This is a genomic window from Mycobacterium kyogaense (assembly GCF_003254575.1).
GTDB lineage: Bacteria > Actinomycetota > Actinomycetes > Mycobacteriales > Mycobacteriaceae > Mycobacterium > Mycobacterium kyogaense.
Genome location: NZ_QJUA01000011.1, coordinates 56329 through 113473, shown reverse-complemented (window position 1 = coordinate 113473; position 57145 = coordinate 56329). Strand labels below are relative to the sequence as shown.

General features: G+C 67.3%; 54 protein-coding genes, 1 tRNA gene and 1 pseudogene (2 of these 56 running past the window's edge). 19 read left to right on the top strand and 37 right to left on the bottom strand.

The annotated features are described in order from the left end of the window. A protein-coding gene (locus DMB80_RS10840; protein WP_111509857.1) for a L,D-transpeptidase crosses the window boundary here: on the bottom strand, nt 1-904 show its 5' portion. The gene continues 116 nt to the left of window position 1, outside the view; 904 of the gene's 1020 nt are visible here — the first part of the coding sequence; the start codon lies at nt 902-904; the stop codon falls past the left edge of the window. A 185-nt stretch (nt 905-1089) separates the two neighbouring features. On the opposite strand from DMB80_RS10840, the gene DMB80_RS10835 reads away from it, so the two are divergent. The 4 genes from DMB80_RS10835 (at nt 1090) to DMB80_RS10820 (ending at nt 4371) form a co-directional block, all read left to right on the top strand. Further along, nucleotides 1090-1389 (top strand): thiamine-binding protein, encoded by a 300-nt coding sequence (locus DMB80_RS10835; protein ID WP_111509856.1) that lies wholly within the window; start codon nt 1090-1092, stop codon nt 1387-1389. A 69-nt stretch (nt 1390-1458) separates the two neighbouring features. Continuing rightward, a complete protein-coding gene (locus DMB80_RS10830) occupies nt 1459-2682 on the top strand; it encodes a lipase family alpha/beta hydrolase (RefSeq protein ID WP_111509855.1) in 1224 nt (407 codons plus the stop codon). A gap of 56 nt (nt 2683-2738) precedes the next feature. Next, nucleotides 2739-3044 carry a LapA family protein gene (locus tag DMB80_RS10825; protein WP_111509854.1) on the top strand — a complete coding sequence of 102 codons (306 nt, stop codon included), beginning with the start codon at nt 2739-2741 and terminating at the stop codon, nt 3042-3044. A 79-nt stretch (nt 3045-3123) separates the two neighbouring features. Beyond that, nucleotides 3124-4371 carry an HNH endonuclease signature motif containing protein gene (locus DMB80_RS10820; RefSeq protein ID WP_111509853.1) on the top strand — a complete coding sequence of 416 codons (1248 nt, stop codon included), beginning with the start codon at nt 3124-3126 and terminating at the stop codon, nt 4369-4371. Nucleotides 4372-4385: 14 nt separating this feature from the next. Here DMB80_RS10820 and ricR read toward each other — a convergent pair whose 3' ends face one another. Both ricR and DMB80_RS10810 read right to left on the bottom strand, forming a co-directional pair. Continuing rightward, nucleotides 4386-4700, bottom strand: a complete 315-nt coding sequence (gene ricR / locus DMB80_RS10815) for a copper-sensing transcriptional repressor RicR (protein ID WP_046362444.1) — start codon at nt 4698-4700, stop codon at nt 4386-4388. Beyond that, complete coding sequence (locus tag DMB80_RS10810; protein WP_111509852.1) at nt 4697-5275, bottom strand: DUF305 domain-containing protein; 579 nt, start codon at nt 5273-5275, stop codon at nt 4697-4699. The genes ricR and DMB80_RS10810 overlap by 4 nt, the downstream gene beginning before the upstream one ends. Here DMB80_RS10810 and DMB80_RS28970 point away from each other — a divergent pair. After that, a pseudogene (locus DMB80_RS28970) lies at nt 5163-6395 on the top strand (dihydroxy-acid dehydratase domain-containing protein); the annotation flags it as partial. The gene DMB80_RS10810 and the pseudogene DMB80_RS28970 sit on opposite strands and share 113 nt — an antisense overlap. On the opposite strand, the gene DMB80_RS28095 reads toward DMB80_RS28970, so the two are convergent. The 3 genes from DMB80_RS28095 to DMB80_RS10800 form a co-directional block, all read right to left on the bottom strand. Further along, nucleotides 6390-6680, bottom strand: coding sequence for a hypothetical protein (locus tag DMB80_RS28095; protein ID WP_162938491.1), 291 nt, complete (start codon nt 6678-6680; stop codon nt 6390-6392). The pseudogene DMB80_RS28970 and the gene DMB80_RS28095 sit on opposite strands and share 6 nt — an antisense overlap. 259 nt (nt 6681-6939) lie before the next feature. Then, nucleotides 6940-7038, bottom strand: a tRNA-Thr gene (locus tag DMB80_RS28090). Nucleotides 7039-7200: 162 nt separating this feature from the next. Next, the gene (locus tag DMB80_RS10800) at nt 7201-10953 is read right to left on the bottom strand and encodes a YobI family P-loop NTPase (protein WP_162938490.1); all 3753 of its coding nucleotides are present in this window, start codon (nt 10951-10953) and stop codon (nt 7201-7203) included. Between the two features lie 1276 nt (nt 10954-12229). Between DMB80_RS10800 and DMB80_RS10795 the strand changes: the two genes are divergently transcribed. Further along, the gene (locus tag DMB80_RS10795) at nt 12230-13099 is read left to right on the top strand and encodes a DUF732 domain-containing protein (RefSeq protein ID WP_111509849.1); all 870 of its coding nucleotides are present in this window, start codon (nt 12230-12232) and stop codon (nt 13097-13099) included. Between the two features lie 266 nt (nt 13100-13365). Here the strand turns inward: DMB80_RS10795 and DMB80_RS28085 are convergent, their stop codons facing one another. The 14 genes from DMB80_RS28085 to DMB80_RS10730 form a co-directional block, all read right to left on the bottom strand. Beyond that, the gene (locus DMB80_RS28085; protein WP_162938489.1) at nt 13366-13506 is read right to left on the bottom strand and encodes a hypothetical protein; all 141 of its coding nucleotides are present in this window, start codon (nt 13504-13506) and stop codon (nt 13366-13368) included. 68 nt (nt 13507-13574) lie between these two features. Then, complete coding sequence (locus DMB80_RS10790; protein ID WP_111509848.1) at nt 13575-14582, bottom strand: LacI family DNA-binding transcriptional regulator; 1008 nt, start codon at nt 14580-14582, stop codon at nt 13575-13577. Beyond that, nucleotides 14579-15229, bottom strand: a complete 651-nt coding sequence (locus tag DMB80_RS10785; RefSeq protein WP_111509847.1) for a nucleoside/nucleotide kinase family protein — start codon at nt 15227-15229, stop codon at nt 14579-14581. The genes DMB80_RS10790 and DMB80_RS10785 overlap by 4 nt, the downstream gene beginning before the upstream one ends. Further along, the gene (locus DMB80_RS10780; protein ID WP_111509846.1) at nt 15226-16134 is read right to left on the bottom strand and encodes a PfkB family carbohydrate kinase; all 909 of its coding nucleotides are present in this window, start codon (nt 16132-16134) and stop codon (nt 15226-15228) included. The genes DMB80_RS10785 and DMB80_RS10780 overlap by 4 nt, the downstream gene beginning before the upstream one ends. Then, on the bottom strand, nt 16112-16900 hold the full coding sequence (locus DMB80_RS10775; protein ID WP_048424940.1) for an ATP-binding cassette domain-containing protein: 789 nt from the start codon (nt 16898-16900) through the stop codon (nt 16112-16114). The genes DMB80_RS10780 and DMB80_RS10775 overlap by 23 nt, the downstream gene beginning before the upstream one ends. Continuing rightward, nucleotides 16897-17892, bottom strand: a complete 996-nt coding sequence (locus tag DMB80_RS10770) for an ABC transporter permease (protein ID WP_111509845.1) — start codon at nt 17890-17892, stop codon at nt 16897-16899. The genes DMB80_RS10775 and DMB80_RS10770 overlap by 4 nt, the downstream gene beginning before the upstream one ends. Further along, on the bottom strand, nt 17889-18896 hold the full coding sequence (locus DMB80_RS10765) for a substrate-binding domain-containing protein (RefSeq protein WP_111509844.1): 1008 nt from the start codon (nt 18894-18896) through the stop codon (nt 17889-17891). The genes DMB80_RS10770 and DMB80_RS10765 overlap by 4 nt, the downstream gene beginning before the upstream one ends. A gap of 108 nt (nt 18897-19004) precedes the next feature. Next, nucleotides 19005-20462 carry a sodium:solute symporter family protein gene (locus tag DMB80_RS10760; protein ID WP_111509843.1) on the bottom strand — a complete coding sequence of 486 codons (1458 nt, stop codon included), beginning with the start codon at nt 20460-20462 and terminating at the stop codon, nt 19005-19007. 10 nt (nt 20463-20472) lie between these two features. Further along, nucleotides 20473-22077, bottom strand: a complete 1605-nt coding sequence (locus DMB80_RS10755; protein ID WP_111509842.1) for a thiamine pyrophosphate-binding protein — start codon at nt 22075-22077, stop codon at nt 20473-20475. 187 nt (nt 22078-22264) lie between these two features. Then, nucleotides 22265-22705: an SRPBCC family protein gene (locus tag DMB80_RS10750; RefSeq protein ID WP_073684046.1), complete on the bottom strand. Its 441-nt coding sequence runs from the start codon at nt 22703-22705 to the stop codon at nt 22265-22267. Beyond that, nucleotides 22706-22990 (bottom strand): GlsB/YeaQ/YmgE family stress response membrane protein, encoded by a 285-nt coding sequence (locus DMB80_RS10745; protein WP_046362452.1) that lies wholly within the window; start codon nt 22988-22990, stop codon nt 22706-22708. It lies immediately after the preceding gene. A 40-nt stretch (nt 22991-23030) separates the two neighbouring features. Beyond that, nucleotides 23031-23414, bottom strand: coding sequence for an SRPBCC family protein (locus tag DMB80_RS10740; protein WP_111509841.1), 384 nt, complete (start codon nt 23412-23414; stop codon nt 23031-23033). A gap of 23 nt (nt 23415-23437) precedes the next feature. After that, on the bottom strand, nt 23438-24211 hold the full coding sequence (locus tag DMB80_RS10735; RefSeq protein WP_111509840.1) for a DAPG hydrolase family protein: 774 nt from the start codon (nt 24209-24211) through the stop codon (nt 23438-23440). After that, nucleotides 24208-24780: a TetR family transcriptional regulator gene (locus DMB80_RS10730; protein ID WP_111509839.1), complete on the bottom strand. Its 573-nt coding sequence runs from the start codon at nt 24778-24780 to the stop codon at nt 24208-24210. The genes DMB80_RS10735 and DMB80_RS10730 overlap by 4 nt, the downstream gene beginning before the upstream one ends. A gap of 200 nt (nt 24781-24980) precedes the next feature. On the opposite strand from DMB80_RS10730, the gene DMB80_RS10725 reads away from it, so the two are divergent. From DMB80_RS10725 to DMB80_RS10700, 6 genes are read left to right on the top strand one after another with little or no spacing between them, the layout of a single operon-like run. Further along, on the top strand, nt 24981-25646 hold the full coding sequence (locus DMB80_RS10725; RefSeq protein ID WP_111509838.1) for an HAD family hydrolase: 666 nt from the start codon (nt 24981-24983) through the stop codon (nt 25644-25646). A 19-nt stretch (nt 25647-25665) separates the two neighbouring features. After that, nucleotides 25666-26883 (top strand): sedoheptulose 7-phosphate cyclase, encoded by a 1218-nt coding sequence (locus DMB80_RS10720; RefSeq protein WP_111509837.1) that lies wholly within the window; start codon nt 25666-25668, stop codon nt 26881-26883. After that, nucleotides 26876-27688: an O-methyltransferase gene (locus tag DMB80_RS10715; protein ID WP_111509836.1), complete on the top strand. Its 813-nt coding sequence runs from the start codon at nt 26876-26878 to the stop codon at nt 27686-27688. The genes DMB80_RS10720 and DMB80_RS10715 overlap by 8 nt, the downstream gene beginning before the upstream one ends. 10 nt (nt 27689-27698) lie before the next feature. Continuing rightward, complete coding sequence (locus DMB80_RS10710; RefSeq protein ID WP_240431113.1) at nt 27699-29060, top strand: ATP-grasp domain-containing protein; 1362 nt, start codon at nt 27699-27701, stop codon at nt 29058-29060. Beyond that, nucleotides 29047-30072, top strand: coding sequence for a D-alanine--D-alanine ligase family protein (locus DMB80_RS10705; RefSeq protein WP_205538615.1), 1026 nt, complete (start codon nt 29047-29049; stop codon nt 30070-30072). Before DMB80_RS10710 ends, DMB80_RS10705 begins: the two co-directional genes overlap by 14 nt. Further along, the gene (locus DMB80_RS10700) at nt 30069-30854 is read left to right on the top strand and encodes a TauD/TfdA dioxygenase family protein (RefSeq protein ID WP_111509835.1); all 786 of its coding nucleotides are present in this window, start codon (nt 30069-30071) and stop codon (nt 30852-30854) included. The genes DMB80_RS10705 and DMB80_RS10700 overlap by 4 nt, the downstream gene beginning before the upstream one ends. Here DMB80_RS10700 and DMB80_RS10695 read toward each other — a convergent pair. From DMB80_RS10695 to DMB80_RS10675, 5 genes are all read right to left on the bottom strand, one after another. After that, nucleotides 30851-31510 (bottom strand): O-methyltransferase, encoded by a 660-nt coding sequence (locus tag DMB80_RS10695; RefSeq protein ID WP_111509834.1) that lies wholly within the window; start codon nt 31508-31510, stop codon nt 30851-30853. The genes DMB80_RS10700 and DMB80_RS10695 overlap by 4 nt on opposite strands. A 25-nt stretch (nt 31511-31535) precedes the next feature. After that, nucleotides 31536-32030, bottom strand: coding sequence for a TIGR04338 family metallohydrolase (locus DMB80_RS10690; protein ID WP_111509833.1), 495 nt, complete (start codon nt 32028-32030; stop codon nt 31536-31538). Further along, complete coding sequence (locus DMB80_RS10685; protein ID WP_111509832.1) at nt 32027-32779, bottom strand: DUF2786 domain-containing protein; 753 nt, start codon at nt 32777-32779, stop codon at nt 32027-32029. The genes DMB80_RS10690 and DMB80_RS10685 overlap by 4 nt, the downstream gene beginning before the upstream one ends. A 79-nt stretch (nt 32780-32858) precedes the next feature. Then, nucleotides 32859-33824, bottom strand: coding sequence for an alpha/beta hydrolase family protein (locus DMB80_RS10680; protein ID WP_240431121.1), 966 nt, complete (start codon nt 33822-33824; stop codon nt 32859-32861). A 44-nt stretch (nt 33825-33868) separates the two neighbouring features. Beyond that, complete coding sequence (locus DMB80_RS10675) at nt 33869-34708, bottom strand: alpha/beta hydrolase (protein ID WP_111509831.1); 840 nt, start codon at nt 34706-34708, stop codon at nt 33869-33871. Between the two features lie 83 nt (nt 34709-34791). Between DMB80_RS10675 and DMB80_RS10670 the strand changes: the two genes are divergently transcribed. The 3 genes from DMB80_RS10670 to DMB80_RS10660 all read left to right on the top strand — a co-directional run bounded on the left by DMB80_RS10670 (nt 34792) and on the right by DMB80_RS10660 (nt 36680). Next, nucleotides 34792-35784: a sigma-70 family RNA polymerase sigma factor gene (locus DMB80_RS10670; protein WP_276131534.1), complete on the top strand. Its 993-nt coding sequence runs from the start codon at nt 34792-34794 to the stop codon at nt 35782-35784. A 72-nt stretch (nt 35785-35856) separates the two neighbouring features. Next, the gene (locus DMB80_RS10665; RefSeq protein WP_111509829.1) at nt 35857-36336 is read left to right on the top strand and encodes an SRPBCC family protein; all 480 of its coding nucleotides are present in this window, start codon (nt 35857-35859) and stop codon (nt 36334-36336) included. Then, entirely contained in the window at nt 36327-36680 is a 354-nt protein-coding gene (locus DMB80_RS10660; protein ID WP_111509828.1) for an ArsR/SmtB family transcription factor, read from the top strand. Before DMB80_RS10665 ends, DMB80_RS10660 begins: the two co-directional genes overlap by 10 nt. A 97-nt stretch (nt 36681-36777) precedes the next feature. On the opposite strand, the gene DMB80_RS10655 is transcribed toward DMB80_RS10660, so the two are convergent. Then, nucleotides 36778-37218, bottom strand: a complete 441-nt coding sequence (locus DMB80_RS10655; RefSeq protein WP_111509827.1) for a MarR family winged helix-turn-helix transcriptional regulator — start codon at nt 37216-37218, stop codon at nt 36778-36780. 93 nt (nt 37219-37311) lie between these two features. On the opposite strand from DMB80_RS10655, the gene DMB80_RS10650 reads away from it, so the two are divergent. Together DMB80_RS10650 and DMB80_RS10645 are read left to right on the top strand one after the other, a co-directional pair. Beyond that, nucleotides 37312-38079: a pirin family protein gene (locus tag DMB80_RS10650; RefSeq protein WP_048424926.1), complete on the top strand. Its 768-nt coding sequence runs from the start codon at nt 37312-37314 to the stop codon at nt 38077-38079. Further along, entirely contained in the window at nt 38057-39367 is a 1311-nt protein-coding gene (locus tag DMB80_RS10645; RefSeq protein WP_111509826.1) for a PQQ-dependent sugar dehydrogenase, read from the top strand. The genes DMB80_RS10650 and DMB80_RS10645 overlap by 23 nt, the downstream gene beginning before the upstream one ends. On the opposite strand, the gene DMB80_RS10640 is transcribed toward DMB80_RS10645, so the two are convergent. Beyond that, on the bottom strand, nt 39343-39798 hold the full coding sequence (locus tag DMB80_RS10640; protein ID WP_111509825.1) for an SRPBCC family protein: 456 nt from the start codon (nt 39796-39798) through the stop codon (nt 39343-39345). The two genes, DMB80_RS10645 and DMB80_RS10640, sit on opposite strands and share 25 nt — an antisense overlap. A gap of 431 nt (nt 39799-40229) precedes the next feature. On the opposite strand from DMB80_RS10640, the gene DMB80_RS10635 reads away from it, so the two are divergent. Both DMB80_RS10635 and DMB80_RS10630 read left to right on the top strand, forming a co-directional pair. Further along, the gene (locus DMB80_RS10635) at nt 40230-46040 is read left to right on the top strand and encodes an Ig-like domain-containing protein (protein WP_162938488.1); all 5811 of its coding nucleotides are present in this window, start codon (nt 40230-40232) and stop codon (nt 46038-46040) included. A gap of 151 nt (nt 46041-46191) precedes the next feature. Then, nucleotides 46192-47274: a phosphodiester glycosidase family protein gene (locus tag DMB80_RS10630; protein ID WP_111509823.1), complete on the top strand. Its 1083-nt coding sequence runs from the start codon at nt 46192-46194 to the stop codon at nt 47272-47274. Here the strand turns inward: DMB80_RS10630 and DMB80_RS10625 are convergent. The 10 genes in view from DMB80_RS10625 to DMB80_RS10580 are tightly spaced (at most 16 nt apart) and all read right to left on the bottom strand, a layout consistent with a single transcriptional unit that may run on beyond the window. Continuing rightward, complete coding sequence (locus DMB80_RS10625) at nt 47271-48035, bottom strand: fructosamine kinase family protein (RefSeq protein ID WP_111509822.1); 765 nt, start codon at nt 48033-48035, stop codon at nt 47271-47273. The genes DMB80_RS10630 and DMB80_RS10625 overlap by 4 nt on opposite strands. Before the next feature lie 5 nt (nt 48036-48040). Then, the gene (locus DMB80_RS10620; protein WP_111509821.1) at nt 48041-48949 is read right to left on the bottom strand and encodes a mammalian cell entry protein; all 909 of its coding nucleotides are present in this window, start codon (nt 48947-48949) and stop codon (nt 48041-48043) included. Continuing rightward, on the bottom strand, nt 48916-49467 hold the full coding sequence (locus DMB80_RS10615) for a mammalian cell entry protein (protein ID WP_111509820.1): 552 nt from the start codon (nt 49465-49467) through the stop codon (nt 48916-48918). Before DMB80_RS10615 ends, DMB80_RS10620 begins: the two co-directional genes overlap by 34 nt. Continuing rightward, complete coding sequence (locus tag DMB80_RS10610) at nt 49464-50444, bottom strand: RDD family protein (protein ID WP_111509819.1); 981 nt, start codon at nt 50442-50444, stop codon at nt 49464-49466. The genes DMB80_RS10615 and DMB80_RS10610 overlap by 4 nt, the downstream gene beginning before the upstream one ends. Further along, nucleotides 50441-51121, bottom strand: a complete 681-nt coding sequence (locus DMB80_RS10605; protein ID WP_111509818.1) for a hypothetical protein — start codon at nt 51119-51121, stop codon at nt 50441-50443. The genes DMB80_RS10610 and DMB80_RS10605 overlap by 4 nt, the downstream gene beginning before the upstream one ends. Continuing rightward, nucleotides 51091-52653 (bottom strand): MCE family protein, encoded by a 1563-nt coding sequence (locus tag DMB80_RS10600; RefSeq protein WP_111509817.1) that lies wholly within the window; start codon nt 52651-52653, stop codon nt 51091-51093. The genes DMB80_RS10605 and DMB80_RS10600 overlap by 31 nt, the downstream gene beginning before the upstream one ends. A 3-nt stretch (nt 52654-52656) precedes the next feature. Continuing rightward, nucleotides 52657-53793, bottom strand: a complete 1137-nt coding sequence (locus tag DMB80_RS10595; protein WP_111509816.1) for a virulence factor Mce family protein — start codon at nt 53791-53793, stop codon at nt 52657-52659. 11 nt (nt 53794-53804) lie between these two features. After that, nucleotides 53805-55439, bottom strand: a complete 1635-nt coding sequence (locus DMB80_RS10590) for a virulence factor Mce family protein (RefSeq protein ID WP_111509815.1) — start codon at nt 55437-55439, stop codon at nt 53805-53807. A 16-nt stretch (nt 55440-55455) separates the two neighbouring features. Beyond that, on the bottom strand, nt 55456-57042 hold the full coding sequence (locus DMB80_RS10585) for a virulence factor Mce family protein (protein WP_048424914.1): 1587 nt from the start codon (nt 57040-57042) through the stop codon (nt 55456-55458). Next, a protein-coding gene (locus DMB80_RS10580) for a virulence factor Mce family protein (RefSeq protein ID WP_048424913.1) crosses the window boundary here: on the bottom strand, nt 57039-57145 show its 3' portion. It continues 925 nt past the right edge of the window; the window shows 107 of its 1032 coding nt (coding positions 926-1032); its start codon lies beyond the right edge, outside the window; its stop codon occupies nt 57039-57041. Before DMB80_RS10580 ends, DMB80_RS10585 begins: the two co-directional genes overlap by 4 nt.

Sequence of the window (57145 nt, the reverse complement as noted above, 5' to 3'; positions counted from 1 at the left end):
GGCTGAGGTTGATGCAGCCGTGGCTGACGTTGCGTTTGCCTTGATCACCGACCGACCACGGCGCGCTGTGGACGAAGATGCCGCTGTTGTCGATGCGCACCGCGTCCTGCACCTTGAGTTTGTAGCCCTCGGCAGAATCGACCGGCACGCCGTAGGTGGACGAGTCCATCACGATGTCGGCGAACTTCTCCAGCACGTAGTAGGTGCCGTTCTTGGTCTCGTGCTTGCCGTCGGGCTTGCCCATCGACACCGGGAACGTCTTCTCCACCTTGCCGTTGCGCACGATCGTCATCGTGTGCGTCGAGTCGTCGACGGTCGCGACCAGCTGCTCGGGCACCGTGAAGCTGGACTTGGTGCCCGCGGCGTCGATGTTGACGACGGTGCCGGCCGGCCAGAAGTCCTGCGGGCGCCAGCGCAGCTGGGTGTCGCTGGTCCAGTAGAAGCGGCCGGGTACCGGCGGCACCGACGAGATGTGCACCGCGTCCTGCGCCATCTGCCGGTTGGCGATGGGCCGCGCGAAGTTGATGTAGATCGGCTTGGCCGCGCCGGCGATCGAGCCGTTGGTGGGGTTGAACGACGGCGGCACGAAGGGCGGCTGACCGACGAACGGCGTCGGGTTCTGCCCGGCGGGCGTGCCCTCCGGGATGGCCATCGGCTCGCCCGGGATGACGGCGAACGGATCGGCAGCCGTGGGCGCCACAGCGGGCGCCGGGGCGGGCGGTGCGAACGGGTTCGGGAAGGCCAGCGGGTTCGGCGCGGGCGGCGGTGCGAACGGGTCCGCGGGGGCGGGCGGCGAGGCCACGTCGGGCTGGGCGAGTGCCGACGGCGCGCTGAGCACCATGCCGACGACCACGGTCATCACCGACAGCACGGCGATGAACCGACTCCTGTTTGCCTGCCGCATGCAAGTACCTCCATGTCCCGCGACTGCGTCCAGTGTGGCACAGCGCGGAGAGCGAATCTCCTGGCCAGCGGGCTGAAAGACCCCGGGCAGCCGCCATTGTGGTAGCCCTGACCTGCACTGATGATCGCTCCTGTGGCGTCGGGCGTTACGGGTCAGGGCCCCCGCCGGCGCCGTAGGCTCGCACGATGATCGTCGCGTTCAGCATCAGTCCGTTGGCAGGAGATGACGCGGGTGGGGTCGGCGACGCCGTCGCCGAGGCGGTACGGGTGGTGCGCGCCTCGGGCCTGCCCAACGAGACCAACGCCATGTTCACCAACGTCGAGGGCGAGTGGGACGAGGTGATGGCCGTGGTCAAACGTGCCGTCGATGCCGTCGCCGCCGTGTCGCCGCGCGTCAGCCTCGTCCTCAAGGCCGATATCCGGCCGGGCCACACCGGCCAGCTCACCGCCAAGGTGGCGCGCATCGAGGACGCCCTTCGCGACTAGAGATTGCCTCGCCGGCGGACGAACCTTACCCTTGAGTAAGTACAACTGTTCACCGAAAGGGGTACCGGCGTGCGCACGAAGGACATGCAGTCCCTCGGCGAGGTGGCCGCAGAGGGCTTGACCGTGCTGAACGGCCTGGTCCGCGGCATGCACACAGCCATCGCCGGCCGCGTGTTCTCCTCGATCGGCCCAGCGGCGCGGCCGGTGGAGATCGTGCACGACGCGATCGCAGGCGCGGTCTACGACGCGCTCGACGTGACCGGTGCGCGGGTGCCGCCGAAGGTCGCCGAATTCGCGGCGGCGGGGCTGGCGTTCGACGACGATCCGCCGCTCGACGAGCGGCGCGGTGTCGCCGAAGCCATTGCCGCGCTGAACGGCATCTACGGCGACGAGCTCGCCGAGCGCGGCAACGAGCTCGCTGCGCCGATGGCGATCCGGGCAGACGGCCGCGCGGTGGCGCTCACCCCCGGCGCGATCACCGCAGCATTCGGAGAACCCACCGACAAACTCGCCGTGTTCGTCCACGGGCTCTGCCAGACGGAATCGTCGTGGCACCGTCCACCTCGACCCTCGACCGGCGCCCCGCCGACGTGGTACGGCGAGCGTCTGCACGACGATCTGGGCTACACGCCGATCGAGATCCGCTACAACACCGGTCAGCACATCTCCACCAACGGTCGCGCGCTCGATGACCTGCTGACCCGCCTGCTGGAGGTCTGGCCGGTTCCGGTCAGCCGCATCGCGCTGATCGGCCATTCGATGGGCGGACTGGTGGCCCGCTCCGCATGCCACTACGCCAACGAGCGCAACCGCCGGTGGTGCCGGGCCACCCGCCAGGTGGTGTGCCTGGGCTCCCCGCACATGGGCGCCGATCTGGAGAAAACCGTCAACGCGGCCAGCTGGCTGATGATCAAGTTGCGCGAAACCCGGGCCATCGCCGAATTGCTGAATCTGCGCAGCGACGGCATCAAAGATCTGCGTTTCGGCGCCGTCCTCGACGACGACTGGGCCGAGGCGGATCCCGACGAGTTCTTGCGGGACCGCTGCCGAGAAGTACCGTTCCTCCCCCACGCCCACTACCACTTCGTCGCGACGTCGGCGGCGCCGACAGCGCTCGGCATGGTGGTGGGCGATCACCTGGTGCGACCGGCCAGTGCATCAGGCCGTGGTCGCAAGCGCCGGTTGCCGTTCGCCGACGACGCCGGACTGGTCCTGACCGGTCTGCACCACTTCGATCTGCTCAACCATCCGGAGATCTACGACCGTCTTCACCAGTGGCTTTCTCGTAAGTGATGGGAACCACAGCGGCACGACGTTCGGATTGGGCTGTCGGACAGCGACTCACGACTATGGACACATACGACAAGCACGCATCGCCCGACCGGGCCGCGCCGTTGGGTCCGATGGCCGGCGAAACCCTCAAGGATGCGGCCAATTGGCCGGGTCACACGATGATCGCGGTGGGTTTGATCGCCTTCGCCCTCTCTCTGTGCGGTTTCGCCGTCGGACAGAGCGGTCCGGCTGTGATCGGGGTGGTGGTCGCAGTGGTCGGGTTGATCGCCGGCGTCGGCTGGCTGTACGCCGAACACCGCAGACTGCGTCGGCGCGCCGCTGACCTGCCTGCCGAACGGCCGGAGGACGTGCCGCCGGCCTAGTTGTCCCCAGAGCCGTTTTCATCCACAGGTTGATCGTTTGTCGGGCTGAATTGTCGGTTGTGAGTGGGAGATTGGGGTCATGCCCCCGGTCAGTTCTCTCGCCATCGACGAGCGGCTCTCGGTGCTGCATGAGGAGTTGGCGGAGCTGACCGGGCAGCGGAATGCGATCGATGCACGGATCGTGGAGATCGCTGCGGAGATCGACCGCGACGAGTTGTGGGCGGCTGCCGGAGCCCGGTCGACGGCGGGGTGGTTGGCGTGGAAGGCCGGAGTGTCTCCATCGCGGGCGCAGACGATCGCCGCGATCGCCCACCGCTTCGACGAATTCCCGCACTGCATCGAGGGTTTGGCGGAGGGCCGGTTCTCGGTCGATCAGGTCGGGGCGATCGCCGAGCGCGGTCTGCCGGGATCCGACGAGCACTTCGCCACCATGGCCCAGTGCGCGACGGTGTCCCAGCTGCGGACCGCGCTGAAAATGCAACCCAAACCCACCCCGGAACCGAAGCCCGAACCCGATGCAGAGGATGAGGACGGCGAGGTTGTCGTCGATCCGGGGCCGCAGGTGTCGATCACCTCGCACAGCGATGAGCAGTACACGTATTGGCACATCGCACTGCCGCATGTCGAGAACGCCGCCTTCGAAGCCGCCCTCGCGTCGCACCGCGACGCCCTCGTCACCGAATGGAAGGCCGCCGACCCTGACGGACGAGGGCCGATCCCCAGCACCGCAGCGGCATTTCTTCGGCTGGTGTCTGCCGGGTGGGACGCCGAAGCCGCGGCCCGCCCGCACGGACAACGCACCACCGTAGTCATCCACGTCGACATTGAAACCCGCCTGGCGGCTGTACATTTGGGGCCCGTCCTGCCCGACAGCGATCGCCGCTATCTGACCTGTGATGCCACCTGCGAGGTGTGGTTTCACCGCGACGGGCAGGTGCTCGGCGCCAGCCGATCGACCCGCACGGTGAACCGGCGGCTGCGCCGCGCGCTCGAGCATCGCGACTACTCCTGTGTGGTCCCCGGCTGCGGGGCCACACGGGCGCTGCACGCCCACCACCTGGTGCACTGGGAAGACGGCGGCCCCACCGAACTGTGGAACCTGGCCCTGGTCTGTCCGTATCACCATCGGGCCCACCACCGGGGCCTGATCACGATCACCGGCCCCGCCGATCAGCTCGTGGTCACCGACGCCGCCGGCCGCGCCCTGACCTCAGCCTCGTTGGCCCGACCACCCACCCAGCCACCGCCCGATGTCGCACCCTGCCCCGGCCCGACCGGGGAACGCGCGAACTGGTGGTGGTACCAGCCCTACGAACCGCCCGCCTAGGTGTTCGGGTACAGCTAGGAGCGGACCAACCGCGCGATCGCGGCGGACGCCTCGGCGAGTTTCGCGTCCGCCTCGTCGCCCCCGGCGGCCACGGCATGCGACACGCAGTGGCCCAGATGCTCGTCGAGCAGACCCAGCGCCACCGACTGCAGGGCGCTGTTGACCGCGCTGATCTGCGTCAGCACGTCGATGCAGTACTTGTCCTCGTCGATCATCTTGGCGATCCCTCGGACCTGACCCTCGATGCGGCGCAACCGCTTGGCGTAGTTCTCTTTCTGCGCCGAGTATCCGTGCGTCTCGGTGTCCCCACCGTTGTCGACATCGCTCACGGTGTGCCCTCCAGCATCGTGGTCATCTGGTTGAGTTCGGCCGTCTGCGTCGACACGATCATCGTGGCCATCGACTTCGCGTCCACGTTCGCTCCACTCGCGAGCTCAGTATCGGCCACGGCGATCGACTTCCGGTGCTCGTCGATCATCGACTGCAACCACAGGCGATCGAACGCGGCACCCTGCAGCGGTTCCAGCTGCGCCACGACCGCAGGAGGCTGTCCGCCGGGGCCCATCGCGGCGCCCATCTTCGGGGGTTGGTCCCACTGCACCAGAAAGACGTTGAGGACGTTGATCTGATCCTGCTGTTGAGCACCGATGCGCTGTGCGAGGGCAGTCAGGTCTGCGTTGGTGGAGCGCTGCGGCACCACATCGGTGAGGGCGATCGCTTGCCGGTGCCGATCCACCATCTGCTGGGCGAATGTCACGTCGGCGGCGTTGTGACCGGCGGGGTCGCCGGTGATGACGGGGGTGTCGGTGGTCGACGACGTCGACGGTGCCGCGGCAGGCCCTCCGCAGCCGGTCAGCGCCGCAGCGGCTGCCAGCGCCGCCAGCGCGCCTGAGACCTTCGACATCCCGCCCACCTTACCCGTACCCCACGGGGGTATGCATATTGGTTTGGCCGGGGGAAACGCCAGGCGCATAATCGTCGGCATGCCTTCAGAGTCGCCGGACACCCGCACGCCTGACATCAAGCCCCGTTCGCGCGACGTCACCGACGGCCTCGAGAAGACCGCCGCCCGCGGCATGCTGCGCGCCGTCGGCATGGGCGACGACGACTGGGTGAAGCCGCAGATCGGCGTCGGTTCGTCGTGGAACGAGATCACGCCGTGCAACCTGTCGCTGCAGCGGCTGGCGCAGGCGGTCAAGGCCGGGGTGCACGAGGCGGGCGGCTACCCGTTGGAGTTCGGCACCATCTCGGTGTCCGACGGCATCTCGATGGGCCACGAGGGCATGCATTTCTCGCTGGTCTCTCGCGAGGTCATCGCCGACAGCGTCGAGACCGTCGTGCAGGCCGAGCGCCTCGACGGCACCGTGCTGCTGGCCGGCTGTGACAAGTCCATCCCCGGCATGCTGATGGCGGCCGCGCGGCTGGACCTCGCCAACGTGTTCCTCTACAACGGCTCGATCATGCCCGGTGTCGCCAAGCTGACCGATGGCACCGAGAAAGAAGTCACGATCATCGACGCGTTCGAAGCCGTGGGCGCGTGCGCGCGCGGGCTGATGTCGCGCGCCGACGTCGACATCATCGAGCGCGCGATCTGTCCCGGCGAGGGCGCCTGCGGCGGCATGTACACCGCCAACACCATGGCGTCTGCGGCCGAAGCCCTCGGAATGTCGTTGCCGGGCAGTGCTTCTCCGGTCGCGATCGACTCCCGCCGCGACGAGTACGCCCGGCGCTCCGGCGCCGCCATCGTCGACATGCTGCGCCGCGGTATCACCGCGCGCGACATCCTCACCAAGGAGGCGTTCGAGAACGCCATCGCCGTGGTCATGGCGTTCGGCGGTTCCACCAACGCGGTTCTGCACCTGCTGGCCATCGCGTGGGAAGCGCAGGTCGACTTGACGCTGGCCGACTTCACACGCATCGGGAACAAGGTGCCGCACCTGGCCGACGTGAAACCGTTCGGCCGCCACGTGATGAAGCACGTCGACGAGATCGGTGGCGTGCCGGTGGTGATGAAGGCGCTACTCGATGCCGGCCTGCTGCACGGGGATTGCCTCACCGTCACCGGGCAGACGATGGCGGAGAACCTGGCCCACATCGAGCCGCCGGATCCGGACGGCAAGGTGCTGCGGGCGATGGACAACCCGATCCACCCCACCGGCGGTATCACGATCCTGCACGGCTCGCTGGCCCCGGAGGGCGCGGTCGTGAAGTCGGCGGGCTTCGACTCCGATGTGTTCGAAGGCACCGCAAGGGTTTTCGAGCGGGAGCGCGCTGCGCTCGACGCGCTCGAGGACGGCACGATCACCCACGGTGACGTCGTGGTGATCCGTTACGAGGGCCCCAAGGGCGGCCCCGGCATGCGAGAGATGCTGGCGATCACGGGCGCCATCAAGGGTGCCGGCCTCGGCAAGGACGTGCTGTTGATGACGGACGGCCGGTTCTCCGGCGGTACGACGGGGCTGTGCGTGGGACACATCGCGCCGGAGGCCGTCGACGGCGGACCCATCGCGTTCGTCCGCGACGGCGACCGCATCCGCCTGGACGTGGCCAACGGCACGTTGGACATCCTGGTCGACGAAGCCGAATTCGAGTCGCGCAAGGCCGGATTCACGCCTCTGCCCCCGGTCTACAAGACCGGCGTGCTGGCCAAGTACACCAAGCTCGTCGGCTCGGCAGCCGTCGGCGCGGTCTGCAGCTAGCTCACCGCTCGGGGGTTACTCGAACGCGCGCTCTGTCGGGATCTGGACGCCTCATTTCGGCTCGTAGCGAGCGCGCAAGCTTCCGGTCACGCTGCGCTGTCGTCAGCAGCCTTCAACACCGAAGGGTTCTTTAACTCCTGACGGTCACTTCGATTCGGGCGGGCTTTCGAGCCGACCGCTGGTACGACCTGGTCGAGATTCGGCCGTCCACCTGTATCCGCCGGAGGAGCCGAGCAATTCGCTCTTCCATCGGAAAAGTCAGTTTCGAACTGGCGACTGACAGCTGGCTGTATGGCGCAGGGAGAGTCAAAAGGGCAGCCAGTACCTCGTCGACGCTATGCTCATCGCCACTCTGGTCTAGCAGCGCTACGGTGAGGCTGGAGTCGCCTGTGCCAGACGCGATGGCAAGAATCTGCCGCGCACCGAGGTTCGTCGATGTGGCTAGTGCTATGCGGCCGGCAGCCGCGAGGGCAGTGCGGTGGCCGGCGGGAATGAACTCGTCAAATCGCTTGAGAAGTCTGATCTTAACGTCACCGTCGATGTCTGGGCTGTCCAGAAGTCGCACGACCATCTCGGTGTCGAGCAGTTGGGGAGTCATGAAGTCCTTGAACTTCTCCGACCTGCGAACGGCGTGGCGCAAAGTTGGCCAGTCGCTCGTGTCGAACAATTCGAAGGTCGCAGCGGAATCCGCGCACACTCGCTCAGCGATCAGGAGCCCGAGCAGTTCGCCCGGCTCGGGCTGGATGCGGTCTAGCGGGAACCACGCCTTGAGGTCCATTGACGCCACCAGCCGGACTCGCAGGGCAGGATCAGGCATGGTGCGAATCGACTTTAAAATTGTCTCGGCAACTTCAGCCTTGGCCTCCTCAAGCGATTGCTCCGGCGGGTTGCTGTTGTTTTGAGGGACGAGGATGGCATCCTCGGCTGAAAGGAACGCAGCGAGGTCGTCGTCTAACTCACCTACACGGTCAATGTAGTTCTTGACGTTGGCTAATGTCGGGGCAAATCGTTGACACTGTGCGAGTGCCCCCCACGTCGCGTCTGGCACTGTCTGGAGGTCGCGAATGAGGCAGTCCGGGTGAGCGCGTGAGATCAAGGCCACGAACTGCTCTTGGGGGTGATTGGCGAGATCAATTATGACATCGCGGAATGCGGCTGGATCCTCGACAGTCCATTCAGTACACGCTTGATTCTCTATGCGGGTAACGGCAGCCCCGTGACCGCGCTCAGTGTCTATAGGCTTCTTGACGTCCCACTCGGTGGCAGAGGTACGGTCGTTCGCCACTGCATCGAGATAGCGATCCGGCTGTTGCAGTACATCTTCGTAAATATCTGCATCGGCACTTCGGATGCGATCAAGACTTAAGGTCATTGTATTATGGAGCGCACTTCGCAAGTTCGCGGCGGTAATTGTGTAGCAGTCTTTTTCGACTATCAGCCGAGTGGCAACCAGGTTCAGGGGCCGAAGGTCTTCGCATATGAACGCCGCTCTGGACATCGTGGTGACCGCGTTGCTTACTTGATGTTGCCGGCGCACGGCCTCCTCGCTGTCGGCCTTCACGCCAGCCTCATCCTGAGCGATGGGCTCGACGAGGACGGGTAGCAATGCGTAGTTCGCTTGAAAGTAGACGCGAACGACGTCGTCGAGGATGTAGTCCACTTCCCGATCCGAGTTGGACAAGGCGACGTTCACCAGGTCCTTACGTCGATCGCCGGCAAGGTCGATGAGGTTGATGATCTGGTGGAAGATGGCTGGCCAGCGCGCCGCGAGATATGCAGTTGCGCCGACCGCTTGGCCCCCCTCTGCGAGGTAGGTCTGCAAGAAGGACTGTTTCACTCCATCCATGTTTTCGGCGATCGTGTTCAAGACGGTGGAGGCGCCGGGGTCATCGTGGGCCACGAGGTAGTCGAGAACGCCAATATTGTATGCGCTGGCGTCCGATAGGAAAGACCGCTTAGTCTCCCGCAGGACAGCTGCGATCTCCTCTTCGTCATTAAAGGAATAGTTAACGTCGGGCCGATTTGTATCGACAGCGTGCACAATGAAGTTCATGGCATTGGGTGGGACTCGGTCGCCGTAGTACTGGGCTACATAGAGTGCGTAGTAGCGGTCGATAAATCCGTCAGCAATGAGAGCCCTACCGACTTCTGACTTAATGTTTTCAGTAAGAAGATCGGCGAATGACCTCGCCTTATCGCCGAGCGTGAGTGCGAAGTCCGTCCGCTTCGCCAAGACGCCGAAGTCCGCTGTCCGGAGGTTCTCAAGGTCTGCCCGCAGCCGCTCCTGCTCACGACCGAGTTCGGCACGCTCTGCGCTGTCCCAAGCGTCGAGACGCAGCCCTTGCCGCCGATCATCCCCGAGAACACGGCGGACATCATCCATCGAGGCAGTAATGTCGAACTGGTTGTAACTAGTATTACCATAATGAGCGGTCACGCCATTTCCATCGGCGAACAACTCGCGCCAAAACTCTTCGGTTTTGACGTGACTGGCGTCGAATGTGCGGACTCCTATGCGATAGCTACGCAACGGCGAACTAGAGTCCCTGCCGGAGCCGATCTTGCTGAAGAACCATTCGAGCTGGTCGCCCCATAGCGCGGACCGCTCGCCTAGGGCGTCGCGCAGCGCAATAGCATCGGCGATCTCGCGAAGGCGCGCACGCCTCAATTCCATAGACTCGTCGACGAGCTGGCGGCTTAGCCGGTAGATTTTATCCAAATCACTGCGTCCCAACAACACACGCTCGAAGTCGGCTAGGTGGATATTCTTATAGACCACCATTGCAAATAACTTGTCGGCTTCAAGAGTTCCAATGCCTCTTTTATCCCTTATCAATGACGTCGCGTATACCGAGTACTCGTTGCGAATGTTCGTCAGCAAACGCATGTCGGGCAGATGGCGAGCAGTGAGGTCGATTAGCTCGCCGCCAACCGGAACGACCGGTGATAGTCGGTCATTGTTGAGAATCTGCATGAGAAGGTCGCGCGACGTGCGGTGCGTGATAAAAGGGACGATGGGAATGACCAAGTCGAAAAACTTCGTGCGATTGGCACGCACTGCCTCAGCCTTCGCGGCGTCAGCTTCTTGACTTAATGTGTCGTGGCCAAGTTTCTCGAAGATGCTGTCCCGCAACGCATAGATAAACTTGATGGACCTACCGTCTGTCTGCTTGCTGTTGTTGAGTAGCGTGTTCAGCTCGCGTAGTGCCTCGAATATCCCCGGATCGTCGAAACGATCGAGGTCCTCGAATATTACGATCTCTATTTTCCGTAAGGACTCAAAGAAGTAGACGATTTCGTCAAGGTACTGATCAAAGTAGCTCTCCGACTTCGTCAAAGAGATCGACGCTCCTCCAGCCGAAACCTGAGAAATCAGCCGGTTATGCACAGCTAGCCGAAGCAATGCAATTGCATAAACCGCGGCAGCCAGCACGGCTACCGTAGCGACGATCCTTACCCACCAGGGCAGATCGGCGGCAAGGCCGGGAAATTTCGGAAGCGCACCGAAAACCCATAGCGTCAATCCAACTGCGGCCAACCCAAGGGCGGAGGTGCCGGCTGCTCGCCACATCGGCAGACGGTCGATTCGCTCATACCGAGACTGCGGTAAGCGGGCGGGCCTCTCGCGGTGAAGCAGCTGCTTCACCAGTTCTTTTTCAATTTGGTTAGTGCGAGATTCCTTTACATCATCCGGGCCGAGCGTCGACAATGAGAGGAACAGGACTTGTTCAGCCTGCTGGCGCGCAAACTCTTTTAGAATACTCGACTTTCCTGCCCCATACCTGCCAGTGAGCGCAATATTGCAAAGGTCGTCATTCTCCAGCGCAGAATTCAGATGTTCGACGTAGGTTTGGTGCTGTTCACGATCGAATTCCGGCGTCAACGGGGCGAGTGACCGCCTGTTGGAAGTGTCTCCCCCTCCTGCTTGAACGCCCACTTCACGAGCCAGACAGCGCACTTCCCGATGGCTCGTCTTGGGCCCCCGACGTCGTACTTGACTTCAATACCGCTCATTCGAGATCGCTCCATCGCCAGGCTGAAACTGTTTACCGACCCGCCCCGTCCCCCCGCGTAATGTCGATGACCTTCGCTGCGCTGAAAGCCGTACCGGCGACGTCGGCAAAGTGATTCTCACACTTGGACGGACACTGCCTTCATGCACGCCCGAGGGTGTGTCCTCCATCGCGTATTGGCTGTTACTGAGCTGCGAGTTTCGACGCAGTGAGTGTCACCGGAACCAAACGTCTTCGCGTTCGGGTCAGTGGGCTTCTGCTCGCCTCTTATACGAGGGATGAGCCGTCTCGGTCGAGGTTACCGGGCGACGATGACTGAGGGCACTGTCCCGGCCGAAACGCCGTTAAATTGTCGGGCTGGCCCTGGCCCGCCTCATCGGCGGCATTGCATCCATCCTGGGGGGAGGGCTTAACAGATCCGGTCGAATCCTGAGCGGCCTGCTCCGGAACTACTTGCTTACTTTTCGACCGGAGCTGACATGGGCTATCGACCGCTGTTCGATCAGCCGGCCTTGCAGACCGACGCAGGAGTACGGCCAGCTCGAATCGGTCGGCCAACGCCGCAGCCGTTCAGCGCGCTCTGCTGGTGTCATCACAGTGCCCGTTTCATTCGGCGCCAATACGCTGCGCCCTCCGGACGATTCGGGTTTGGTTGCACGCTTCGGCGATGGCGCCGCCGTCCTGCTTCGAAAGGCCCCAGCTCGGCATTGCGACACCGCGTGGCAAGCTTCCCTATGGAGCCGTCGGACGGAGGGCCATCGCTGCGGCGCCGCAATGTCACCACGGACTCGGTTCTGAGACAACAATTTCGCTGCGCGATCACCCGATGCCGATAACTGAAGATTTCGTCAACGCATGCGCGCCGTTAATCCGCACGAATCGTTGGGCTGCTGAGGTGCTTTCGCGTATGGTCGCGGCCACAACTGGTGGCTTTCGCATTGACCTGGCGGAGTTCGAAGTGTCATGTGTTTGTCAGTGGACTGGACGTTCGAGGTCTACCGCGGGTAGTGCGGTGCCGGAGATACAGCGCTTCTGTTCGGCCCGCGCAACTGGCCATTAAGCGACTCTGCGGATCATTCGGGAAGCCGCACCGCAGTGAAGTCCGAAACAATCACAGGAGCTTGTGCCGGCTCTTACGATTCGCACATGGGGGAAGCTGGCGAAGACGACGCACCCACCGGTCTGGCGCCCACTGAACTCGGTGCGGCCGTCGACGAGACCGAGGCGCATGCCGCGTGGTCACTTGATGACGGCGAGGACTGGGAACCGCCGCGACGCCTCACGCCGGGCCGGATCACCGCTATTGCGGTCGGCGTGAGCGCCGTGGTCATCGCGTCGGCCGCCGCGGTGAGCGCGGTGAAATTGATTGGAGCCGTGGAGCCAAATGTATCCGGCCAGCCGCTGCCCTCGCACCCTGCAGCTTCGGCGCCTCCGTCGACCACGCCCGCGGCGCTCCCGCCTGCACTGACGTCTTCGACTCCTCCTCCAGGCCCGCAGCTCGACGCAACCGATGCCGCGTACGTGGCCGAACTTCGCAGCTACGGCGTGCCGGTCAGCGATCAGGACCCGCAGTACGTCATCGACATGGCGCACGGGTTGTGTGCACTCGTGCACGAGGAGCCGAACAAGTACCCAGCGGGGACTTACACAATGATCAACTCCGTCGACGCAGTCCTTCGCAACAATCCCGAGTGGTCACGACCGCAGGCGACCCGATTCACTCGGGTTGCGGCAAAGCACTACTGCCCGGACATACAGGGTCCAGGCCAAGACGCGATCTCAGCGATGCCGCCGGAACAGAGATTCATCGCAACTTTGAAGGATCGATACGGCATTGTTCCAGGAGGCGGGAGTGGGCAATCGGCTATCGCAGCAGCGCCAACGCTGTGCAGTTGGAAGGCTCAGGGCTGGAATGATGATCAAATTTTGGCCGCGATCGACAGCACCAACACCCCGGAAGTTGAGCAGGCGATTCTGGAGACCTCCATCGCGGTGTATTGCCCACAGTTCAGCTAGCGGCCCCACCTACGGCTAGTGCTACCGCCGCGTCATACGGCTACACGAGCGGGACGACCTCTTCCCAAGTCGTCCGGCAACGCCCACGAGCGGCGTGAAGTCGGCGATTCACCTCCCGCTAGGCGTGCTCGAACCCTACTTCGCCAACGAGCGCTCACCACGCGTAGCCTTGCTCGGCCTCCGCCGATCGCCTACCCTCACCCACCCCAGAAGGCCGACGAGGACTGGGGCCGTCGCACACGCGGGCGGGCTCTACGGGCGCGCGGCTACGCGATCGACGAGGAGGAGAACGAGGCGAACATCCGTTGCACCGGCGCACAGATCTGACGCGGCGACGACCGGGTGACCGCAGCCGAGCCCATCCCCACGGTCACATTCCTGGTCGAACGCGACAAGTTGCTCGCCATGAGTGACGACCTCGTCTCCGCCCAAAAGCGGCTGGCGGGAGCTCTGGCCCGACACCGCGAGCCGGACATCACACCACGGTCCGGCACCCGCACGAGTTGCGGTGGTGGAACGTCGTCGGCACCTGGATGCGTTGCGCTGCACCGTCTTCCGCGCGCACGCGACGCAACAGCAGTTGCGCCGCGGTGGCGCCGATGGTCTCGACGTCCTGCGCCGCCGCGGTGAGCTTGGGCTCGAACAGATCCGACCACTCGAAGTCGTCGTAGCAGGCGAACGCCACGTCCGACGGGATCGACAGGTCCAGGCTGCGCAGCGCCTTGAGGGCCCCGATCGTCATCGCGTTGTTCATCGACACCAGTGCGGTGGGCCGGTTCTCCCCGGCCATCGCGGCGCGCACCGAGCGTTCGGCGACATCGGTGCTCGACTCACCCTCGATGACGAGGTCGGGATCGAGCGGGATGCCGTGCGCGGCCAGCGCCGCCACGTACCCGTCGAATCGTTCCACGGTCGACGAGATCCCGGCGATACCGCGGACCACCGCGATCCGCCGGTGCCCCCGGTCGAGGAGGTGCTCGGTGAGGGCACGCGCCGACTCGACGTTCTCGGGACCGACCTGATCGCAGTCGATGTCGACAGCGCGGTCGATGAGCACCAGCGGGGTTCCGGTACGCACGATCGCCGGCAGCGTCGTCCGCTCCGAGCCGGCCGCCGGAGCCACGATCAGCCCGTCGACCTGCCGGTCCAGCAGCGAGTCGGTGACCCGCTTCTCGGATTCGGCATCGTCGTGGGAGTCGCCGACGATCAACACGTAACCTGCCTCCGACAGCGCCCTTTCCACCGCGTGGACCAGGCTGCCGAAGTACGGGTTGGTCAGCGCCGAGATCGACAGGCCGACCGTGTGCGTGCGCCCGGCCGCCAGCGAGCGGGCCACGCCGTTGCGGCGGTACCCGGTCTCGGCGATCGCCGCCTCGACGCGCAGGCGGGTTCCGGTGTCCACCCGCCGGGTTCCGTTGATCACGTGCGACACCGTCGACGCCGACACCCCGGCCAGGCGCGCGACGTCGCCCATCGTGGTCATGGCAGCTGCAGGATGCGGTCGGCCCGGGCCGCCGTCGACTCGATCAGCTGGGCGTTGCGTTCGTCGGAACCCAACGCCCAGAACTGCGCTTCCTCGGGTGTCTTGCCGAACGCCTCGTGCCGGCGCACCAGGCGTTCGTGCCGAATCCCGGTGTCGGGGGCCAGGAACCAGACCTCGTCGAGGCAGGCCCGGGCGGCGGGCCAGGCACCGGAGTCCAGCAGTAGGTAGTTGCCCTCGGTGACCACCAGCGGGGTCGACGGGTGCACCGGGATCGACGATCCGATCGGCTCCTCGATCTCCCGCCGGAACCGGGGGGCGTAGATCACGGCGTCACCGTCGCGCTGGGCCTTCAAGGCCGCGAGCAGCCGGGCGTAGCCGTCGTCATCGAACGTGTCGTGTGCGCCCTTGCGGTCCCGCCGCCCCAGGTCGAGCAGCACCTCGTTGGCCAGGTGGAAACCGTCCATCGGCACGAGCACGGCATCCTGGGGTCCCAGCGCCGCGACGAGTTGTTCTGCGACCGTGGACTTTCCGGCCCCCGGTGCACCGGTGAGTCCGAGGATGCGCCGGGTGCCGGGCGTGACGAGCGCCCGCGCCCAGTCGATCAGCTCCTCGACGGTGGCGCTGTCGACGTCCTGCTCGATGGTCACCGGTGCCGCCTTCGGTCGTGGGAGAGTTGGGCCAGCCAGGCCCGTGGTCCGATCACCGAGCACCGCAGCGCGGCCACTCGCGCCGCCGCCTCCACGCGCTCAGCCAGGCGGACAACGCCGGCCGCGCCGAAGTAGCAGTATGCGCCGTGGAACGCATCCCCGGCGCCCAGGGTGTCGCGAACGTCCACGGTGGGCACCTCGACGCTGCCGGCCTCGCCGCCCGACCACCACCGGACCGGTGCCCCGCCGTCGGTGATGACGACGGTGGATACCCCGTCGGCGAGCAGCGCGGCGGCGGTCGCCTCGGCACTGTCGGTGCCGGGAGTGCGAAAGTCGCCGGAGCACACCATGTCCGGCGCGTTCGGGATCAGGTCGGCCATCACCGGTTTCCAGCGCCCGGCGTCGACGACGCACGGCACGTGCTGCCGGGTCGCGGAACGCGCCGCGGCGAGACCGATCACGGGGTGGTGCCCGTCGACGAGGACGACGTCGGCACCGGCGATCAGGCTGTCGAGTGCCGGCGGTGCCGGCACCTCGGAGGCCACCGCGTCGAGCGAGACCACGGACCGGTCCCCGGTCGCATCCACCACCGACACGCTTGACACCGGGACCGGTCGCGGCACCCCCGCTGCGGCGTCGATCACCTCGACTCCGTGGGCCGTCAGATCGCTGCGCACGAGGTCAGCGACCGGGTCCGTGCCGAGGGCGGTGACGAGCACCGCCTGCCCGCCGAGCGCCGCGAACGTGACCGCCGCGTTGGCAGCCGGACCGCCGGCGGCCACGAATTGGGCTGCGGCGGTGATCTTCTGGTTCGCCCGCGGCGGTTCGTCGATGCGGTGGATCACGTCCAGGGTCGCCAACCCGACGAAGATCCCCCGCGGCTCAGAGGCCGGCGCGTTCCTCATCGGTCGGCTCCTCCGCGCCGGTCATCAGGGCCACCACTTCGGACATCGACCTGCTCTTCGGGTCGACGACCCCGGCGCGCTGCCCCAGCCGGTGGATGTGGATGCGGTCGGCCACTTCGAAGACGTGCGGCATGTCGTGGCTGATGAGCACCACCGGAATGCCGCGGTCGCGAATGGATTTGATCAGGTCGATCACCTGGCCGGACTCGCGGACGCCGAGTGCGGCGGTCGGTTCGTCCATGATGATCACCCCGCGACCGAACGCTGCGGCCCGTGCCACCGCGACACCTTGGCGCTGACCGCCCGACAGTGTCTCGACGGCCTGGCTGACCGCCTTGATCCCGATCTTCAAATCGGCCAGGTGCTTCGAGGCGTCCTGGCGCATCCGCGGCATGTCGAGACGACGGAACACGCTGCCCGCGATTCCCTTTCGCCGGACCTCGCGACCGAGATACAGGTTGGAGGCGATGTCGAGGGCGGGTACCACGGCGAGATCCTGGTACACCGTCTCGATCCCGGCGGCGCGGGCGTCGCGGGTGTTCTTGAACGACACCGGCTGGCCGTTCATCAGGATCTGGCCCGAGTCCGGAATCACCGCCCCGGCAAGGGCTTTGATCAAGCTGCTCTTGCCTGCGCCGTTGTCGCCGATGACCGCGAGCACCTCGCCGGCGCGCAGCTCGAAGTCGGCGCCGTTGATCGCGGTGACGTTGCCGTACTTCTTGACCAGGCCGCGCGCTTCCAGAACAGGGCTTTTCCCGGTCGTCATCGTGACCTCCTGCGGGTGAACTGATCCACGGCCACCGCGACTATCACCAGGACCCCGGTGGCGATGTTCTGGTAGAGGTTGTCGACCCCGGCCTGGGTGAGACCGTTGCGCAGCACGCCGACGATCAGCGTGCCGACGAGCGTGCCGACCACACCACCACGGCCACCGAACAGGCTGGTGCCGCCGATGACCACCGCGGTGATGGTCTCGAGGTTGGCGTTCTGGTAGGCGTTCGGATCGGCATTCGGGATGCGGCCCAGCGCCGCCCACGCCGCGATCGCGGCGATCACCCCGGTGGTGATGTACACCGACAGCAGCACCCGGCCGGATTTGATGCCCGACAGATCGGACGCCTGCGGGTTACCGCCGACGGCGTAGACGTGCTTGCCCCAGGCGGTTTGGGACAACGCGTACCACGTCACCAGATAGACCAGCAGCATCGCGACGACGCCGTACGTCGTCGAAAAGCTGCCGATGCGGAACGACGTACCCAGGAACGTCAGCGGGCCCGGCGTCACCCGGTAGGTCTCCGAACCGGCGAGCAGCCGCGTCGCGGCCTGGATCGCGGTGAACGTGCCGAGGGTGACGATGAACGGCGGCAACCGCAGCGCGGTCACCAGCCCACCGTTGAGCGCGCCGAACACCACGCACACCAGCAGCGTGGAGCCCAGCGCGACGACCGGTCCGTTCGCGCCGGCACTCTGGGCCATCACGATGGTGCCGAACACCGCCACCGCGCCGATCGACAGGTCGATTCCGGAGGTGAGGATGATCAGCGTCTGCCCGACCGCCAGGATGCCGACGACCACCGACTGCTGCAGGATCAGCGAGACGTTCTGCGGCTCGAGGAACGAGTCCGAGATGACGCTGAAGACGACGATCGCCAACACCAGCGCGACCAGGGGACCCAGCAGCGGCTCGCGCAACAGGTTCGATGCCGTCAACCGGCTCGACAGCGGCGGTTTCGTCTGTGGTGCAACGCCGCCCGTCATGATCCGGCAGTGCCCCAGCAGTTCTGCTCACCCCAGGCGGTGTCCTTGGACTCGATGCCGGGCATGGGCTTGTCGGTGATGAGCTGCGAGCCGGTGTCGTTGAAACCGGTGGGCTTGGTGCCGTCCTTGGCGTACTTGACGACGGCCTGTACGCCTAGTTCGGCCATCTTCGCCGGGAACTGCATGACGGTGGCGCCGATCTTGCCGGCCTTCACGTCCGCGACGCCGGTGCAGCTGCCGTCGATCGAGCCGATCGTGATCTGGTTGGCGCGACCCGCGGACTGGATGGCCTGATAGGCGCCGGCGGCCGCGGGTTCGTTGATCGTGTAGAGCGCGTTGATGCGCGGCGCGCGCTGCAGGATGTTCTCCATCGCGGTCTGCGCCTTGGTCTGATCGCCGTTGGTGCTCTCCTGGCCGACGATCTCCGGCGAGCCGTTGGTGATGCCGAAGCCCTCGAGGAAGCCGTCGTGGCGGAACGTGTCGACGGTGCCGCCGGGGGTGCCGTCGAGCATCACCACCTGCGGGGCGGCGTTGCCGATGGCCGCCTTGACCCACTTGCCCTGGCTGACGCCGGCGGCCTTGTTGTCGGTGGCGTAGGTGGCGTCGACGGCGTCTTCAGGATCGGTCGCGGTGTCGAGCGCGATGACGATGACGCCCGCGTCGCGTGCCCTCTTGATCGCGTCGAGCACGCCGGTCGACGAGTTGGGTGTGATGAGAATGCCCTTCACGCCCTGGCCGACCATGTTCTCGATCGCGGTGACCTGGCCCTCGTTGTCCCCGTCGAAGGCACCGGCGAGCGCGATCAACTGGGCGCCGTCCTTGTCGGCCTGCGCCTGGGCGGCCTCGCGGACCTTGACGAAGTAGGGGTTGGAGTCGGTCTTGGTGATCAGCCCTACCTTGACGCTGTCCGAGCCGGAGCCGCCGCTACAGCCGGTCATGCCCAGGACGAGCGCTCCCGCCAGCACAACCGAACCGATGACGGACCGACTGGGTTTCCCGACCATGTGGACTCCTTTGTCCCCGGGCGACGCCCGACGCGCCGCGGTTGGGCAGGAGCCTAAGCAGGAGGCAAGCGCTTGCGCATGCGCTTTCGCAAACTTGCACAGAAATGGTTACCGAACGTCGCTGCGCTCGCGGCCCGCCAGCCGGTCGTCCCACTCGGCCAGCACCGCGGTGTCGGTGCGCGACGTCGCCAGGCTCACGACCACGTAGACGACCAGGCTCGATGCCAGGCCGTAGTAGATCGGCTCGTTGGCCAGTACATCGCCGACGATGGCCATGGTGGCGAGAGTGACCACGGTGCCCACCGCCATCGACCACAACGCTCCCGCGCCGGTGGCGCGCTTCCACAGGAAGCCGCCGAGGATCGCGACCAGCAGCCCGCCGACGAGGATGTCGTAGGCGATCGTCAGCGCGGCGACCACATCGTTGAGTAGCGCGGCGATGACGATGACCACGATGCCGAGCACCACCACGTAGCGCCGGTCGGAATGCACGTCGTCGACCTCCCGCTCGGAGTCGGGCGTACGGCCGAACATCCTCTGCAGCAACGGCTTCACGTCGGTACGGGTGACCGTCGCGGTGGCGATCAACGCACCCGATGCGGTCGACATCATGGCCGCGACCGCCGCGGCCAGCACCAGGCCGCTGATGCCCACGGGCAGAATGGTTTCCGCGATCTGCGCGTACACGTCGTCGCGGACCTCGACCTCGGGCAGGAACGTCGCCGCCGCCATGCCGATGATCGCGCCGGCGATGCCGTAGCAGACGCAGTACAGCGCCGCGGCCGTGCCACCCCACTTGGCGACCTGCGGTGAGCGCGCGGTGAACACCCGTTGCCAGATGTCCTGACCGATCAGCATGCCGAAGCTGTAGACGACGAAAAACGTGATGATCGTGGGCAATCCGATGGCGCCGAGGTCGAACACCGCGTCACCGGCACGTTCGCGGATACCGGCGAAGCCGCCCGCCTTGTTTAGGGTGAAAGGCAGCATCAGCGCGAAGATGCCGATGGTCTTGAGGATGAACTGCACCATGTCGGTGAGCGTGATCGACCACATGCCTCCGATGGCCGAATACAGCATCACCACCGCACCGCCGATGATCACCGACACGGTGCGGTCGGTGCCGAACAGCACGTTGAACACGGTGGCGTACGCGATCGTCGAGGTCACCGACAGCATCAGCGTGTAGGCCGCCATGACGATGCCCGATGCCGATGTGGCGTCCATGCCGTAACGCAGCGACAGCATCTGGGCCACGGTGTAGACCCGCAGCCGCTGGATACGGCCGGCAAAGAACAGGCTCAGCGCGAGCAGTCCGATCGCGATCGCCACCACCAGCCACATGCCCGACAGGCCCCACTTGTAGCCCAGCCCGACGCCGCCGACCGTCGACGCACCGCCGAGCACCACGGCGGCCATCGTGCCGGTGTAGAGGACCGGGCCCAGCCGCCGGCCGGCGACCAGGAAGTCTGCTGAATCCTTGGTTCTGGTTCTCCCCCAGAACCCGAAGGCCAGCATGGCCAACAGGTAGACCACGATGATCGCGATGTCGAGCGGCTTGCCCATGGTGACCTTCCTAGGTGGCGGAGAACATCGTGAGGTGCGCAGGCAGCACGACGACGGCGGGCCCGCGGGTGCCGAACGTCTCCTCGACGACGGCACCGACCGTCGCTACGGATGCGATGTGCGCGGGGACGCCGAAACTGGCTGCGAGAGCGGCGAAGTCGGGGCGGGCGAGCTCGGTGGCGGTCGCCTGACCGAAGGCGTCGGTCATGTACTCGCGCAGGATTCCGTAGCCGCCGTCATCGACGATCAGCCAGGTGACGTCCGCGTCGTGCTGGCGGGCAGTGGCCAGTTCGGCGATCGAGTACATGGCCCCGCCGTCGCCGGTGACCGCCAGCGTGCGCTGCCCCGTGCCGAGCGCTGCGGCCAGCGCCGCGGGGAAGGCGAAGCCGAGCCCGCCGGCACCCTGGGCGCTGTGGAACTCGCCGTCGAGCGGATCCCAGACCGACCACGCCCAGTAGCCGGCGATCGTCATGTCCCAGAACGTCTGTGCCGCAGCGGGAACCGCTCGCCGCAGATCGCTCATGAGGGTGCGCTCGATGTCCAGGTTCTGGGCGGCCAGCCGCTCTTCGACCGCTGTTCGCAGGTCAGCGGCGATCCGCGCGCCGTCATCGCTGTCGCGGCGGGTGACCCGCTGCGCGAGTGCGCTCAACGCCTGCGCGGCATCGGCATGGACGCTCAGCGCAGGGTGGTTGGCGCCGAGTACGCGCGCTTCGGCATCGACGTGGATGACAGTGCCGGCGGGTTCGAGGGTGCGGTAGTTACTCGTGACCTCGCCCAGCGCGGTCCCCACAGCGAGCAGGACGTCGGCGCCGGCCAGCAGATCGGTGGTGTACCGGTCCTCGATCCAGGAGGCCGCCGAGAGGGGGTGGTCGAAGCGGATGGCGCCTTTGCCGCCGACGGTCGAGACCACCGGCGCATCGAGCGCCTCGGCGAGCGCGACCAAAGCCTCGGAACCGCCCGGCGAGCGACGCACACCGCCTCCCGCCAGTATCACCGGCCGTCGTGCGGCTTCAAGGCGGGCGACCGCCGCGGCGACGACGTCGTCGCCGGGTGCCCGCGCCGTCACCGCGGTGTGCACTGACGTCACCGGCGGACCATCAGCCGGTTCCAGGAGGACGTCCTGGGGGATCTCCACCCATGTCGGACCGGCGGGTGCGGACTGCGCCAACGACCACGCATCGGCGAGCAACGTCGGCAACTGGCCCGAGTTCATCGCCACCGCAGTGCTTTTCGTGACGTTGACCGCGCTGCGCGCCTGGTCGTCGAGCTGGTGCAGGGCGCCGCGCCGCAGCCCCAGGTAGGCGCGTGGCACCTGGCTTGCGATCACGAGTACCGGCACGCCCGACGCGTGAGCCTCCTGCAGGGCACCGAGCGCGGTCAGTGCGCCGGGCCCGGTCGACAGGAACAGCACACCGACCTCTCCGGTGGCGCGGGCATACCCGTCGGCGGCGAACGCCGCGTTGTTCTCCACGCGGGAGCTGACGAACGTGAGGTCGCTGCGCCAGATAGCGTCGAACAGCCCCAGCGCGTTCTGCCCAGGTATGCCGAAGACGTGGCTGGCGCCGAGCGCGGTCAGCGTCTCGACGACGACGTCGCCACCGTTGCGGTCCATCACGGATCTTTCTGGCCGGGGGTTCGCGGTGGCCCCACGCTAGGGCCGCAGCTCACCAGCCGCAACAGTTCGTTCACCGAGCCCACGACTGGTGTCACCGAATGCCGACGCACGGCAGTCGATCACGTCTGAACACCACGTCGGGGGCCGGCCAGATGCACGATGTGCCGGCGATGCGGGCCAGAAAAATCTATTGGCCTTTTCGGGACTCCACCCTCTTGCGCAGACCGTCGGTGGCCGTTTCCATCAAACCCTTGGCGCCTCTTTTGACCAGGAAGCCAGGTAGCGGCACCGTCGGATCGACGGTCAGGTCGAATCTCACGTGGGTGCGATCGCCATCCGGAGTCAGCGTGTAGCGGCCCTCCTGGGCACGCTGCTGCTGCGAGCTCACGAGCGTCCAGCTGACCCCGTCGTCGTGCACCGAGTAGTCGAGCACCTGTTCGTCATTGATCCCGACGATCTTGACCACTTGGCGGGACCGCTTGGGTCTGCCGTCGTCGTCGCGTTCGAGGATCTCGACCTTCTGGTGCGCCGACGACCACTCGGTGAGCGACTCCAGGTCGTACAGGACGTCCAAGATCTCCGCGGGAGACGCCTCGATGACGGTCTCGCGGGTTTCGCTGACCGCCATCTAGACGCGGGGTCCGGTGCTGCGCTTGCCGGTGATGCCGAGGTAGGCCGCGATCAGCACGATCGCCACGATGATGCCGACGAGGAACGGGATGATCGCGAAGCCGCCGTTGCTGTTCGAGTAGCCGGCCAGGTTGTAGGTCACCCACGAGCCGAGGAACGAACCGAGGGCGCCGAGCACGATCGTCATGATGACGCCGATGTTCTGCTTGCCGGGCATGACCAGGCGGGCCAGTGCGCCGACGATCAGCCCGACGACGATGGCCCCGATGATTGTTCCGATCATGATGTTCTCCTCGCTGAGCGGTGATCCGACCGCCGCAGAGTTACCCGTCTGCGCCAGAATCAATCGCCATGTCGCCGATCCGGCGCAAACCCACAGCGAGAACCGGTAAATAGGCGGGCGCCCAGACGGGCGCACTCATCCAGGCGCGGCAGCCGCCCGCTGCGGGTTCCACACCGTGGCGGGTCGCAGGCACGCCGGCCACCCGCCACGCCCAGGTCCTGCCCGGGTCGAGTTCGGTGATGGTGAACGGCAGCGGGATGCCGACAGGGGTCCACACCCGACCGGTCGCCCCGAGTTCGAAGGCACCGCGGTCGAGTTCGGCGCCGGCGACGGTGGGCCCCCAGGAGGGCCACGCATCGAGATCGGTCAGAAGTTGCCACACCGTGTCGGCGGGCGCGGGAATCCGTCTGCTCACTGTCCACACGGCTGCGGGGTACCCGTGCAGCGTCAGGTGAATCGCGCGTGGAGCTCGGGCAGGAATCCCGCGAGATGGCTCATCTCCTGCGCGCAGTGCACCATCAGGTCGCGCGGATCGGGTAGTTGCAGTCCGGCGATCGGACGAATGAGTCTGCCGGGCAATGGGATCGGCCGCCGGAACTGGACATGCGGGCCGCCCATCCAGAACCGCGAGCGCATCTCCGCACCTCCGGCGACGGGGCGGATCTGGTGCACCAGCCAGCCGATGTCCACGGGCAGGTCGGCCGAGCCGAGCCGTGCGCACACCGCCACGGAGTCACCCAGCCGGCTCGGAGGCAGCCCCAGCTCGGCGGGCGGGACGAAACGGATGGCAGCCTTGGTCAACGCCGAGCCGAGGTATTCCTCGACGAGGGAGGTGCGCCCGACGTAGCTGCCGTCACCGCCACCATCGGCCCACCGCGCCGAGACGTGGGCTCGCGGGTGCCACAGTTTGTAGCGCCGGGCATCGCTGCCGTGCCAGCCGAACCACCACTCCCACATCGCCGGCGTCACTCCCGGCATGTCGGTGCGCACTGCGACCGCGACGCTGCCGTCGGCCGCGCGTGCGTAGCCGTCCTCAGTCGGGTGGTATCCGCTGTCGAGAAGATCTGCTGCGCAGGCGAAGTCGAGCAGCAACTCACCGGCTTGCGGTCCGTGGTGCAGCGCGGCGACGACGTGCTGGGACAGCGGCGCCATGTGCGGATCGAAGAAGGCGCCCCACGCGGTGTCGTCGTCACCGGCCCGGTACCCCAGGTAGCCCGTCACATCGCAGAGTCTTCACCCGATCCGAGCAGCATGTCCACCGCCGCCGCCAGAGCCGCGTCGTCGGGCAGTGCGCCGACCATCAACGACGGGCAGGCCACCACCCCGGTGAGCATCGACAGCGCCGCGTCCAACCGCGTCCCGGCGAACCACGGAGCGAGGAGCTCTCGCAGCCCGTACTGCGCCTCGGCGGTGATCCGGTCACGCAACGGCGCCGCGTCGGCTCCCGCGGATCCGTCGGCCAGCCCGCACAGCACCCGGTCCAGCCGCAGGTCGGCCAGGGAACCGCGAAACGCCGTCAGCTCGGCGACCAGGTCCGTCCGCAGGTCCCCGGTGGGCCGGGGGTGTGGCAGCGTGCCCAGCGCATCGAGCGCGAGGCGTAGCAGGTCGAGCCGCGAGGGCCAGTGGGCGTACAGCGTCGTCTTGGAATAGCCGGCCTGCTCGGCGACCCGGGCATGGGTGAGGTCGTCGAAGCCGGCGGCCCGCAACACCGCCAGCGCCGCGCGTGCGACATCGGCTCGGGTCCGAGCCACCCGCGCGTCCTGTCCTGGCATGTCGGCACTGCTGGGCACGGTGGCGCCTTCCGATCGGGGTGTGTCACCAACGCGTCAGAATCTGAATCGATGAACGGGGTTTTCATTAGTGACTGGCCTGTGTACTAATGAACTGTAGATCCAGAAACGGTCGATAGACAGCTTTTCCTCCGATCCGCTCCAGCACCGGGCGCCCGGGGAAACGTGCTCGAAACTCTCTCTCTGAGAAGGGAATTCTCATGCCCGCCATTCTTTTCGGATCGATCAGCACACTCGCCGACACCTCGGAACTGCAGCGTCAGGCTTTCAACGACGCGTTCGCGCAGCACGGCCTGGACTGGAACTGGTCACAGGACGAGTACCGCAGCATGCTCGGCGGCAACGGCGGCGCCCAGCGCATCGCCGACTTCGCGGCAGACCGTGGCGAGGACGTCGACGCTGCTGCCGTCCACGCCACCAAATCGCAGCTCTTCCAGCAGCTCCTGGGCCACGTCACGCTGATCCTGCGGCCCGGCGTACGGGAGACCATCGAGCACGCCAAGGCGGCCGGACACAAGCTCGGCTTCGTCACCACGACCTCCAAGGCCAACGTCGACGCGCTGCTCGCCGCGCTGGACCCGCAGGTCGACGCCTCCACCTTCGACGTGATCGTGTACGACGACCACGTCGAGGAGAAGAAGCCGGCACCGGCGGCGTACGTGCTGGCGCTGGACTGGCTGGGCCTCACCCCCGCCGACGCCGTGGCCATCGAAGACAACGAGGGTGGCGTGCGCGCTGCACGGGCTGCCGGACTGCGCTGCATCGCCTTCCCCAACGCCAACACCGCCGGCGCCGAGTTCGCCGACGCCACCGACATCGCCGACCAGCTCGACGCCGACCGCGTCGTGTCCCTGGCCGCCGCCTGATCTCCCGAACGGACCTTCCATGAGCGACCTCACCGCGCGAGTCACCGCCTCCGAGAGCAACTTTCACGTCGAAGGCTACGAGCGCATCTCCTATGACCTCACCTACGTCAACGGCGTCTTCGATGTCGCCAACCGCGAACTGGCCGAGGCCTATCTGCCGTACGGCCGCACCCTGATGGTGATCGACGAGGTGGTCTACGACCTCTACCGCGACAGCATCGACGCCTACTTCGCCCACTACGGGATCGAGCTGACGGTCATCGGCGTGCACATCCACGAAACCGCGAAGTCGCTGGAGACGTTCGAGCGGATCGTCACCGCATTCGACGAATACGGCTTGGTACGAACCGAACCCGTGCTGGTCGTCGGTGGCGGATTGACCACCGATGTCGCGGGATTCGCCTGCGCGAGCTACCGCCGCAACACCCCGTACCTGCGCATCCCCACCACCCTGATCGGTCTCATCGACGCGAGCGTGTCGATCAAGGTCGCGGTCAACCACGGACACCACAAGAACCGGCTCGGCGCCTACCACGCGTCGCGCCAGGTGTTGCTGGACTTCTCGTTCCTCAAGACCCTGCCCGAAGACCAGATCCGCAACGGCATGGCCGAGTTGATCAAGATCTCGGTGGTCGGCAACGCCGAGATCTTCGACATGCTCGAGCGTTTCGGCCCCGAGCTGCTCACCACGCGCTTCGGCCACCTCGGCGGCGACGAGCGGTTGCGCTCGGTTGCGCATCGGCTCACCTACGAGGCGATCGCCACGATGCTCGAGCTCGAAGCGCCCAATCTGCACGAGATCGACCTGGACCGGGTGATCGCATTCGGGCACACGTGGAGTCCGACGTTGGAGCTGACCCCGACGACGCCGTTCTTCCACGGCCACGCGATCAACATCGACATGGCGTTCTCGGTCACGCTGGCCGAACGGCGTGGCCTGCTCACCGCCGGTGAACGCGACCGCGTGCTCACGACGATGAGCGCCTTGGGTCTCGCGCTGGACTCCGAGTACTTGACGCCGGAGCTGCTGGAGACGGCCACCTCGGCGATCCTGCGCGCCCGCGACGGCATCCTGCGGGCCGCAGTTCCCGATCCGATCGGCAGCTGCCGCTTCCTCAACGATGTGACCGTCGACGAGCTCGTCGACACGCTCACTCTGCACAAGAAGCTGTGCGCCGAGTTCGACCGCGGAGGTGACGGCGTCGACGCCTTCACCTATGACACCGTCGATGCCTGACACGGTCGCCACACCAGGGCCTGTCATACCGAGGCCGGTCACGCCGACCTCGATCCTCGCCGCGCAGCTCACCGAGTTGTGCGACCAGCTGAGCGGCACGGTCAGCGGTGAGGTTCTCGAGAAGCTTTCGCGGGCAAGCGATCTGGCGACCGGACTGGACTCCTACGTGACCGCGGGCACGACGGAGGAGTCACCGGAACTGGCCGAACTGGCCCGCGCCACCAGCGCTCACGCGTGGCACGACGGCCTCGAGCAGGAGATGCTGTCCGGGCACGTCGAAGGTCAGCTGCTGAAGTTCCTGGTCCGGATGTCCTCGGCGGTGCGGGTCCTCGAGATCGGCATGTTCACCGGCTATTCCGCACTTGCCATGGCCGAGGCGCTACCCGATTTCGGCACGGTGGTGGCCTGCGAGATCGACCCAGGTGCAGCGCAGGTGGCCCGTGCGGCGTTCGACAGGTCCGACGCCGGCCATCGGATCCGCATCGAACTCGGTCCGGCTCTCCAGACCCTGCGGCGGATGGCCGCCGCAGGAGAAGAATCGTTCGACTTCGTGTTCATCGACGCCGACAAGGGTGGGTACCAGGGCTACCTGGATCTGCTCCTCGACTCGACGCTGCTGGCCCCCGACGCGGTGATCGCCGTCGACAACACGCTGATGCAAGGCCAGCCGTGGACGGGCGCCACCACCGAGAACGGCTTGGCCATCACCGAATTCAACCGGGCGCTGGTCGCCGACCCGAGGACGGAGCAGGTGCTGATCCCCGTGCGCGACGGGCTCACGCTGATCCGACCCCTACCGCGATGACACGGTTCTCATGACCCTTGCCACCCACCCCACAGATCGGGCCGCCCCGGTGGGTGCGGTGCGGCGTCCCACCCCGACCCGGGACGCCGCCCGCACCCTCACCGTCCTCGCCGGCCTCACGGCCACCCTTCCCGTCGACCTCGCGATCGTCGTCGGGGCACTGCTGCGCCGCGCACCCCGCCCGGCCGTGCGCGCCGCCGACACCCCGCGGACGGTGCTCGTCAGCGGCGGCAAGATGACCAAGGCCCTCCACCTCGCGCGGGCGTTCCACCTGGCCGGGCACCGGGTGGTGCTCGCCGAATCCGCCAAGTACCGCCTCACCGGACACCGCTTCTCCCGCGCGGTCGACGCCTTCCACTGCCTCCCCGACGCGGCCGACCCGCGCTACCCGCAGGCACTGGCGGACATCATCATTCGCGAAGGTGTGGACGTCTTCGTCCCGGTGTCGAGCCCTGCGGCCAGCGTCCCCGAGGCGGCCGTGGCCGATCTCGTCGGCGATCGTTGCGAGGTGCTGCACGGCTCTGCTGCACTGATCGCGACTCTCGACGACAAGCGTGACTTCAGCACGCTGTGCACGTCGCTGAACCTGCCGGTGCCGGAATGCGCGCTGATCACCGACCCTGTCGACGTCGAGCGTTTCGACTTCGTACCCGGCCGCTCGTATGTGCTCAAGCGGCTGGCCTACAACCCCGTCGGCCGGACGGACCTGACCCGGCTGCGCCGCGAAACACCCTCGAAGAACGTAGCTTTCGCCCGATCACTCGACATCTCCCCCAGTGACCCGTGGTTGCTGCAGGAATACGTCGAGGGCCAGGAGTACTGCACGCACTCCACCCTGCGCGACGGCGTCGTCACCGTGTACGGCTGCTGCGAGTCCTCGGCGGTGCAGCTGAACTACAGCTTCGTGGACAAGCCCGAGATCCGCTCATGGGTGGAACGTTTCGCTGCCGCGACCCGTGTCAGCGGGCAGATCTCGTTCGACTTCATCGAAGGCGCTGACGGTCGGCCTTACGCCATCGAGTGCAACCCGCGCACCCACAGCGCGATCACGATGTTCCACGACCATCCGGATGTGGCGCACGCCTACCTCACCGACGGGCATCCGACGATCACCCCGCAGCCGGGTTCGACGCCGACCTATTGGATCTATCACGAACTGTGGCGCCTTCTGCGCGGACCCGACCGTTTGCGTCGCCTGCGCGTGATCGCTCGGGGTCGCGACGCGATCTTCGCGGCATGGGACCCGCTGCCCTACCTCGGCGTGTACCACCTGCAGATCCCCGCGCTGTTGGTGAGCAACCTGAGGCGACGACGAGGCTGGCGCCGCATCGATTTCAACATCGGCAAGCTCGTGGAGAATGGCGGGGATTGACGTGCGCCGCAGCATCGTTCAATTGGTGGGTTCTCCCGTCGACGAGTTCCACGCCGAACTGTCACGGCTCTACGCGCGCGCCAGCGCCGAGGCGCTCGCAGCGCGGCACCATGTGCGCTTCGCGTACGTGGCACCCGGCGGCACGTGGCAGTTTCCCGAGGGGCTGGACGCAGGCAGTCTGGCCGCTGCGGAACCGCTCTCGGCGACAGCCGGTATCGCGCGGTTGGCGCAGATGCGACCGGATGTGATTCTGCCGCAGATGTTCTGCCTGCCGGGCATGACGTCCTATCGGGCGTTGCTCGATCTGCTCGGCCTACCGTTCCTCGGCAACCCCGCCGAGGTGATGGCCAACACCGCCGACAAGGCAGTGGCCCGCGCCCTCGTCGCCGCCCGCGGGGTCACCGTGCCCGCCGGCCGGCTCGTGACACACGCCGACGAGGTCGACCTGCCGCTGCCGCTCGTCGTCAAACCCGCTCGGTCGGACAACTCGGTGGGGGTGTCCCTGGTCACCGAGCGCGCCGAGTTGGCCGCCGCGGTCGCGCTGGCAGCCGGCCACAGCACCGACGTGCTGGTCGAGACCTTCATCCCCCTCGGCCGCGAGGTGCGTTGCGGCGTCCTCGACATCGGCGGTCAATTGGTGTGCCTGCCGCTGGAGGAGTACGCGCTGAACGCCCCGATCCGGTTGCCCGCCGACAAGCTGGGGCGCTCGGGCGGCGGAGAGCTGCGGCTCACCGCGGGCGACGGCGGCCGGGCGTGGATCGTGGCTCCGGGCGACCCGGTCGAGGCGGCGGTGTTCGACGCGGCACGTACGTGCTTCACGGCGCTGGGCTGCCGGCACTACGGGCTCTTCGACTTCCGCATCGACCCCGAGGGCACGCCGTGGTTCCTCGAAGCGGGACCGTACTGTTCCTTCGCGCCGTCCAGCGTGATCGCGAAGATGGCTGCTGCACAGGGATATTCGGTGCTCGACCTGTTCGACACGCTGTGCGGCGAGGCGAGGATCGCAGCATGACGCTCGAGGTGAGCACCCGCGACCCCGTCGGCGCACAGGTGCGTGGGGTCGCTGTGGGTCCGCTGAACCCCGCGGTGGCCTCGCAACTGCGGGCACTGCTTGCCGTGCACGGCGTGCTCGTGCTCCCCGATCAGCACGTCGAGGACGACGCGTTCGTGCAGTTCCTCAAGAGCTTCGGCACCCTGGTGTTCACCACCGGGGAGACACCGGTGCCGGCGGCGCCGCAGCTCAACGTCATCACGAACGTCGGGCGCACACGCACGCCGCGCTCGTCGTTCCATGTGGACACCAGCTACCTGCGGAACCCGCCCGCATACACGGCGCTGCGTGCGGTGACGGTGCCGGAACGCGGCGGGCAGACGCTGTTCACCAACCAGTACACCGCCTACGCGACGCTGCCCCGTCAGCTGCAGGCGCAGATCCGCAACCGCGTGGTCACCCACGTCGTCACCGGCCTCGACCTCGACGGGGACGCCGAGACCAGCGCGCGGCATCCGCTCGCGCTGCGGCACCCGCTGACGGGCCGGACCGCGCTGTATCTGTCGACGCGGGAGCGCTGCCGCGAGATCAGCGGCATGGCGCCGGATGACGCGGAGCAGCTCATCGATGAGCTGCTGACGCATTCCACCCAGCCGGACAATGTGCTTCGGCACGCATGGCGCCCGCACGACGTGGTGATCTGGGACAACCGGTGCGTGATGCACAAGGCCGACCACAGTGGCGTGGTCGGTGACCGGGTGATGCACCGAGGGACCGTGCTGGACGGGGTGCGCTGGGGTTAGCGCACCACCGCGACGGCGAAGCCGTCCCAGCCCTTGGTGCCGACGGTCTGGATCGCCGCGCTGTCCAGGCGCGGGTGCTCCCCCATCATCGTCAGCATGTCCCGCACGGCGCGGGCCTGCAGATCGTCGGGACGCGGATCCAGCACCCGGCCCGAGCGTGCGATGTTGTCGACGATGATCACCGTGCCCGGCCGGCCGAGGCGGATCGCCCACTCGACATAGGCGACGTTGTTCTCCTTGTCGGCGTCGATGAACACCAGATCGAACGGCGCGCGATCGGTCAGCGTGGGCAGCGTGTCCAGCGCCGCGCCGACGATCACCTGCACGCGGTCATCCATCCCCGCACGCGCCAGGTTGGCCCGCGCCACCTCGGCGTGTGCGGCTTCGAACTCCAGGCTGATGACCGAACCCTGCGCACCGACGGCACGGGCGAGTGCGATCGTGCTGTAGCCCGCGAGCGTGCCGATCTCGAGCACTCGCCGGGCCTGGGCGACGCGCACCCACAGCGACAGCAGAGCCGCGTGCTGCGGGGACACTTCGATGGCCGGCATGCCCGCCGCGACCCCGGCCTCGCGAGCCGACCGCAGTACGTCGTCCTCGCTGTGCAGCACCTCGGTGAACAGTTGGTCGAGAGACACCCAGTCCGGATCCGTCACGCCTGCGACGGTACTCGCGTCCCGGTCAGCCCCGGACGCCCTCGCTGGCGCCGACCACCTGGAGCACGTGGGCCACCTCCGGGCCCATCACCGTGGCCGTCAGTTCTCGCAGCGTCGCGACGAACTCCGGCCCGTGGGCGGGCTCGGCGTCGCACAGGTGGTGGGCGATCTCGTGCAGCACCACCAGTTCCCTTAGCGCCCAGCGGTTTCCGTTGTCCGGCACCGCGATGGTGGCAGCCTCACCGACGCGTTCGAAGTGCGCCGCCGTCGCGCCACGGCGAGGGCGCACCCTCAAGGCGCCCACGCCCGGCCATGCAGAGCGGACGGCCGGCAGGGACAGCACATCGTCCACGTATGCCTGCACGGACTCCACGGACGCGAACCGCGCCTCCGGCGGCAGGGTCAGCTGCGTCCCGAAGAACTCGACCACCCGCGTGTTGCGCTCGGCCGCCCGATCGAACATTGTTCGTACGAACTGTTCTGCGGCATAGACTTTCGCGCGCTGGGTGTCCCGGCTCACCGTTCCAGCGCGCCGCGCGCTCCCGCCAACTCTGTCTCCCCGCCCAGCCGGGCCCGGCGCCCGGCACGGTCACCGGCGCGCCGCGCCGCCGACGAGTAGCCCGCCGTCGCCGTCGTCGCCCGCCACGTCCCGCGCGCCCGCGACGTCTCCCGGTAGTAGTCCTTGAGCTCGAGGTCCTTGTCGCGCAACGCGATCGCGGTACCCGGATTGCTCTGCGGGCCGCGGGTGGCCTCCTGTTGGGCCTGCTCGCGAGCCTCGGCCAGCCGCTGCCCCACCCGCGCCCCGAACGCGAGCTGGAAGTTGATGCGCGCGGTGATGGTCGGCGTCGGGCGATGCGCACCCGAGGCGATGTAGTCCTTCGACGCGCGCACCATCTGCAGCACCAGGCTGGTGTACAGCGCATGGGTGGCGTCGATGTCCTCGGCGAACCCGTAGGCGTAGACGAACGTCGAGTTCGACGCGATGTCGCACTTGACGTCGTTGGCGGCGGCGATCAGCACGAACAGCTGCACGTAGGTGCGCAGCCCGCGCGCTCCGGTCTCGCCGATCGTGATGGTGCGCTGCACCGGGGTTTGCGCGGCGGTGCGCTGCGCGCTGTGCGAGCGCGCGACCGCCAGGTCGATGGACGTGGCGGTGGCCAACCGCTGGGCGGCGGCCATGAACGCCTCGGCCTCGTGGGCGTTGTCGGTGCCCTCGGCCTGGCGCAGCAGCGCCGCGATCCGGGACAGCATCTTCTCGTCGGTACTCATGCCGGGAAACCTAGGCCGGGCGGCAGACATGTCATCGCTGACCAGTATCGCCCATCCCCGCAACCGTTTTCATCCACAGCTAGCGCGTGGCGAAGCTGTCGAGCGCGGACACCAGCTGCGGCGAGAGCGGATCCTTCTTCGCGTAGTTGGCGATGTTGTCGGTCGGGTCGTCGCGCAGCACGTGGTTGACGCCCTTGAGTTCGGTGACCGTCAGATCCGTGCGGCCGAGGGCATCGATCAGCGGCTTGGCGTTGGCGCAGTTGGCCTGGTTGTCGGAGTCGGAGCAGGTAAGCAGCACCGGGGTGCCCGCGGGCACCGCGGTGGCGAGCGCCAGCGGATCGATGCGGTCGGCATCGACCACGGCTTTGATGTTGCCCGCGTTCGCGATCGCGTTCAGCCCGTCGGGCAGCGTGGCGGGCACGGTGCCCTGCGTACGGATCTGCTGCACTGCGGCCTTCCATGCCGCGACCGTTTCGGGCGAGCCGCCCGCCGCGACGCGGGTGGTGATGATGTCGAGATAGCGTCCCGGCAGCGGCTGCAGCAGGCCCAGCGAGTGCACCTTCGGTGCGTCCGGCGCCGTGTCGCCGGCCAATGTCAGCGCGTGGATGGTGCCCTCACCCAATCCGTACACCGACAGCTTCGCCGGATCGGCATCGGGCCGGCCGGCCAGAAAGCGCAGCGCCGCCTTGGCACCGGTGGTGTAGACCGCGCTGACGACGTCGTCGGGATGATCCTTGTACGGGCCGATCCCGGTCCGGCCGGTGCCCACCTTGTCGTAGCGCAGTGTCGCCACGCCGCGGTCGGAGAGCAGCTCGGCCAGCTGCCGCATGTTCCCGATGGGGCCGGCGACCTGGTTGTCGCCGTTGCGGTCGGTGTTGCCGCTCTCGGAGATCAGCAGGGCCGCGGGACCCCGCTCGTCACCGCTGCGATGCCGGTAGGTGCCGTAGATCGTCAACCCGTCGGCGTCGAACGACACGTCCTCGTCGACCCAGGACGCGCCCTGCTCGGCGCTCTTCGACGAGCACGCGGGCGCGCACAGCAGCATCACGCCCAGCAGCAGCGCCACGAGCCGTCTCACCCCGGTGCGCCTCACAGCTGCGACTCGATCCAGGACGTCACGTCGTCGAGCACCAGCGCCTTCTCCGGCTCGTTGAACACCTCGTGATAGAGCCCGGGGTACTCCTTGAGGTGCACATCGGCCGAACCCACGCTCTCGACCAGCGTTCTGCTGCCCTGCACCGGGATGAGACGGTCCGCGTCGCCATGCACCACCAGCAGCGGCGCGGTGATCGCCGCGGCCCGGCGGGGCATCGTCTCCCCGACGCCGATCAGCGCGCGGCCGATGCCGGCAGGCAGCCGCCCCTGGTACACCAGCGGATCGGCACGGTAGGCGGCGACCACCTCCGGGTCACGCGACACCGCGTCGGCGGGCAGGTTCTCCACCGGAAGGCCGGGCGCGATGCGGCCCAGCAGCTTGGCTGCCGCCACTTTGACCGCGGGGACCGACGACTGGGCGGCGACGGCAGGGCCGGACAGCACCATCGCGGTGTAGTCGTCGGGGTGTTCGACGCCGTAGGTGAACACGATCGCCCCGCCCATGCTGTGGCCGAGCACGATGCGCGGCAGCCCGGGATGCTCGCTGCCGGCGATGCCGACCAGCGTGTGGAAGTCGGTGGTGAACTCGGACATGTCGTGCAGCAGCACGCGCTTGCCGCCGGAACGGCCGTGGCCCCGGTGGTCGAGCGCATAGGTGATCAGACCGGCGTCGCCGAGTCTGGCCGCCACGTGGTCGTAACGGCGGGCGTGCTCGGCGTATCCGTGGGCGAGGATCACGACGCCGCGAGGGGTCTGGTCCGGCGTCCATGTGTCGTAGACGATGCGCACGCCGCCGGTTCCGTCGAAGCTGCGTTCGGTTCGCGTCACGGGCATGCACGGCAGAGTAACGAGCGGTTGCGCAACCGGCAGCCGAGCATGGCTGACTTCGTCGGTGGTGCTCACTAAGCTCGGGCATCGTGACCGTGTTGGCTGTCGATGACAGCAGCGCCGAGAATGATTTTCTCGCCGATGCCCAGCGCTATCGGCGGGAACTGCTCGCGCACTGCTACCGGATGACCGGCTCGCTGCATGACGCCGAGGACCTGGTCCAGGAGACGTATCTGCGGGCGTGGAAGGCCTACCGCGGGTTCGAAGGCAAGTCTTCGGTGCGGACCTGGCTGTACCGCATCGCGACCAACACCTGTCTGACCGCGCTGGAGGGGCGCAACCGCCGGCCGCTGCCCAGCGGGTTGGGTCAGCCGGCCTCCGATCCCCTGGGCGAGCTACACGAGCGTCAGGAGATCGCCTGGCTCGAGCCGCTGCCGGACGAGCCCCGCTCCGATCCGTCCGATCCGTCCGTGATCGTCGAATCCCGCGAGTCGGTGCGGCTGGCCTTCATCGCAGCTCTGCAGCATCTGCCGGCACGCCAGCGCGCGGTTCTGGTGCTGCGAGAGGTGCTGCAGTGGCGTGCCGCCGAGGTCGCCGAGGCGATCGGCGTGTCCACCGCCGCGGTCAACAGCCTTCTGCAGCGCGCCCGGGCACAGCTCGAGGAGGTGGCGCCCGCCCGCGACGACGAGCCGATGGAACCCGATTCTCCACAGGCGGCCGATCTGCTCGATCGCTACATCTCGGCGTTCGAGACCTACGACATCGACCGTTTGGTGGAGCTGTTCACCGTCGACGCCGTGTGGGAGATGCCCCCCTTCGACGGCTGGTACGACGGCCCGGCCGCGATCATCGCGCTGTCGAAGTTCCACTGTCCCGCCGAGGGGCCGGGCGACATGCTGTTCCTGCGCACGACCGCGAACGGCCAGCCCGCCGCGGCGATGTACATGCGCAATCCGCAGACCGGAATGCACGAAGCCTTCCAACTGCAGGTGCTCGACATCCGAACCGCAGGCATTGCGCACGTCGTCGCGTTCATGGAGCAGTCGGTGTTCGAGCGTTTCGGGCTGCCGGCCCACCTCTAGTAAAAGCAACCAAAAGGTTGCGCATCGTGTCGACCTCCTTTAACTTTAAGGGCAACCAGGAGGTTGCATATCATGACAGATCGCATCGAGAAGAGTGCCCTGCTGCGCGCGCCGCTGGACCGCGTGTGGCGGGCGATCAGTGAGTCCGAACAATTCGGTACGTGGTTCGGCATGACGGTGGACGGCCCGTTCGCCGCAGGCGCGACGGTGACCGGGGTGATGACACCCACCGCGGTCGACGACGCGGTGGCCGCACAGCAGGCAGATTTCGCCGGCGTGTCGTTTCCCCTGCACGTGGTGGCAGTCGAGCCGCCGCGCTATTTCGCGTTTCGGTGGAACCCGCTGCAGGAGCCCGAATTCGCGGAGCTGACCACGCTCGTGGAGTTCACGCTCACCGAAGCCGACGGCGGCGTGCTGCTCGAGATCGTCGAATCGGGTTTCGACGCACTGCCTGATTCGCACCGCGCCGCGGCGTTCGCCGACAACAGCGGTGGGTGGGCCACCCAGCTGCGCCTCATCGGGCAATACCTGGCGGCGCCGCAGTGGGCGTGAGCCTGGCGACCGCAGCACCGCTGTTCGACGCTTTGGGCGATCCCCATCGACTGAGGATGGTGGTGTGGTTGTGCGACACCGGGCCGTGCTCGACATCGGCTGTCACGCAGGCGATTCCGGTGACGCGGCAGGCGGCGACGAAGCACCTCACCCTGCTCGAATCAGCCGGCGTGGTACGGAGCGAGAAGCGGGGGCGGGAACGGATCTGGACGGTGCAGACCACCTCGCTGCACGCGGCGCAGGACCTTCTGGGCACCTTGTCGCAGCGCTGGGACCAGCGCATCGACCGGTTGCGAGCCTTCGTGGAGGACGACGATCAAGCGGCGACGCACGAGCCGCGTTGAGGAGTCCGACCAGAAGAGCTAGAGGACGACGATCAAGCGGCGAGGCACGAGCCGCGTTGAGGAGTCCGACCAGAAGAGCTGGAGAGGACTGACCGGCTCAGCGCGGGAGCCGGTCGAGCACCCGGCCGATCGCCGCCCCGAACGCGCGCTGCTGCGCGGGCGAGAGCCCGTCGAACATGACGGAGCGCACCAGTTCGACGTGGCCCGGCGCAGCGACCTCCAACGCCGACCGGCCCTCGGCGGTGATTGCGACCGTGGCCGCCCGGCGGTCGTCGTCGTCGCCGTGGCGTTCGACGAGACCGCGTCCGCGCATGCGACGCAACTGGTGGGAGAGCCGGCTCTGCTCCCACCCGATCAGCTCCCCCAGTTCGGTGATGCGCAAGGGCCCGCGTTCGGACAGGGCGACGAGCACGTCGTAGTCCGACAACGAGAGCTCGCAGTCGGACTGCAGCTGCCGGTGCATCGCGGTGTGCAGCCTGCTGACCATCGCCAGATAGTCGCGCCAGATGCGCTGCTGCTCAGCAGTGAGCCACTCCATCACCCCACTGTACGGAATACATGATGTGTCATGCATGTTGTCGGATGCAGAGCAGCCACCTAGGCTGGCCAGGACTCCCGAGGAGTGATTCCCATGAGCAGCATCCAGAGCGTCGTCGACGTCCGCCGCGCCGCCGACCGCGCAGCCACGAAGATCGCCTGGCTGGACTCCAAGCACTCGTTCTCGTTCGGCGGTCACTACGAACCCGACAACACCCACCACGGGCTGCTGCTGGTCAACAACGACGACATCGTCAAGCCCGGCACCGGTTTTGACACCCACCCGCACCGCGACATGGAAATCGTCACGTGGGTGTTACGCGGCTCGCTGGTGCACCAGGACTCGACCGGCCACTCCGGAGTCATCTACCCCGGTTTGGCGCAGCGCATGTCGGCGGGCCGCGGCATCCTGCACTCCGAAAAAAACGACTCATGGACGCTGACCGGCGACCAATCCCATTCTGAGCCAGTACATTTCGTGCAGATGTGGGTGGTCCCCGACGAATCCGGGATCACCCCGGGCTACCAGCAACTCGAGATCGACGACGAGCTGCTGCGCGGCGGTCTCGTGACGATCGCCTCGGGCATGCCCGAGCACCGCGACGCTGCGGCCATCACGATCGCCAACCGCTACGCGGCTCTGCACGGCGCCCGGCTGCAGCCGGGCCAGACCGTGGAACTTCCCGATGCCCCCTACCTGCACCTGTTCGTCCCCCGCGGCGAGGTGGTCCTCGAGGGCGCCGGAGCACTACACGAAGGAGACGCCGTGCGGTTCACCGCATCCGGTGGCCAGCGCGTCACCGCCACGGACGCCGCCGAGATCCTCGTCTGGGAGATGCATGCCGGTCTCGCCGCGGCCTAGCCACGTCGGCGCGCTGCTCGTCGCGGCCACCATGGTCGCCGGGTGCAGCACCGCCTCGGAACCCGCGCCGCCAGCCTCATCGCCGTCTGCGGCCCCGTCGTCGGGTGCGACCTCGGTGCCGCAGACCGGCATGAGCACCGTCGAGGTAACCGTGCCACCCGGCATGGCGCAGGCGCCGTTCGACCAGCCGCGGCAGGTCCGGGTGCCGACGGGATGGCAGCTGTCGGTGTGGGCACGGACGCCGCGACCGCGGCTGGCGCTGTGGGCGCCGGACGGCACGCTGCTGGTGTCGGTGCCGAGCGCGGGCACGGTCTTGCGGTTCACGCCAGGCGATGCCGGCACGACCCAGTCGGTGCTGCTCGACGGCCTGGACCAGCCGCACGGACTCGCAATTGCCGGGTCGACGCTCTACGTCGCGCAGAGCGATGAGATCAACGCATACGACTACGCGAACGGGGCCGCGACGAATCCCCGCGTGGTCGCCGGCGGCCTGCCCGACGCCAAGAGCCCCGACCTGCGTGGCGCGTACTCGCACGCACTCAAGAGCGTGGCCGTCGGACCCGACGGCGCGGTGTACTTCTCGATCGGCTCGACCGGCAACATCTCGGCTGCCGACCGCACCGCCACGCCGCCGCGCGCCACAATCATGCGGGTCCCGCCCGGCGGCGGGCCCGCCGCGCCGTTCGCCACCGGCGTCCGCAACGGCACCGGTCTGGCCGTCGCACCCGACGGATCCCTGTGGACCGCGAACAACGGGCGTGACAACGTCGCCGACCCGAGCACCGGCCAGGTCGACCCCGCCTACGTCGGCGAGAACCCTCCCGAGCAGATCGCGCGCCTGACGCCGGGCCGCGAATTGGGCTGGCCGTACTGCAATCCCGCTGGCGGGCCCGCTGATCTCCCGTTCGTCCGGGATGTCCAGACCAATCCGGACGGCACCGAATTGGATTGCGCGACATTGCCGGCCGTCGAGCAGAGCATGGGTGCCCACTCGGCGCCGCTGGGCCTGAGCTTCGTCGACGGCGCACTGCCCGCGCCGTACGCGCAAGGGGCTCTGATCGGCGTACACGGATCGTGGAACCGCCAGCCGCCGCGCGAACCCGAGGTGTCGTTCTATCCGTGGCGCGACGGTCGGCTGGAGAACCAGCAGACCCTGCTCGGCGGCTTCCAGGGCGACAACGGCTCCCGGTGGGGCCGACCCGTCGCGGCGGTCACCGGCCCGGACGGCGCGGTCTACATCACCGACGACGCCGCCGATGCGATCTACCGGCTGACGCCGCCGCGCTGATCGAGTCCGTTCAGCACCGCCGCCAACTGCTTCTCGGTGTCGCCGGCCATCTTCTCGAACGCCAGCTTCATCACCGGATTGAGCAGTCGCGCGGTGCCGTGCATGTGCAACTCTGCCTCGTAGGTGATCACCGATCCGGGGCCCTCCGGTTCGACGGTGATGGTGTCGACCGACGTCGATGAGCCGTTCTCCCCGACGAAAACGACCTTGCGGTCGGTGAGCTCGTCGAGGGTGTAGGTCAGCTCGGCGGTGACGCCGAGGATCTTCGTGACGTTGTGCCAGTACGCGCCTTCGGTGACCGGGCCGCTGTCGATGCGTTCACAACTCCGGGTGCCCGGATCCCACTGCTCGGCGTGCGCGAAGTCCTTGAGGTAGTCGACGACGACCGGAGGCGGCGGACTGACGGTGAAGGTACGGGACACGGTGGGCATGCTGCCGGGTACCCGCTGGAGAGCTCGCAGCAAACCGCTCAGCAATCTCCGCGGAACCATCCTGTGATACTGCTGTGACGAAAGTTGGGTCCGTTCCTTCTGTGATCACTGATGATGCCCTGGCCAGCGAGTGCGTCTCACCTTGCAGGAAAGCCGCCGCCGCAGGCTCCGGCCGCTGATGTCCGTCGACCGCGCGCCCGGCGGCAGGACGCAGCGACGCGAGTTGTTTGCGCAATCAACTTTGCTCGAGTGCCGGTTCCACGCCACTAGCCGCGGGGCAGCCTCGTGACCTGCTTGCATTAAGAGACGATATGGTCCATTTTCCTCTTGCCGAGACGGATGCTCGGAAATCCCGGCGGTTCAGCCGATTATTTGCCAGAATCACACGCAGCGGTCGCCGTGGGGAGTGGCCGTGTGTTTCGGGGGAATTCATGAAGGCATCAACATGCGTGGGTCGGGTCGGCGCTCTTGCCGTTCTGCTCGGGGTGGGTCTGGCCGCGCCGGCGGCAATCGCAACGGCGGATGAGGAGACGTCGGCAACGACGCCGTCCGGGGGCTCGGACACTCCGGGCACGCCGGAGCGCACGGGGCCGGCAAAGGACCCCACGGCGCCCAGCCAGGAGTCGGACGACCAGGAAGCAGATGTTCCTGCCGACGACGACCCTTCCGACGACAGCCCCTCCGACGAGGCTGCCTCTGGCGACGGAGAGTCAGATGTCGAGCCACCTGATGCGGACGAAGAGAATGTCGACGAGCCCGCGGACACCGGCCGTGACCGACCGATGCGTCGAACCCCACGCTCCGTCGAACAGCACACGCCTGCGGCTGACGAGTCCGATGCGGTGACCGACGGCGGTGACTCCGGCACACAGACGCCAGCGGCCGAGTCCTTGCCCGCTGCCGACCCCGGTGAGCCCTCGAAACCCTTGCCATCGCCGGACTCTGCGGGCGCCGGTGCACCCGCCGTGGAGATCGTCGCGTATCGCACTTCCGGCGTCACCGAGATGAGAAGCCTCACGACACCTGCGGTGCCCGCCGCACCTGCTCCGGGCGGGGCGCCCATCATCGCGCCCGCGATGTGGCTGCTCGCTGCCGCGTCCCGTCGAGAGTCCGCTACGCCCAACACAGCGCCGACCGCGAGTCTGGCCTACCAGAGGAGCCCGAGTGCGTTCAGCGGCAAGGTGGTCGGCGACGTCCGCGGCTCAGACGCGGATCGTGACCGGCTGACCTACGTCGCATCGACGCCACTCACGGGAAGCGTGACCGTCAACCGCTACGGCACGTTCACCTATACACCCGACGCCACCGCCCGGCATGCCGCTGCCGCACCCGGGAGCGTCGGGACCGACGCCTTCACCATCACCGTGTCCGACGGCGCCGGCGGCACAGCTGTCGTGCCGATCACCGTGGCCATTCGGCCCGTCAACGCCAGACCCACGGTCAAGAACACGGTTTCGGCACCGGATGCGACGTCGGGCATTGTGCGGGGCAGCGTTGTCGTCACCGACAAAGACGGTGACACCATCACCTACACCGCGCCCGCCACCACAGCGCGCGGCACCGTGACGGTGGATGCCCAAGGCCGGTTCACCTACACCCCCACCGAACAGGCCCGGCAGGACGCACGCAGCATCTTCCGGCGTCTCGACAGCTTCACCGTCACCGTCGACGACGGACACGGCGGCACAGCCGCCACGGCCGTCTACGTACGGATCGCTCCGCCACCTCCGAACGCCGCGCCGACCAACGGTTCTGCGTCCGTTGGCGATCCCGACAGCGACGGCGTCGTTACCGGAACCGTGACCGCCACCGATCCCAACGGCGACACCCTCACCTACGCGCTCAGCGCTGACACACCCGTCCGGGGGACCGTCGTCGTGACATCGGACGGCAGTTTCACCTACACGCCGACCGCGGCGGCGCGGCACGCCGCCGCGGCGACGAATGCGGGTGCCGCCCTGCGCAGCGACAGCTTCTCGGTGACGGTGGCAGACGGCAAAGGCGGGGTCCTGACGGTTCCGGTGACCGTCTCCATCAGCCCCAACAACGCCGCCCCGGTGGGTGGTTCGGCGATGTCCGGGGACGCCGATTCCACCACCGGGGCGGTGAGCGGCACACTGACGGCCAGTGACACCGACGGCGACACGCTCACCTTCAGCGGATCCGCCACCACCGCCAAGGGCAAGGTCGTCATCGCGGCCGACGGTAAATTCACCTACACGCCAACGGTTTCCGCGCGTCAGGACGCAACGGAGTCCGACGTCAGTGACACGTTCACCGTGACAGTCACCGACGGATACGGCGGATTCGACACCTTCGACGTCACCGTGGCGGTCAGTCCGCTGGCCGCCTCCGGCGAGGAGCCCGCCACCGGCGTCATCACCGTGCCCAACCCGTCGGGCGGGCCGCTGGAATACGAGGTGAGCGACGACAGCGGGCTCGGCGAGGCCACCGTCGACGCCGGAGGCACGTGGACCTACACGCCGACCCCGGCAGCGCGCCACCAGGCGGCAGCAGACAACGCCGACACCACGGACAAACTGCACACCTTCACCGTTACGGTCACCGACTCGGAGGGGACCACCACCGTCGTCCCGATCACGGTGTCGATCATCGGCGCCAACGAGGTGCCGGTGGTCACCGAGGAACCCGAGCAGCAGGTCGACGCCGACACCGGCGTCACGTCGGGGGTCATCATCGTCACAGACGCCGACGGCGACCCGGTCAACGCCGACATCGACGTCGACCCCGCACAGGGCTCCGTCGAGTACGACATCACCACGGGCGTATGGACATTCGAGGCCACTCCGGGAGCCCGGCACGCTGCCGCCGCGGCATTGGCGGGCGGCGGCACCGGGCGGATGATGCGCTTCGCGGCCCTGGCGGCGGCAGACCCGACGGTGGCCACGGTCACGTTCACCTTCCGCGACGGCTACGGCGGAGTGCAGACCACCGTGATCGACGTCCAGATCAGCCCCGCCAACGAGCCACCCGAGATCACACCGGTCACCGGCGGTGCGCCGGCCGCCGTCACGGGAACCGTCATCGGGACAGTCGCTGTCACCGATCCTGACGGTGATCCGCCGATCTTCACGGTCGGCACCTCAGCCAAGGGCGTGGAGGTGACGTTCGACGAATCCACCGGGCAGTGGACTTATACACCGACAGCTGCATTGCGTACAGCTGCGTCCGCCGCGACGGCCAGCGCCGCTGATCGCCTGGACGCCTTCACGATTTCCGTCGACGACGGCCACGGGGGAATCGCGAATGTCGTTGTCAGCGTGCCGATCCTGTTCTCGACGACTCCCGATGGGCACATCGCGATCAACGGCACGACGGCCCGGCCGATCGTCGTCAGCTCCGACGGTCGCCGCGCCTACCTGTCCACGGTCGAGGTGGCCGCAGACGGTACGACGGACTACCGGTTGACGGTCATCGACACAGTCGCTCGGACCGGGTACCTGGTGCCACTGGGCTCGGTCGACGGGCCGATCATCCTGAGCGCCGACGGTGCCCGCGCCTACACCACAAGTGGCCAGAACGTGATGCTGATCGACACCGCGACCGCAACGACGCGATCGATTGCGTTGCCGGGACGCACGCTCGAGGACGTGACGTTCTCCGCGGCCGGTGACCGCGTGTACGTGACGACCAGTGACTTCTCCGGGGACTACGCGCTGGCCATCATCGACACGACGACCGACGCCGTGCGCACTGTCGACCTTCCCGACGACATGACCGATGCCGTCCGTGTCACGCCGGATGGATTGCGCGCCTTCGTGATGACGGCGTCGGCGCGAGGCGGACCCGCTGCGGCACTCGTGGAAGTCGATCTCGTCACCGGTCAAACTGAACTGGGCATCTTCTTAGAGGATGGACAGCTGCTGACGCCGGTGACCTATAGCGCGGACAGCCGGTATGCGTACTACGTCGTCCGTGCGCCAGGTGGCGATCCCGACACTTCCATTGATTTCTTCTTCAGAGTGGACACCGACACGATGGAGGGAGGCGGCGGCCAGATCGACAGCCCCGTCCAGGGCTCGATTCAGCTCAGCGGTGACGGTGCCACGGGCTTCCTGCTCGCCCAGCAGTACAACCAGGTGACGCAGCGGTGGGACAACTACATCAAGATCGAAGGACCGAGCTTCGATCGATCGACGTGGCCGTTCGGCGGGGGCAACGTGGTGACGAGCGACCTGCTCGTCGCGGACGATGGTCGGTTCTTCGTCGGCACTGCGCTCGAGGACGGCTCCGAGTTTTACCTGACGGTTGTCGACGACAACGACCACTCGAGCTACGACATCCTTGTGCCGGGCTCTTTGAGCGGGTTGAGCCTCAGCGCTGACGGAACGCAGGTCTACGGCACGGCCGCCACGGCAGACGGGTTGTCCTTCGTCGTGATCACCGTCGCCACCGAGGAGGTGCAATCAGTCGCGTTGCCGGGCAACACTGTTGACGCATTGGCGATCAGCCCGAACGAATCACAGGTGTATGCGCTGACCAGTCAGGGCGGAACCCATCTGCTCAGCCTCGACGCCATACCCCAGCCACCGGTGTTCGGCGTACCCCAGATCTCGACCGTCGTGGGTACGACCAGAAGCGGCTACCAGTTCATCTACGACGAAAACATCGACACCACAACCGTTCTCGTTGCGGACTCTGACGGAAACGTCGATGTCGCCGGAACCGTTTCCGGCAGCATGGTGTCGGGTCCTCTCTCCAGGCGGGTGACATCGGAGGTCGTCACGCTGGCCGACGGCGGAATCGCTTTCGTTCCTGTCAGTGAATCTGACTACGACGATGGGTTCGCCAATCTCGTGGTGGTGACGCCTGAGGCAACCCTGACCTCGATACTGGTGCCCGTGTACGGGCAGTGGATACGGTCAGCAGAGGGCACCAACTACTACCTCGGACTCGACAGCACCGACGAGACAGCAGCCGTGTGGCGCGTGACGTCCGCCGGTCAGGTGTCAAGCCACGTACGCGGTTACGCAGCCAATTCCTACCCCATCGCAGGCGTCACCGGATCGGACGGAACGCTCTACGTTGCGGTCTCACAGTTCGGCCTGGACAACACGGAACGTGCATCGCTCTGGCGCATCTCGCCGTCGGGAGACGAATCGATTGTCGCGCTGACTCCACTCGACGGCACCGAGATCACCGACCGGAGCTACGCGAGGTCGGTTGTGTTGGGGACGGACGGGACGGTGTACCTCCTCGCCGACACCACCGGCGTGGAACCCGACGGACGGCTCAACCAGTCGGCCGGCGTGCTCGTCGTGACTGCCGATGGCTCCGTCTACCGCTCGTTCCTGCCGGTGCCGTCGGGCGCGGATAGCATCGCGACCGCGGGTGACACGGCCGTCTTCGGTTGGTACGACCGAAACAACTCATGGGTCGCGGTCGTCGACGCTGAAGGAAATCGGATCGACCATCCCGTCGCGGGATTTCAAGGCGACCCGGTCTCGACGACCGACGGCAGCGGCGCGTACCTGCGCATCGGCGGGGGCCAGCTACTGTATGTCAATGCCGACGGGTCGGTCAGCACCGTCGACGTCGGGACCTACCGAGGCGATATCGTGGCGGGCCGGGGCGCGACGGTATATCTGCTCGACGGTGCCGGCGGCAGACTCATCGCGGTCACCGACGGCGTGTCTCAATCGTCCGCGCTTGGTGCGACTTTCGATGTCGGGTCGCTTCAGTTCGCCGACGACGGAACGGTGTTCGCGATCGTCGGCGACGGGTTCGGGTACCGCGTCGCGATCCCGTCTGCCGGAGTCCTCACGGACACGCTGTACGGGACGGACGTGTCGCAGTTCCAGGTCGAGGTCATCGGAAACACCGCGCACATCGCGGGCCAGACTGCGGACGGCACCCAACTGCTGTCGATCGACAGCGACGGTGCCACCGTCTTCACCGAATTCTTCTCCTACGACGGCAACATGCCGAGCGGGCCGGTCGAGATCGGGCCCGACGGCACCTTCTACTACGCCTTCTACGAGGAGATCTACGGCGGCCCGTCCGACGTCCAACAGCTGACGCGCGTCTTTGCGGCCAACGCGGACGGCACGCGGGAGGTGTTCGTCACCGAGGGTGCGCCGCCCATGATCTTCGATCAGTTCGCGGCAAGTGCGGTGTCCGTCGCGCCGGACGGGACGTTGTACGTCACCGTCGGCACCACGGACGACAACGGACAGATCGTGACCACGGTGCACGTCGTGTCGGCCGCGACGAGCCTCTGAGTCCGCGCCCCGGAGATCGCAGCAAATCACGTCGAAGCCTCGGCGGGATCATCCTGTGATGCTGCTGTGACGAAAGTTGACAGTGGTTCTCCTGCGATTATTGTTGGCATTCTGGCCAGCCAGGTCAGCCCAGCCGTCGAAGGAGCCGCCCGTGCCGACTCCTACCGCAAACATTCGGCGGCGACTACGCGGCGCCGCGGCAGCGGTGGTCTGCGCCCTGGTGGCCGCCGGCGTCAGCGCGCCGAACGCCGCAGCGGCCAGCGCCCGTGAACTGCTCGCCACCGCGATCGCCACCACTAAGGGCTCGTATCTCGTCTACAACTTCGGGTCGGGGTTCCCCGCCCCCATGCTCGACGCCTCGGGTCGCTGGTACGAGATGGGCAACGGCGGCCGATTGATGATCATCAAAGCCGCCTCGTCGAGATTGGCGCCGCGGCTGCTGGCCGACTCCCACACCGGATTCCAGGCCCGCTGCGAGCGCGACCCCCGCGCCCGCACCGCCGAAGGCCTGCTGCAGGCGTCGGAAACCTACTCCCCGCTGCAGGCGTGGCAGGTGCTCGGCCAGCCGACGATCGCGATCAACGCGAACTTCTTCGACGTGCGCGGCCAGCAGGGCGGCTCGTGGAAATCGACCGGCTGCAGCTCGCCGCTGGGTGCCTACGTCGACACCACGCGCAATCTCGGCCGTACCAACGCCGCGGTCACCGGCACGCTGGCCTACGCCGGCAAGCAGGGCCTGTCGGGCGGCAACGAGAACTGGATGGCGCTGTCGACGATGGTCCTGCCGGTGCAGGGCGCACCGTTCGTGATACCGCCCAAGAGCGACAACGACTTCGACGCGGCCTCGCCGGTGATCGCCGGCCCGCTTGACAAGGGCACCCGGTTCGTCGCGGTGGCCGGCATGCACCTGCTCGCGCCCGGGGACACCGGCCAGATGAACGATCCCGGCCCGAGCGCGGCGCGCACCGCGATCGCCTACGTGCGCGACCGCGACGAGATGTACGTGTTCTCCGGCGGCAGCTACACCCCCGACCAGATTCAGGACCTGTTCCGCGGGCTGGGCAGCGACACGGCGGTCCTGCTCGACGGCGGCGGGTCGACGGCCATCGTGCTGCGCCGTGACACCGGCGGCATGTGGGCGGGCGCGGGCTCACCGCAGGGCTCCTGCGACACGATGGCGGTGCTGTGCGATTCGCACGAGCGGGCGCAGCCGGCGTGGCTGGCGTTCAACTAGGCCGCCAGCGCACTGCGGGCAGCCGCCAGCGTCTGGCGCTCGTAACCGGAACCGAACAGCACCATGTGCGCCAGCAGCGGGTGGAGCTGGTGCAGGCCGATTCTGTCGCGCCAACCCTCGGCCAACGGTCGCACCTGTTGATAGCCCTCGAGTACGGCGTCGTGGTGCGGACACCCGAACAGCTCCAGCATCGCCAGGTCCGTCTCTCGATGACCGCCGTGCGCGGCCGGGTCGATCACCACCACTCCGTCGGGCGTCCACATCACGTTGCCGCGCCACAGGTCACCGTGCAGCCGGCACGGCTCCTCGGATGGGTCGTCGAACACCCCTGCTGCACAACGGGATACGACTTCCTCGACAGCCTCGCGGGTGTCCGGTGTCACCCGCGCCCGCTCGAGCATCGGCATCAACCGGTGCTCCGCGTAGAAGCGTCCCCACGACGTGTCGTGGCTGTAGCTCATCGGCAGCGGCTGCTGCAACGGTCCGAAGAAGCCCGACGGCGCGGTCCATCCAGGCGGCGGCGCGCCGAAGCCGTCGGCACCTGCCGCGTGCGTGCGCGCCAGCCGGGCGCCGAACGTCCGCGCGGCCGCCCGCTCGGGCGGCACCGACGTCAACCGCTCCAGCGTGAGGGAGTGCTCGTCGACCGCCACCACCCGGACTGCCGGAACACCCCCGTCCGCGGCCGAAAGCCATTGCAGCCCAACGGCTTCGCACCGAAAGAACCCGTCAGGCGCATGCGCGTGACGTTTCACGTGGAACAAGCGTTTTACAACTGGGGAGTCAGGTCGAACGACGTGACCGTCGACATCCGGGTGATCCGCCACTCCCCGCCCTCACGCTTCATCGTCAGGCGATAGGACAGGTAGCGCAACGACGGGATGTTCTTGGTGACCGGGCTCGTCGAGATCGAGTTGGTGTACACGATCGCGGTGGCATCGGTCGGCGCAATCGAGGGCGACACACTCTCCACCGCCGCACCGACCACCTCGGTCGTGTTGGTGACCTGCGCCTGCTTGTTCGGCTCGACGATCGCGTCGATGTACTTGCGGTAATCGGCCGCGAAATCGCCGCCGAGGTACCTCGAGGCGCGGTCCGCCAGGGCGGGCATGTCGTCCGGGGTGTAACTCCACAGCGCGGTGATCGCCGCGGTCGCCGTGCGGGCGATCTCCAGCTTGGTCGTGTTCAGCGCCCGCTGCGCCAGATACGGCTGCACCATCGCGCCGGCGAAGGCTCCCCCACCGACGAACAGCACCGAGGCGACCACAGCGGCCGCGACCAGCCCGCGCCCCGCGGGGCGGTGCTCGACCATCCGGAACTCGTCCACGGCAGTCTCGTCGGCGGTCTCGTCTGCCGCGTCTTCCCCGGGATCGGTGTCCGGCTCGGATTCCGACGTGGTGTCGGCGTCCGACTCGGCCAACGCCGTATCGACTGCACCGGCTTCCGGCTTCGACGTCCGCGCCGCCTTACCGACCGGCCTCTTGGGCGCTTCGAGCGGCTCCTCCACCGCCGACGACTCGGGCTCGAGCCGCTCGACCATCTCTTCGGGCTCCGTCGCTGCGTCCGCGCGACGCCGGAAGAAGCGGCGCCGACGTGGCGACGGTGCGGGATCGGTGGGGGTCGCGGTTGCCGCGTCGTCGGTGGTCAGATCACCTGAATCAGGTTGCTGATCTTCCACTGCTGTCCTTCCTTGATCGTCGTGGCGATCCAGCGGCTGCCACTTTCGATCGTCGTCTTGCCGTCGGGCGTCGTCGAGGTCGCCTTGGTGGCGATCAGCACGTCGGCGCTGCCGTCGTCATTCCAGCGCTGCACACCCGCGGCGAGCACTGTGCCGGTGGTCGGTTCTCCGCGAGCCACTTGCAGCAGGATCTCGTTCTGCTTCTCCTTGAAGCTCTTCGCGAACTCGCCGGTGGCCTGAGCAGCGATCCGGTCGGCATAGGCGTTGGCGTTGAATGGATCCAGAGTCATGTACTCGGTCATGAACTCCCGGGTGTACCCCAACGCGGACGCCTCCCGTACGGCATCGGTCCGGTCGTGCTCGTGCCGGATCATCATCAGGGTGCTCGCCGTGATCGCCGCGGCGACCACCAGTGCCACCACCGTCGCCACCAGCGGAAGACCCCAGCGTCGCGGCCGCCGGGGTCGACTGCCGAAGAAGTCGGTCGCGGTGTCGTCGACCTTGCGCCGCGGACTCACTGGCCCGCCGGATTCATCTGCGGCTTCTTCAGCACGGTCAGGTTCGCCACTCGCCACTGACCGTTCGCCGCGCGGTCGAAGTCGGCACGCACCGTGGCCGTGATGAACTTCAGGGTCTTCGGATCGTCGCCGCGCTGCCCCTGCATCGCCAGCAGCATCGACGCCTGATCCGGCGTGACCGGCGGATCGGTGAGCACCGCATGGCTGACGGCCCAGTACTCGTTGGACTTGATTCCCGCCTTCTGCGCCGCCTGCTGCTGTGCGACCAACTGCTCACGGTAGGTGTCCGTGGTCAGCCCCTGCGCGCGGGCGAAATCGGCGGCCATGGTGTCAGCGCTGTAGCTCAGCATCTGCTCCACGATGCGCGGCCCCTGCTCGTCGATCTGGGCCCGCGCCGCATCGACCGCGCGCTCGTGTTTGTACACCGTCAGGTAGCCCAGCCCGGCGGCCGCCGCACACACCACCGCCACCGCGATCAGCACCACCGCGACCAGCCGCCGCACGTTGCGGGCCGGGCGCTCGACGACGACGACTTCGGTGCGCGCCAGCATGTCGGCGAACGTGCGGCGCCGGCGATCCCAGAGCGGCCACAGCCAGCCGACGAACACAGCCAGCATGTCCAGCAGATGCGCGAGCTCGCGCAGGGCGAGCCGCCCGATGCCCACGGGACCGCCGGCCCGGTCGCGCACCGCGATGCCACACAGGGCCCGCCCCAGCGTCCACCCCGTCGCGGCCGGAAGGACCAGCCGGTTGACCGCCGTCGCGAACAGCGCCACCGCGCCCGCGCCGGTGAACACCCAACGCGCCCAGCCGTCGGCGGGCGAGCCCAGCGCCAACAGCCCCATCGTGACGATCACGGCCACGCCCGGCAGGACGTCGACCAGCAGCGCGCCCGCCCGCGTCGACCACGAAGCACGGACCACCTCCGGCACGTCGGTGTCGGAGACGGAGTCGGTGGTGGGCAGAACCACGGTCACGAGGTGACCTGGTCGAGCTTGGCGATGCGGTACCGGCCCTCGTCGAACGCCATCGTCGCGCGCAGCCGGTAGCCGACCTGCTGATTGGCGGCTTGGGAGTTGGTGATCTTCACCCGGACGGCGACGAGCACGTTGATCGAGCCATCCGGATTGTGCCGCTCGACCGCGGCGCGCAGATCGTCGACGGCCACCTTCGCGTTGGCCGCCTGGTACGCCTCGGCGATCACGCTGCCGAACAGACCGGCCTGCACCCCGAAGTCGCCGGTCGAGCACTCCAGGATCTTCGACTGCGCCACCGTCATCGCCGCCGTGTCGGGGGCGTTCGTGGCCGCCACGCATTCCTTGGCGGCGGCCAGCGCGGCGTCATCGCTGCGGGCGATCGCCGCGCCACGCTGATTCGCCTTCCACGCGTAATAGCCACCCGCCGCTGCGCCACCGGCCAGGAGGAGCAGGGCCGCGGTCAGGCCGGCGACCCAGCGGGTGCCGAGCCGCGATTGCCGTCGCAGGTCCGTCGGTGCGTGATCGAGGGACTCCGCCTCGACCGTCGATTCTGGACCGACCGTCGAGTCTTCGCCGACCGTCGAGTCTTCGGCGACCGTCGTTTCCTCGTCGGCGGCGCCGTCCTCGGGGGTGTCGATGGGGGGGTTCAGCCGGCTGGTGCCAGCATCTCCTTCCATCCGTCATCTCCTGGGTTACTCGAGTTCTTCACGTTGTATCGGACTCCGTCGGGCCCGACGACCTCGCCGCTCTGCGGGCTGTACGCGGCGGTGCTGCCGGGCGGGCCCTGCGCGGGAGTGTAGATACACGGGTTGGGCTGTTGCCCGCTGCAGCTGACGGTACCCGAGCCCGGTCTGCTGATCGGATCGCTGACCGGTGAGGTGCTGAGCGGAGGCGGCAGCTGGTCGGCCGGCAACGGGTTCATGCCGTTGTTCACCGACGGCGCCGGAACCACCCGACCCGGAGTCACTCCCTGGTCGCACCGGGCGCCCGGAGCGGGGCAGGACAGGATCTGGTTGGGGTCGCCGTACCAGGGGTTGGTGCCCAGCGGCACGTAGGGCTCGTTGCTGTGGCACTCCTTCGGCGACGCCGCACGCTTGCCCGGCACATCCGCACACGGGTAGTTGCGGGCACCACGAACCACGTTGCCCTGGTAGTCCTTCGGGATCTTGCAGTAGGTACCCGTCGGAAGCGGCGCCATCGACGTGTCGGCGGGCGAGCGCCATTCCGACGCAGGCAGGAAGCCCGTCATACACGGCGGCGGCAGGTTGATCGACAGACCGAAGTGCAGCAGACCCTCGTTCTCGAAGATCGTGCCCGCCTGCGTCAGCGATGCCCCCTGCGGCAGGATCACCAGCGCCTGTTCGAGGCCCTTGTTGTAGCGCTTGAGCATGTCGATGACCACCGAGAGGTTGGCCAGCGTCTGCGGCAGCGAGTCGCGGACGTCGGAGAACAACGCGTTCACCTGATCCAGCGTGGGCGCCGCCTGCTGAAGGCCGCTGCGCAGCGCGCCGTCCTGCTCGGCGGTCTGGCTCGCGATGATGTTCAGGTTCCGCGACCACTGCTGGATCGCATCACCCGATTGCACCTGACTGTTCAGGATCGGCGCAGAGTTGGCGATGATGTCGTTGACCTGCGGCAGGTTGTCACGGAACCCCTGGGCCAGGTTCGTCGTCGACTCGACCAGACGCTGCAGCGACGGTCCGAGACCGCCGACCGCGGCCGAGGTCTCGGTCAGCAGCGAATCGATCTTCTCCTTGGGCAGCACGGCCAATCCGCGGTTGGCTGCGTCGAGCGCCGGTCCGACCTCCGCCGGGACGGTGCTCTTCGTGATCGTCTGGCCCGGGCTGAGGTACTGCTTGGTGTCCGCGGCCGGCACCAGATCGAGGTACTGCTCGCCGATCGCCGAGACGGAGTGCACCTCGGCCGTCACGTCGACCGGGATCTTGACGTCGTTGCTGATGCTCAACGTCGCCCGGGCGCCCTTCTCGGTCGGCTCGACCTCGGTGACCTTGCCGATCTGAGTGCCTCGATAGGTCACGTTGCCCGTGGCGTACAGGCCGCCCGAGCGCGGCAGCTCCGTGTAGAGCGTGTACTGCCCCACCCCGGCCAGGCTCGGCAGGCGCAGGTAGTACAGGCCCAACACGGCAACCGCCGCCACGGTGAGCACCGTGAAGATGACCAACTGGATCTTGATGAAGCGGGTCAGCATCGCTCACTCACCCCTTTCCACCAGCGGTCCGCCCGGTGCGTCGTGCGCGTTCGGGGTGAACCGCACATCCGGGATCATCGTGTTCGGGTCGCGGCCCCACGACTGCTCGAGGGCGCGCAGCATGCCGGAGACGCCGGTGCCGCTCAGGATGCCGTTGTCGATGGCCGACAGCGTCAGATCCACCAGGATCGAGACGTTGATGTAGTCACCGCGGACCACCTTCGGCACGTTCTCGATGCTGAACGGTGCCGTGAAGATCAGCTTCAGTGCGCCGAGCAGGTACGGTCCGGCCTTGCCCAGCTCCCGCAGCGGACGCTGCAGATTGGCCAGGTTGGTGTTCAGGTCACCGCTGGCCGGCGACAGGGCATCGTCGGCGGCGTTGCTGATCCGGCCCAACGCCTCGATCGCGTCGGCGAACAGATCCCGGGTGTCCGCGAAATGCTTGATCAGCGGCGGGAACTCGGTCAACACCTGGTCCAACGTGTCGTTGCGCTGCTCGACGATCGACAACAACCGGTTCGTCGAATCGATGGCCCGGGTGAGGTCGTCGCGCTGCTGGTTCAGCTGATCGGTGAACGTGTCGACCTTGCCCAGGAAATCGCGGATCTGATCGGACCGGCCGTTGAGGACGTTGAAGATCTCGGTCTGGATCGTCTCCAGGTTCGAGACCCCGCCGCCGGTGAGGATCGAGGCGATGCTCGCCAGCACGCGCTCCGTCGTCGGGAATGCCGACGCGTTCTTCAGCGGAATGGTGTCGCCGGTTTCGAGTTTCTCCGGGGACGGGTCCGGCGGTGCGTCGAGTTGCACGTGCTGCGAACCCAGCAGACTGGTCTGACCGATCTTGGCCAGCGTGTTCTTCGGCAGCTGCACCGTGTTGTCCAGGTCCAGCGTGAGCGTGGCGACCCAGTTCTTCAACTCGATCGACCGCACCCGGCCGACGTACACGTCGGCCACGCGCACCCGGCTGTTCACGTTGAGCGCCAACGTGTCCGGCATCTGCACGTAGATCGTCGTGTGGTCGGGTCCGGTCCCGGGCCCGCCCGGGAGCGGCACGTTCGCGATGCCCTTCCACGAACCGCACGAGGTCAGCACCACGGCTGCCGCGCCGAGCGCCACAGCGCGTCGGCTCAAAGTCGCCATACGTCCCACGTTCAGCCTCCCGACTCAGCCGGCAGCAATGGTCCCGACGGTGCCGCCGCAGGCGCAGGCGCGGGGCCAGGCGCCGCCGGCGAGATCGCCCCCAGCGGATCACCCGGGATGACACCCGGTGCGGGTGCCGGCGGGGGACCCGGCTGCGGGTACCACGGCGGGGGCAGCGGGTTGTTCTCGTTGTAGGCATTCGGCGGGCCGGGCAGCCGGCCGTTGTTCACACCGAATGCGGGCGGAGCCGGCGGAGCGACGATGTCGGGGCCACCCATCAACTCGGACAACGATTCCGGGGTCAGCATGTTCTGGGTGAACGGCTGCACCTCGACGCCCTGCATTCCGGGCGCGACGACCCAGCCGGGCTCGTGGTTGCCGTGGGAGAACAGGGTGTCCCTGGAGAAGATGCCGGGCACGGTCGTGTCCTTGTATCCCGGCGGCGGCTGCAGCCGGGGCTCGGAGTACGCGATCTGCTTGGGCAACGTCATCGCCGCCTGCAGCTGGTTCGCACCGAACGGCAGGTAGTTGAACTTGATCGCGTCCAGGATTGGGCCCAGGTACTGCGCGCACAGCTCGGAGGACTCCTGATAGCCGAGGCGGCTACCGGCCTGGATCGCGCTGCAGATGAACTGCATCGGGTTCGCGAAGTTGTTGATCACCGGCATACCGACGATGCCGCCCGAGTTCGGTGCCGAGATGTTCACGACGTTGGCACCCAGGTTCGGGAACACGTGCAGGCCGGTCTCCAGACCGTCACGAGGCTCCGGCTGCAGGATCGCGTTCGTCACATCGGCCAGGTTGTCGACGTCGTGCGCCAGCACCTCGCCGTTCTTACCGATGAAATCCCTTGTCGTGGCGAGCAATTGGTTCAGGTCCTGCAGTGCGTTGGCCACCTCGCGGTCGGTGTTGGTGAACGCGTTGGTGAACTTGGCGAGGTCGTTGTTGAGCGCCACGAACTGCTGATCGCTCTTGTAGAGCGCGTTGACGAACAGCGCGAGGCTCTTGACGACGCTGAACAGGTCACCACGGCCCTCGTTGAGGGCGTACAGCGCGTCCGAGAGGCCCTTGAGGGTCTTGTTCAGCTGCTCACCCTTGCCGGCGAAACCGTCGGCCGCGGACTCGATGATGTCGCCGAACGGCCCCTTGGGCTGTTCCTTGGTCGGTCCGAGGTCGGTGAGCAGTTTGTCCAACGAATCGCGCAGATCGTCGTACTCGACCGGCACCTGCGTGCGATCGAGATTGATGACGGCGCCGTTCTCCAGCACGGGCCCGCCGGTGTAGGGCGGAGCGAGCTGGATGGTGCGGGAGGCCACCAGGCTCGGGTTCAGGATCGAGGCGGTCGCGTTGGCGGGGACCTTGAACTTCTTGTCGTAGTTGAAGGTCACCTTCATCTTGTCGCCGTCGGGCTCGATCGCCTCGATCTTGCCGACCTGCACCCCCATGATCTGGACCTTGTCCCCCGGATACAGCGCCAGGGTCTGGGTGAAGTAGGCGGTGACGGTGTTCTTCGTCAGCCGCTGATAGGCCTTCCAACCGAAGAAGGCGGCCACGATCGCGGCGATCAGCACCACGGTGCCGATCACCAGTGCCGTTCGGGATACGCCCGGCCTCTTCAGGTTTCGGATGTTGAAGATCGTCGACATCTAGCTCTGCACCCCCTTAACCTTGCGAGCCCGGCGGCAGGAACGGCGGATTGCCCGGCAGCAGCGGCTGGCCCGCCGGGGCCGGCTGCGGACCCGGACCGGGCGGCGGCGGCGGTCCGTTGAGGGCCGGCGGCAGCGGCGCGATGCCGGGAGTGAAGTCCGGCGCCGACGGCTGCGGCGCCAACGGCACCGTGCGAGCCCCGGGCGGGGCAGGCGGCAGCGGCGGCATCGCCCCGGGCACGTTCGGGGACAGCTGACCCGGGATCGCGGCGGCCGGCACACCCGGAGCGGGCTGCGGCCCGTTCGGGTTCGGCGCCGACGTCGCGACGTTGGGACCCTGGCCTTCGTAGTTCGGGCCGTACGGGTTGTCGCCGTAGGGGCCGACGGACAGACCGGCGCACGGGAGCGGATTGGCCGGGCTGGGCAGGCCGTCCGCGGGCGGGGTGTACGAGCACGGCGAGCCGGCCACGACAGCTGGTCCCGCTTGACTGTCCGGGGTGCCTTCGAGCGGGGTCGGCGCCGGCGGCGGCGCGCCGTTGGTGAAGCCGGTGCCGTTGGGGTCCGGGAACCGGAACGCGGGCAGACCGGCGTTGCGCCAGAACTGCTGGGGATCGATGCCGCGCTTCTTGAACGCCGCGTCGACATAGGGCTGCAGAATCCAGTACGGCGCTAGGTTGGCCAACATCACCTTGAAGTAGGGCCCCGACGCGATCGCCTCACCCAGCGACGCGGTGAACTTCGAGAGCGTGGTCAGCACGTCGACGAGATCGAACTTGCGCTCGTTGAGCACGTCGCTGATGGTGCGCAGCTGCTCGAGCACATGGTTGAGGTTCGGGTTGTCGTCGATGAAGCCCTTGACCTGGGTGGAGAACTTGCCCACCCGCTCCAGCAGCTGGCTGACGGCGTAATTGCGCTCGTTGACCGCCGCGAGCAGCGTCTGCGCGTTGACGAACAGCGCGTTGATCTGCTCGCTGCGATTGCCCAGCACGCCGGCCACGCGGTTGGCGTTGCTCAGCAGCTGCTTGATCTGGTCGTCACGCTTGCCGATGGTGTCGGAGAAGCGGGCCACTCCGTCGAGCGCGGCGGACAGGTGGGGGTAGGTCTGGTCGATCGTCTCCGACAGCACGTTGAGCGAGTCGCGCACCGTCTTGGTGTCCCAGCCGGATGCGGAGTTGCTCAGGTCGTTGAACGCGTCGTAGATCTGATACGGCGTCGAGGTCTGGCCCAGCGGCAGGACGCCGTTGGCCTGCAGTGGCTCATCGCCACGCGGCTCGATCTCGATGTTGCGGCGGCCCAGGATCGTGTCGGTCCGGATCGAGGCACGGCTGCGGGTACCGATCTCGGTGCCGCCGAGCCCGAACCCGATCACGACCTTGTCGCCGGAGATCTCCGTCGACCGCACCAAACCGACGTCGACGCCGGCGATGCGCACCTTGTCCCCGCTGTTGATGCCGCCGGTGTCGGAGAACTCGGCGTAATAGGTGGGTGTCGCGAACAGCATCGGCACGCTGGTGAAGCTCTGCCCGACACCGATCACGACGATCAGCAGGATGACGCCCATCAACCCGCTGCGGACGCGGTTGGAACCCTCGAGGACTCTCATTGCGGTGTGCACCTACCCGAGGGCTGGCTCCACACCTTGACCGTGCGCACCGGCCCACCGGGCTGGAGCCCGTTGAGCTTGAGCGTCACGTCGCAGGCGTAGA

What these genes read in the sequence shown, in the direction of transcription:
- DMB80_RS10835 (WP_111509856.1), top strand. Translation starts at nt 1,090, where the DNA reads ATGATCGTCGCGTTCAGCATCAGTCCGTTGGCAGGAGATGACGCGGGT.
- DMB80_RS10825 (WP_111509854.1), top strand. Translation starts at nt 2,739, where the DNA reads ATGGACACATACGACAAGCACGCATCGCCCGACCGGGCCGCGCCGTTG.
- DMB80_RS10820 (WP_111509853.1), top strand. Translation starts at nt 3,124, where the DNA reads ATGCCCCCGGTCAGTTCTCTCGCCATCGACGAGCGGCTCTCGGTGCTG.
- DMB80_RS10810 (WP_111509852.1), bottom strand. Translation starts at nt 5,275, where the DNA reads ATGTCGAAGGTCTCAGGCGCGCTGGCGGCGCTGGCAGCCGCTGCGGCG.
- DMB80_RS10795 (WP_111509849.1), top strand. Translation starts at nt 12,230, where the DNA reads ATGGGGGAAGCTGGCGAAGACGACGCACCCACCGGTCTGGCGCCCACT.
- DMB80_RS28085 (WP_162938489.1), bottom strand. Translation starts at nt 13,506, where the DNA reads ATGGCGAGCAACTTGTCGCGTTCGACCAGGAATGTGACCGTGGGGATG.
- DMB80_RS10790 (WP_111509848.1), bottom strand. Translation starts at nt 14,582, where the DNA reads ATGACCACGATGGGCGACGTCGCGCGCCTGGCCGGGGTGTCGGCGTCG.
- DMB80_RS10780 (WP_111509846.1), bottom strand. Translation starts at nt 16,134, where the DNA reads ATGAGGAACGCGCCGGCCTCTGAGCCGCGGGGGATCTTCGTCGGGTTG.
- DMB80_RS10775 (WP_048424940.1), bottom strand. Translation starts at nt 16,900, where the DNA reads ATGACGACCGGGAAAAGCCCTGTTCTGGAAGCGCGCGGCCTGGTCAAG.
- DMB80_RS10770 (WP_111509845.1), bottom strand. Translation starts at nt 17,892, where the DNA reads ATGACGGGCGGCGTTGCACCACAGACGAAACCGCCGCTGTCGAGCCGG.
- DMB80_RS10765 (WP_111509844.1), bottom strand. Translation starts at nt 18,896, where the DNA reads ATGGTCGGGAAACCCAGTCGGTCCGTCATCGGTTCGGTTGTGCTGGCG.
- DMB80_RS10760 (WP_111509843.1), bottom strand. Translation starts at nt 20,462, where the DNA reads ATGGGCAAGCCGCTCGACATCGCGATCATCGTGGTCTACCTGTTGGCC.
- DMB80_RS10750 (WP_073684046.1), bottom strand. Translation starts at nt 22,705, where the DNA reads ATGGCGGTCAGCGAAACCCGCGAGACCGTCATCGAGGCGTCTCCCGCG.
- DMB80_RS10745 (WP_046362452.1), bottom strand. Translation starts at nt 22,990, where the DNA reads ATGATCGGAACAATCATCGGGGCCATCGTCGTCGGGCTGATCGTCGGC.
- DMB80_RS10725 (WP_111509838.1), top strand. Translation starts at nt 24,981, where the DNA reads ATGCCCGCCATTCTTTTCGGATCGATCAGCACACTCGCCGACACCTCG.
- DMB80_RS10720 (WP_111509837.1), top strand. Translation starts at nt 25,666, where the DNA reads ATGAGCGACCTCACCGCGCGAGTCACCGCCTCCGAGAGCAACTTTCAC.
- DMB80_RS10715 (WP_111509836.1), top strand. Translation starts at nt 26,876, where the DNA reads ATGCCTGACACGGTCGCCACACCAGGGCCTGTCATACCGAGGCCGGTC.
- DMB80_RS10710 (WP_240431113.1), top strand. Translation starts at nt 27,699, where the DNA reads ATGACCCTTGCCACCCACCCCACAGATCGGGCCGCCCCGGTGGGTGCG.
- DMB80_RS10705 (WP_205538615.1), top strand. Translation starts at nt 29,047, where the DNA reads ATGGCGGGGATTGACGTGCGCCGCAGCATCGTTCAATTGGTGGGTTCT.
- DMB80_RS10700 (WP_111509835.1), top strand. Translation starts at nt 30,069, where the DNA reads ATGACGCTCGAGGTGAGCACCCGCGACCCCGTCGGCGCACAGGTGCGT.
- DMB80_RS10685 (WP_111509832.1), bottom strand. Translation starts at nt 32,779, where the DNA reads ATGAGTACCGACGAGAAGATGCTGTCCCGGATCGCGGCGCTGCTGCGC.
- DMB80_RS10680 (WP_240431121.1), bottom strand. Translation starts at nt 33,824, where the DNA reads ATGCTGCTGTGCGCGCCCGCGTGCTCGTCGAAGAGCGCCGAGCAGGGC.
- DMB80_RS10675 (WP_111509831.1), bottom strand. Translation starts at nt 34,708, where the DNA reads ATGCCCGTGACGCGAACCGAACGCAGCTTCGACGGAACCGGCGGCGTG.
- DMB80_RS10665 (WP_111509829.1), top strand. Translation starts at nt 35,857, where the DNA reads ATGACAGATCGCATCGAGAAGAGTGCCCTGCTGCGCGCGCCGCTGGAC.
- DMB80_RS10655 (WP_111509827.1), bottom strand. Translation starts at nt 37,218, where the DNA reads ATGGAGTGGCTCACTGCTGAGCAGCAGCGCATCTGGCGCGACTATCTG.
- DMB80_RS10650 (WP_048424926.1), top strand. Translation starts at nt 37,312, where the DNA reads ATGAGCAGCATCCAGAGCGTCGTCGACGTCCGCCGCGCCGCCGACCGC.
- DMB80_RS10645 (WP_111509826.1), top strand. Translation starts at nt 38,057, where the DNA reads ATGCCGGTCTCGCCGCGGCCTAGCCACGTCGGCGCGCTGCTCGTCGCG.
- DMB80_RS10640 (WP_111509825.1), bottom strand. Translation starts at nt 39,798, where the DNA reads ATGCCCACCGTGTCCCGTACCTTCACCGTCAGTCCGCCGCCTCCGGTC.
- DMB80_RS10635 (WP_162938488.1), top strand. Translation starts at nt 40,230, where the DNA reads ATGAAGGCATCAACATGCGTGGGTCGGGTCGGCGCTCTTGCCGTTCTG.
- DMB80_RS10605 (WP_111509818.1), bottom strand. Translation starts at nt 51,121, where the DNA reads ATGGAAGGAGATGCTGGCACCAGCCGGCTGAACCCCCCCATCGACACC.
- DMB80_RS10600 (WP_111509817.1), bottom strand. Translation starts at nt 52,653, where the DNA reads ATGCTGACCCGCTTCATCAAGATCCAGTTGGTCATCTTCACGGTGCTC.
- DMB80_RS10595 (WP_111509816.1), bottom strand. Translation starts at nt 53,793, where the DNA reads ATGGCGACTTTGAGCCGACGCGCTGTGGCGCTCGGCGCGGCAGCCGTG.
- DMB80_RS10590 (WP_111509815.1), bottom strand. Translation starts at nt 55,439, where the DNA reads ATGTCGACGATCTTCAACATCCGAAACCTGAAGAGGCCGGGCGTATCC.
- DMB80_RS10585 (WP_048424914.1), bottom strand. Translation starts at nt 57,042, where the DNA reads ATGAGAGTCCTCGAGGGTTCCAACCGCGTCCGCAGCGGGTTGATGGGC.